Raw genomic sequence first — 53,866 nt, 5'->3', positions numbered from 1 at the left:
CGTCGTTTCCCCGCGCACCTCCCCCTCCAGGAAGGCGCTGTCGGGGACGATGTTGGGTGCCGTGCCGCCACCGACGCGGCCCGCGTTCACGCGGGTTGCGCCGCCGTCGTGGCGCGGGATCGCGTGGAGGTTCTGGATCGCCGTCGCCATCGCCTGGATGGCGTTGCGGCCGTCCTCGGGGTGAGAGCCGGCGTGCGCGCCGGCCCCCGTGAAGTCGGCGCGCAGGTGGCTGACCGCGAGGAAGCCGTCGACGCCGGCAACCACCTCCCCGGTGGGGTGATCCAGGCCCAGGTGCACGGCGTACAGATAGTCGACGTCGTCGAGGTGGCCGCTCTCGGCGATTGGTTTGCCGCCGCCGGCGCGCTCCTCGGCGGGCTGGAAGACGACCTTCAGCGTGCCCTGGAAGTCGCTGTCGGCGACCGCCGCGAGCACGCCGACGCCGATGGTGGCGTGGCCGTCGTGGCCGCAGGCGTGCATGCAGCCGTCGTGCTCGGATCGAAACCCCGCGGCCGCGGGGTGGTGGTCGTCAGCCTCGCTTTCCGTGACGTACAGCGCGTCGATGTCCACGCGCAGCCCCACTGTCGGGCCTTCGCCGCGGTCGAGGACCGCGATCGCGCCCGTGTGGCCGCCCGCCATCGAGTCGAGCAGCGCCTCGTCGACGCCCGCGTCCCGGGCGGTTGCCCGCCAGTCGGCGAGCGTGTCGTCGTCCGGCACCGCCATGCGCGCGTCGGACGCCACGGCCTGCGGGCCGACGTGGAGTGTGTCGACGCCGATGTCCTCGCAGGCGTCGACGACGCGAGCGGTCGTCTGGAACTCACACCACGCCGGCTCGGGGATCCCGTGGAGGTCGCGTCGGAGTCGAGTCAGCACCGCAGGATCAGTGTAGTCCATACGGTATGTGGCGTCCGGTGACAGTTTAAATGTGGGAGTCGCTCAGAGGCCCAGTAACATATTTCCCGCTGCCAGGGAATTAGCAACCGTAGCAGAATGAGTACTGACCAGACGGACGGGTTCGATGGGGGAGTGTCTGCGGGGGACGACTCCGAGCCCGAAATCGACTTCTACGGCGGCAAACTGGCGAGCGCGTTCCCGCTCGTCTTCTTTGTTGTATGGGCGATCGTACAGAGCGGCGTGCTCCGAGTCAGCGACACCACAGGACTCGTGGCGGGAATGCTGGTGGCGCTCATCTTCGGCATGTTCCTCGTGAAGGGATCGTGGGCCGGATACGCGAACACGATCTTCGCGGGGATGACCCAGCGGGTCGCGGCCACCGCGATCGTCGCGTGGCTGTGGGCGGGCATGTTCGCCGAAACCATCCAGACGGGACAGTTCGTCTCCGGGCTGGTGTGGGCCGCGGAGGCGGCCGGCATCGGCGGCGCGGTGTTCCCGGCAGCGACGTTCATCCTTGCGGGGCTGCTGGCGACCGGCATCGGCTCCGGGTACGGGACCACCGTCGCGTTCACCGCGCTGTTCTTCCCGGCGGGGGTCGCACTCGGCGCGAACCCCGCGTTGCTGTTCGGGGCGATCCTCTCCGGCGCGGTCTTCGGGGACAACCTCGCGCCGGTCAGCGACACCACCATCGTATCGGCGGTCACGCAGGACGCCGACATCGGCGGTGTGGTGGCGTCCCGATTCAAGTACGCGGGCGTCGCAGCCGTGCTGTCGTTTGCCGCGTACCTGGGTGCCGGCGCGGTGATGGACGGCATCTCGGTTGCGGGCGACGCGAGCGCCATCCTGGGGTCGAACGTCGGGCCCACTGGCCTCCTGCACCTGCTGTCGATGGCCACGGTCATCGGCACCGCCATCGCCGGCCGCCACATCGTCGAAGCGATCTCCTGGGGGATCGTCGTGGCGTTCGTGTTGAACGTCGTGTTCGGGCTGGCGGACGTCTCGGAGATGCTGGTGTTCCGCGCCAGCGACAGCCTCTGGATCGCACGCGAGCTCTCCGTGCTGCCGTTCGTCGAAGCCATCAACACCAGCCCCGAGGGCGTCACCAGCAGCGTCGGTGGCAGCCTGTACGCTGGTGCGCAGGGGTTTTTCCCCCTGATCGTGCTCGTGTTGCTAATCGTGGCCGGCGCACAGATCATGATCCGCGGGGGCGGCTTCCGCGCGATCCAGGACTTCCTGCTTGAGTCGGTGGCGACGACGGTGCGACGCGCCGAACTCACGATGGTGCTTGGCACCGCGTTCGTGAACTCCATGATCACGATCAACACCGCCGCCGAGATCGCGATCGCGCCGTACATCGCGCGCCTCGGCGAACGATTCAACATCAACAGCTACCGGCGTGCGAACATCCTGGACGCGAACACGAGCGCGCTCGGGTACATCTTCCCGTGGTCGGGTGGCGTGCTCGTCGGCTACGCAGCGCTGGCGGACCTGCCCACCAAGTACGACTGGTTCACCCGGGGAATGGTGGTCGACCCCACTGAAGTCGTGCCGTTCGTCTTCCACGGGTGGCTGCTCGTGGGGGTGTTCGTGTTCTCGGCGCTGACTGGCTTCGGCCTGGAGTACATCAGTGACCGCGAGAGCGAGGAGGTGGCGCGCGCATGAGCATCCTCGAGAAGTACCTGGCGGGGTTGACGTTCCGGTCGAACACGCCGCGCTTCGATGCCGGCGACGAACTGGAGCTGTTCGTCACGGGGCGCGCGGACGGCGCGCACGTCGTGCGCGTCGGTGATTCGACACTGCGGTTGGACGGCGCGCCCGCGGACGCGCTCGACACGAAGGTACGACTACGGGTCACGGGCTTCGACACCGACGACCACGTCGGCGAGGCCGACTACCTCGAAACGGTCGGCGAGAGCGCGTTCTAAGCGGCGCGTTTCTTTTTTCGGGCGGCCCGAAGACCGAACGCCGGCCAGCGCTGCCGCTGGTCGAGTGGAACAACGGGAACCAAGGCGGGCGGCCTCAGACGGAGGACCCGAGTGGCTCGATGCGCTCGACTTCGGCCTCAACGTGGACGCTGGCCGGGAAGTCCCGCTCCATGATGTCGCGGGCGAGGTCGTCGTGGCCGTGCAGTTCGACGCGGCGTCGGTAGACCGTGTACTGCCAGTCGTTGGTTTTCTCCGCGGGATCGCCGCCGAGACGGGCGTACAGCGGCACGCGGATCTCGGCCGGAGCGTCGGAGTGTGGGCCCTTGAGTCGAGCGCCTTTTCGTCGACACGTTTCCTTGATGTCGGAGACGACGGCGTCGAGCGCCGTTCGGTCCCCGCTTTCCAGAGAGAGTTTTGTAACGAAGGTCATCGCTGGGGGTGCTACCCCTGAGTGAGGTGACCCACCGTGTTAAACCGTGTGTTTGATCGTGGCGGCGTGCGAGCCACCCCCACTCCGACATTGACTTAACCGCCGCTGCACTACCGGACCGTAATGACGGTCGAAGCGACCAGCGCCGGCGCGATCCTGTTCCGCGACACGCGGGACCGGCGCGAGTACCTCCTCCTGAAGAGCCGTCCCGGGGACTGGGAGTTCCCGAAAGGCGGCGTGGAGGGGGACGAGGAGCTCCAGCAGACGGCGATTCGAGAGGTACAGGAGGAAGCCGGGATCGAGGATTTCCGCCTCGTTGACGGCTTCCGCGACGAGTACGACTACGTGTTCGAGGCCAACGGTGACCGGATCCACAAGACGGTGCATCTGTTCATCGCGAAGTCCTTCGAGGCCAGCGCGGAGCTGTCCAACGAACACTCGGACCTGCAGTGGCGCGACTACGACCAGGCGGTCAACACCATCACCCAAGATGGCCCCCGGGAGATCCTCGAAGACGCCCACGTGTTCATCGACGAGGACGCCGACATCTGACCGCCGCCCGGCGGTCGGCCGACGCACAGTCCGGACAGCGACCAGCCGCGGGGCCGCCGGCGCGCCGAAAGACAGACGCCGGTCCGCGACCGCAGTCCAGCCGTGACAGTCGGCCACGAGTTCGGCTTCGAGCTGCGAGTGTGCGCGTGGGCGGAGGCGTGTTGGCGGCCCGAGCGCGACGGCGCGCCACGGATCGTCGCGCGCCAGCTCGGGACGAAGCGGCGGCGCTGGGACACGATCATCCTGGAGGTCGACCCCGAGGGACTCCGCCGGCGCGCGCAGTTCGGCGCGCAGCGCCTCGACGCCGACCTCCTGCACGTCGTCCGGCACGCGCCGACGGACTGGGCGTTCTACCGGGACGCGCTCCCCACGCCGGAGTATCCGTGGCGGTACGTGCGGGAGGCCGTCCACCGGGCGAGCGACCGCGGCATCCTGGAGACCCGACGGGACGGCAACAAAATCGAGATCCGGCGGGCGATGGCGTACCCGGAGTGGGTGCGCCGGATCGTCGCCATCGAGAACAAGCCGGACCTCGACGCGTCGGCGGCGGACGCGCTGACCACACAGCTCCGGCGGGACGTGGCGCTGGGGCTCGCCGACGAGGTGTGGGTGGCGACGGCCGACGACGCGGCGGGCGGCGTCCAGCGCGCGCTGCTGGCGGACCTCCCGGTGGAGGCCGGGATCCTGGTGTTCGACGACGACTGGACGGCGACGGTGGAGTGGCTGCCCCACGGGCTGGCCACGGCGGCGTCGGGCACGCGGCTCACCAGCCGGCCGGCCGACGGTGCCGACCGGCCGGCCACCGGCTTCGAGTACGTCGATGCCGACTGGAAGGCACACACGCGCCTGGCGATCGCGGAGCGCGCCTTCGAGCGCGGCTGGCGGTCGTACGTCGACACGATGCGGCCGGACTGCCGGCAGTTCCGGCTTGTCGACGGCGCGCACGGCTACGTGCCGGCGTGCGCGGCGAAAGCCCGCGAGCAGTCGGCGGCCGAATGCGGGGGGTCGTGTGCCGACTACGAGCCGGAGCCGCCGGGGTGGCGCCAGCACGGCTGGCCGATCGAGGGCGGGCCTGGGGCGACGGTGCAGGCGGTGCTCGCCGACCGGCGGCAGCGCCGCCGCGAGTGACCGGCGTCAGTCGTCGGCGATGGTGACCTCCTGGCGGGGGACGGCCAGCCGGAAGGTCGGCACGGTTCGGTTCTCCACCTCGATGATGCCTTTGCGCTTGAGCGTCTGGAGCGCGCGCCGCACACCCCCGGCGTCGAGGCCGTCGGCGTCCGCGCCGTGTTCGTCCTGGACGGCGTGGAGCACCGAGACGACGCTCTGGGAGCGGTCCTCGGGGCCGGCGATGACGTCGAACACGAGGCGCTCGGTGTCGGACATGTGGACGGCGGGCGCCTCGTCGGCGTCGTCGTCGCCCACGAGCGTCGACGCTTCGGCGGTCGCGCGGATCATCGAGTCCTCGTCGCGGTAGTAGTACTCCCGCAGGTGGGATTCGAGGTATTGGTGGACGGCGCTGCCGGAGTCCAACCCCCAGCGGTCCTGGAGGTCGCTGTTTTTCGTTGGCTGGAGCGCCACGAGGTCCGCCAGGCGCTCGTGGGCCTCCGCGGAGAGTGTCATGTGGCGTCGTTCGGGCAGCCGGTATATTGGATTTGCGAACCGGACCCCGGAGCCTTTTGCCCGGGGGCCGCGTGCCCACTGTCATGAGCGACACCGTTGCGCTTGCGGTCGACGACGGCGTTGCAACGATCACGATCAGCCGCCCGGACAGCCTGAACGCGTTGAACGTGGCGACGCTGCACGCGCTGCGTGACACCCTCGACACCGCCGAGTCGGAGGGCGCGCGCGCCGTCGTGCTCACCAGCGCCGGCGACGACGCGTTCATCGCGGGCGCGGACATCTCATACATGGTGGAGATGGACACCGCGGAGGCGCAGGCGTACGCCGAACTCGGGCACAGCGTCGCCGACGCCATCGAGTCGTTCCCGGCACCGGTCGTCGCCGCGATCGACGGGTACGCGTTCGGCGGCGGCATGGAGCTGGCGCTGGCCTGCGATCTGCGGGTTGCGAGCGAGGACGCGATCCTCGGGCAGACCGAGATCGACATCGGCATCATCCCCGGCTGGGGGGGCACCCAGCGCCTGCCCCGGATCGTCGGCGACGAGACCGCGCGCCGCATGATCTACTTCGGCGACCGGCTGAGCGCCGCGGACGCCAGCGAGCACGGCCTCGTCGGCGAGGTCGTGCCGGCGGCGGAGATCGACGACCACGTGGCGTCGCTGGCGCGCGATCTCGCCGCCCAACCCGCGGCGGCGATGCGCGCCGCCAAGGACGCCATCAACACCAGCCACGAAACGACCCTGTCGGCGGGCCTGGAGTTCGAGGCGCGGACCTGGGCGGGCCTGTTCGGGAGCCACGACCAACAGGAGGGCATGCAGGCGTTCCTCGAAGACCGCGATCCCGACTTCGAGTAGTCAGTCACCCGTCGATGCCGAGACCGCCGTGGCGTCCGGGACGGTTTCGTACACCTGCGTGTAGACGACGGCTAGCGCGAGCGCCGCCAGCACGCCCCCGATGAGGAACGGTGTCGCGAGGCCGTACGCGGCGAGGAACCCCGACGCCAGCGGCCCGATCGCGGTGCCGAGTCCGAACCCCATCGTGAGCACCGCCAGCGTGCTCCCGGATTCGCCGGCGCCCGCGAGGTCGCCCGCGACCGCAAGCGACGGCGCGAACACCGCCGCGACGGCGATCCCCTGCACGAAGCGCGCGAGGATCATGGTGGCGGGGGTCGGCGCGTAGCCCTGCGCGATCGTGGCGGGGATCAGGATGATGAACCCCGCGATGATGAACGGCCGGCGGCCGTAGGTGTCGCTGGCGGTGCCGATGGGCACCTGGAACATGACGTTGGCGAGCGTGACTGCGCCGAACTCCGCGCCGAACAGGATCGACGACTGGTCGAGTTTGCCGTTGATCTTGGCTTCGAGGGTTGCGAACATCGCGATGCAGATCCCCATGGCGACGGTGGCGATGCCGAGCGCGAACACGGGGTCGAGGACGGCGTCGTCGCCACGCACCGCGATCGAGAGGTCGTCGCCGGCGTCCGCGCCGTCGGTGTCGGGTTCGTCGACGGTGAGCTCGACGAGCACGAAGCTCGTGAGCGCGCCGGCGGCGGCGACGCCGAACGCGGCGTTGAAGCTGAACACTTCGAGCACCACGCCGGCGATGATGGGGCCGAACCCGAACCCGATCAGGCGGAAGGTGTTGAACACGCCGAAGTTGCTGCCGCGGGTCTCGGTGGTGCCGAGTTCGCTGACCAGCGCGACCGTGGCGGGCACCGTGAGCGCCGCGCCGATGCCCTGGAGCGCGCGCAACACCAACAGGAGCCGGTAGTCGGAGACGAACGCGTACGCGCCGGACGCGAGCGCGAGCAACACCAGGCCGCCGAGAATGAACGGCTTTCGAACGCCCGTGCGGTCCGAGAGCCGGCCGGTGAACGGTTGCAGGAAGCTGTTCAGGAAGCCGAACGTCGACAGCACGATCCCGATGAGGAGCGCCGGCGTGACCGTCAGCACGGAGACCCCGGCGACCGACAGCGGCCCGGTCAGCGAGTCGACGGCGACGTATCCTTCGCCGATGTACGCCGGCAGTAAGACGATGAGAAACGAGTTCCCGAGCGCGTCGGCCATGCGTGCGAGTGCGAGCGTGAGCACGCGCCGATCCGTATCCAACAATCCCATTGTGCGTGTACTCGGGTTCCCGGCGTTTGATGCTTCGGGACCGGGCAGGCAGCGTGTCTGGTCGGCGCTGAAACACGACGCTTAACTGACCCGCGGTGCTAGCCGGGGAGCATGGAGTTCTGCGACGACTGCGGCTCGATGATGAAAGCCGACGACGAGCTGTGGGTATGCAGCAGCTGCGGGCACAAGCAACCCAAGGACCCGTCGGCGAGTTTCGTCGTCACCGAAGGCCAGGAGGAGACCGAGGTCGTCGACGTCAGCGACGCCCAGGACCGCGGCCTGCCGACGACGAGCGTCGTCTGCCCGGACTGTGGCAACGACGAAGCCCACTGGTATATGCAGCAGATCCGGTCGGCCGACGAGTCCGAGACGCGGTTTTTCATCTGCACGGAGTGCGAGCACCGCTGGCGCGAAGACGACAACTAGGCGGCCGTTGTGTGGCTAGTTTTTCGACGACGAAACACGCGCCCAACAGCGCCACCGGCCGACCCCACCGCCACCAGGCCGGCTTGACCCCGCGGGATTGGTGGCGTGGGTCAGCGCCCGGAACGACCGCTACGGGTTCCGGGCGAACAACAGGTAGCCGGTGTGACCGACGCCCGCGGTCGACGGGCGGCTTCCGCGGTCGTCGAAGTCCATGCGGCGCTGGATCGTCTCCATGGCGTCGATGTCCACGAGGCCGGCGTCGCGGGCGGCCTGGGTCGTGGCGCGCGCGTTCTCCACGAACGGCGAGTAGACGGCGACCTGGCCGCCGGACACCAGAAGGTCGTCGGCGTGCGCGACAACGTCGGGGGCGTCCTGGGTGTCCAGCGTGAGCACGTCGAACGTGCCGAGCGCGTCGAGGTCCGCGGTGACATCGCCGGCGCGCACCGAGACGGCGTCCGAAACGCCGGCAAGCGACATGTTCTCGCGGGCGACGGCCGCGAAATCGGCGTCCTGCTCGTAGGTCGTGACGTCCGCCCCGGCGCGCCCGAGGTACGCCGCCAGCACGCCCGTTCCCGTGCCGGCGTCGAGCACGCGATCCGCGCCCGAGACGCCCGTGTGGCCCATGACGAGGCCGATGTCCTTGGGCATCATCGGCGCGCCCGTGCGCTCGAAGTGGTTGAACAGGTCGGGGCCGCGAAGCTCCCGGACCGTGAACGGTTCGCCGAGATGCGTCTCGACGGTCTCCCCGGGGGTGGGGTCGTCGGGGGCCTCGATGACGCCGAGGTCCGTGTGCAGCTCCTCGCCGGGGGCAACGAGGAACTCGCGGTCCCCCCGCACCAGCAACATCACTCGTCTACGTGGTCGATGGCGGCCGCTAGATCGCCGTCGGCGGCTTCGAGCGCTTCGCGCGCCTCGTCTTCGGGGACGCCCGCCCGCTGCACGACGATGTCAACGTCGCCCTGCGGGATGGCGTCATCGTCGTCGGTGTCGTCGCTGTCGTCGGCGGGGGCGGCCTCGATGGCGTCGGCGGCGTCGCGCTCGACCGGGTCGCCGAGCACCTGGTAGGTTTCCTGCCCGCGGGCGTCCATCTTCGTCACGTCGGGGTCCGAGAACACGACCTCGGTGCCGTCGTCGAGCGAGATGACGACCTCCGTGGCGTCGAGCTCGTCGACGTCGATGCCCATTTGTTCCATCATCTGCTGCATCTTCCGGGGGTTCATGCCGCCGCCTCCAAACATGGGTAGACGCTCGCGGCGCGGGATCAAAAACCCCACGCAGTTGTCGCGGCCAGCGGGGCTGTGTGTCGGATCGGCTGGGCCGTGTGGCTTTGGTGGTGTAGCCCGAACCCACGGGCGTGAACGACACACCACCCGGGCCACGCGGGGACCCAGTGTTCGGAAGCAGCCGCCAGTACGCCGACGACCCGACGGCGTTTCTGGAGGGCGTCGAGCGCGCCTACGACGGGATCGCGGCCTTCGACATGGGACCCATGGAGACGTACGTGGTGACCGAGCCCGCGCTCGTCGAGCGGCTGCTCGTGAGCGACGCCGCCGAGTTCCGGAAGCCGGAGTTCCAGGCCGACGCCATCGACGACCTGCTCGGGGACGGCCTGCTGTTGAGCGAGGGCGAATCGTGGCGCGAGCAGCGCGGCCGCGCCAATCCGGCGTTCTCGATGGCGCGCGTCGCCGGGTTCGACGCGGACATCGCCGCCCACGCCGCCGACAGGGTCGACGACTGGCCGGTCGGCGACACCGTCGACGTGGAGGCGGCGATGACACACATCACCCTGGACGTGATCCTGGACGTGATGCTTGGCGTGTCGCTGCCCGAGGCGCGCGTGGACGCCATCGGGGACGCCCTGGAGCCGGTGGGCGCGCGTTTCGAGCCGGACCCCGTGCGGTTCGCAGTGCCGGAGTGGCTGCCGATGCCCGACGACCGGGAGTACGCGGCGGCGGTCGCGACGCTTGACGATCTCGTCGACGACATCGTCGCTGCGCGCGAGGGGACCGCCAGCGGGGGCGACGGGGACGATCCCATGGACTTGTTGTCGGTGTTGTTGCGCGCCCGCGACCGCGGCGAGCAGTCCCTGGATCGGCTCCGCGACGAGGTGATGACGACGCTGCTGGCGGGCCACGACACGACCGCGTTGACCCTGACGTACACGTGGTTCCTGCTGTCCGAGCATCCCGACGTGGAGGCACGGCTGCACGCCGAACTGGACGACGCGCTCGACGACGGCGCACAGCCCACCGTCGCGCAGCTCCAGGATCTCGACTACCTTGAGTGGGTGCTCCAGGAGTCGATGCGGCTGTATCCGCCCGTCTACAACGTCTTTCGAACGCCGATCGAGCCGGTCGAGCTGGCCGGCTCGGAGGTGCCGGCCGGCGCGCCCATCATGCTCCCGCAGTGGGCGATCCACCGCTCCCCGGACCACTGGGACGACCCCGAGGCGTTCGACCCCGAACGCTGGCGGCCCGAGCGCCGCGCCGACCGCCCGCGGTTCGCGTACTTCCCGTTCGGCGGCGGCCCGCGTCACTGCATCGGCAAACAGCTGGCGCTGCTGGAAGCGAAACTCATCGTGGCGACCGTCGCCAGCGACTACCGGCTGCGGTACGAGGGCGACACCCCGTTGTCGTTCGTGCCGTCGCTGACGATCCACCCCGAACAGGAGATGCGGATGCGGGTCGAGCCGCGGTAGCCCGCCGTTACGCGTCGGTCGCGGGAACGCCGGCCCGCACCGACACCGCCATCCCGGTCTCGAAGTCCCGCATCGACGCGGCGTCGAGTTCGGCGCGCCCGACCGCGAGCAGGCGGCCGTCCTCGTGCACCACCGCGAGCTCGTCGCCCTGGCGGGCGTCGTCGTCGACATCGGTGACGAACTTCGCGAACACGTTCTTGCCGTCGCGCACGAACGGCTCGCTCTCGTCGCCGACGACGACGCGAGCCCGGGGGTGTGCGAGCGCGTCGATCAGTCGCTGGCCGCCGGCGGGGCCAAGCGTGAGGCGGCCGTCGAGCCCGACGGAGACGAGGCGCGCGCCGTCGTCGCGGTGGATCTGCTGGGGGCGACCGGTGCTGGACCGCTGCACGTGGTGGGGTTTGTCTTCGGGGAACAGCGCCCGCCCGGCCGCCGCCCCATACTGGTAGGCAGCGACGGTGCGAAGCGCCGGAATGCCGGCATCCTGCATGTCTGGGCGTGCGTGGGCCGCGCGTAAAGCGGCTTCGAGACCGAGTGAACGCGTTTATGTGGGCTGGCCTGTAACGAACGCGCATGAACGACACCGCGAAGATCGCCGTTGCGGGCGTGCTGTTGCTCGCAAGCGCCGCGATACTCTTCTGGACGAGCCAGACGCCGACCACGTCGACGGTGGTGCTCGTGGCTGCCGGAACCGGAACGCTTGGGCTCGCGTTGGGCTCGATCCTGATGGGGATGACGGGCACCGACGGCCGGGTCGTGTAGCTACAGCAGGAACGTCTCGGTGCGCTCGCTGAGATCGACAAACGAGTCCGCGGCGTCGACGAGTTCCGTCGCCGCCGACTCTTCGAAAGCCATCACTTCGACGCGAACCCCCTCGTGGCGGAGGTGGCGACACAGCCGGGAGAAGTCACCGTCGCCGGTGCAAAGCACGATGGTGTCGATGTGATCGGCCAGCGACACCGCATCGAGGCTCATGCCGACGTCCCAGTCGGCTTTCTTCGAGCCGTCGCCGAACGTCTTGATGGCCTTGATCTTCGTCTCGAAGCCGATGTCCCGGAGCGCGTCGAAAAACCGGTCTTCGTCCTCGGATTGGGCGCGAATCACGTACGCGATGGCGCGCGTGAGTTCGCGGTCCTGAACGCCTTTGTCCAGCAGGGCAGCGTAGTCGATGTTCTGAGAGTAAACGCTCTGTGCGGAGTGATAGAGGTTCTGTGAGTCAGCGAGTACAGCGACCCGCTGGGCGGGCTGAAGCGGCGGCATGGATCTACCTCGGTGGCGCACGGTCTTGAATGTACGTCAGGCGGGCGGCGTGTCGTGGCGGGTGACGGCGAGCGTGTCGGGGTCGACGACGTAGTACGACTCCCAGGCCGGCTCCAGGCCGACGACGTGGGTGTCGCCGTAGTCGCATTCGGCGTGTTGGTGGTGGTGGCCGACCAGACACAGCGACGGTTGGAGGGCATCCAGGATGTCGTCGATGTGCTGGCAGCCCACGTCGTAGTCCTCCTCGACGGGGAGCCCGTTGGGGGCTTCGTGTGCCACGAAGATGTCGATGTCGTCGAGGTCCATGACCGCCTCGACGTCGCTGCGGACGAAATGCCGGCGGCGGTCGCCGCGCAACACCGCCCGGGGTTTGTCGAACTGGGTCGGCGCGTAGTTCCCGGTGAGGCCGGCGACCCGGCGGCCGTCGACGGTTGCGGCGGTGCTGTTCAGCAGCGTGGCGTTGGCGACGTCGTCGCTCTCGACGCGGCCGTTGCGGAGGGCGTCGATGGCGTCGAAGTCTTCGTTGTTGCCGCCGATGAAATACGTCTGCACCGGGAGGTCGTAGTACATGAGGTCGCCAGCCTGCACGGCGACGGACTCGTTGGCCGCGCGATACGCGGCGAACAGTGCCCGGCGCCGTCCGGGGGTTGTGGCGTGCGCGTCTCCGAGGACCAGCATTCGGACGCCGGTACGGGACACGCGGCAAAAAACCCGCGGAACCGGCGACGCCAACGGCGGCGCGTCAGGCGTCGCGCGCGATGTCGGCGGCGACGCCGACGTAGCGCTCGGGGGTCAACGCGAGCAGTTCGTCGCGGGTGTCGGCGTCGATGTCGAGGCTGGCAAACAGCTCCTGGAAGTCGTCCAGGGAGACGCGTTCGCCCCGCGTGAGTGCTTTCACGCGCTCGTAGGCGTCGTCGTGGCCTTCCCGCCGGAGGATCGTCTGGACGGCCTCCCCGATGATTTCGGGGTTGGCGCGCAGGTCCTCCCGGAGCACCGCCTCGTTGGGGGTGACTGCGTCGAGGCCGTCCCCGAGCTTGCGGTAGGCGAGCAGGCAGTGCGCGAACGCCGCGCCGATGTTGCGTTTCACCGTCGAATCCGAGAGGTCCCGCTGGAGGCGACTGGTGGTGAGCGAGTCACCGAGGAACCCGAGGTCGCTGTTGGCTTTCGCGAGGTTGCCTTCGGCGTTCTCGAAGTCGATGGGGTTGACCTTGTGTGGCATCGTCGAGGAGCCGGTTTCGCCGTCGGCGGCGTCCTGGCCGAGGTAGCGCTGGGAGACGTACAGCCACGCGTCGACCGCGAGGTCTTCGAGGACGCCGTTCGCGCCCGCGACCGCGTCGAACACCGCCGCGAGGTCGTCGCAGGGGTTGACCTGCGTGGTTGGTTCGGCGTACGCCAGCCCCAGGGAGTCCACGAACCGCGCAGCGAACGACCGCCAGTCCACGTCCGGGAACGCCGCGGTGTGGGCCGCCCAGGTGCCGGAGGCACCGGCGAGCTTGCCCGTGAGTCCGTCGACGGCGTCGGTGATGCGGGCGAGCGCGCGCCCGAGTCGGGCGGCGTAGACGGCCATCTCCTTGCCGAACGTCGTCGGGGTGGCGGGCTGGCCGTGGGTGCGCGCGAGCATCGGGAGGTCGGCGTAGTCGTGTGCGAACGACACGAGGTCGTCGCGGAGGCCGCGCAACTCGGGCGTGAGGACGGCGGTGATCGCGCCGTCGACGAGCAGCCGGTACGCGAGGTTGTTGACGTCCTCGCTGGTGAGCCCGAAGTGGATCCAGGAGTGGGCGCGCGCCGGGGCGTGCTCGCGCAGGAAGTACTCGACGGCTTTCACGTCGTGGTTGGTGGCGGCGTGGCCGAGCGCGCCCTCGGTCTCGATGCGCTTGACGAGGTCGGCGTCGGCTGCGTCGAAGGTCTTGTAGGCGTCCCGGAGCGCGGTGCGTTCGTCGCCAACGAGTTCGAGCGGGACGGCGTCGAGGTCCGCGAGCGCGAGCACGTACTCGGCTTCGACTTCGACGCGCGCCCGCATGAGCGCCGCCTCGCTGACGTACGGCGCGAGCGCGTCGGTGCGGCCGCTGTACCGGCCGTCGAGTGGCGACACCGCGTACAGGGCGTGGTCGTCGGTCATGCCACCGACTGGCGGTGCTCGCCGCAAAAGCCTACCGATCCCGCCGACGCACAGGGATGTACATTTCCCGGCAACGGACGCCCGAAACACGCCGTTAGTATGCGAATTCATGGATACTCGGTCGTGTGGAACCACAACGGCTTTGCGGGAGGCGGCGGGTGTAGTCAGTATGTCCACCATCGCTGGTCTGGCCAGCAACCGTGGCCGAAACCTCCTGCATCTCGCCGACCAACAGCCCGGCGGTGCCGACCTCGGCGTCGTTGTGTCGAACCACGCCGACGCGCCCGTGCTCGACGCCGCCGCCGACCGCGACATCCCCACCGTGGTCGTCGAGCGCCGCGCCGAGGAGTCGCGGCGGGACCACGAGCGCCGCGTCGTCGCGGCGCTCGACGACTACGACATCGACGTGGTCTGTCTGGACGGCTACATGCGGGTGCTCTCGGAGGTGTTCCTCGACGCGATGCCCACCACGCTGAACGTTCACCCGAGCCTGCTGCCGGCGTTCCCGGGGCGCAACGCCCACGAACAGGTGCTCGACGCCGGCGTGTCGGTCTCGGGGTGTACCGTCCACGTCGTCACGAACGCCGTCGCCGAGGACGGCAGCGTGCGCACCGGGGACGTCGACGGCGGCCCGATCGTGACCCAGGAATCGGTGCCCGTCTTCGAGGACGACACGGCCGCCACGCTCAAGACGCGCGTGCGACAGGACGCGGAGTTCGAGGCGTACCCGCGGGCGATCCGCCAGTTCGCCGCCGGCGAACTCGACGCCACCACGGACGGCGTTTCGCGCGCCGACAGCGACGACGCAGCCACGTTTCCCGCCCGCCGGCTCACCGGGACGACCCGCGAGGACGTGTTGCGGTACGGCGAGAACCCCCACCAGGACGCCGCCGTCTACCGTGACAACACGCACGCGGCCGCCAGCGTGGTGCACGCCGACCAACTGAACCCGGACGCGAAAGCGCTCTCGTACAACAACTACAACGACGCCGACGCCGCGCTCGCGCTCGTCAGGGAGTTCGACGACGGGCCGGCGGCGGCCGTCATCAAACACACCAACCCCGCTGGCTGCGCGACCGCGGACACGCTGGCCGACGCCTACAGCGACGCGCTGTCCACGGACGCCAAGAGCGCGTTCGGGGGGATCGTCGCGCTCAACCGGGAGTGCGACGCCGAGACCGCAACGCGGGTGGCGGACTCGTTCAAGGAGGTCGTGGTCGCGCCCGGCTACACCGACGACGCCGTGGACGTGCTCACGGCGAAGTCGAACCTCCGAGTGCTCGATGTGGGCACACTCGACGGCACGCCCGCACCCGTTACGGAGACGCCGCTGGTCGGCGGCCGCCTCGTCCAGGAGCGCAACACGTGGGCGCCGACGGCCGACGACCTGGAGGTCGTCACCGAGCGCGAACCCACGGCCGCGGAGGTCGAGACGATGCTGTTCGCGTGGCGCGTGCTCACGCACGTGAAATCCAACGGCATCCTGTTCGCGGCCGGCACCGAGACGGTGGGGCTGGGCGTCGGCCAGGTGTCCCGCGTCGACGCCGTCGAGATCGCGGCCAAAAAGGCCGAGCGCGACGCCGACGGCAAGACCGCCGACGGCGCGGTGATGGCGTCGGACGCGTTCTTCCCGTTCCCGGACGGCATCGCGGCCGCCACCGAGGCGGGCATCGAGGCCGTGATCCAGCCCGGCGGCTCGAAAAACGACGACCAGGTCATCGAGGCCGCCAACGAGCACGGCATGGCGATGGTGTTCACCGGCCACCGGGCGTTCCGCCACGACTAGGGCGGCGGCTCCGACAACCTGATACTGGCAGCGTGGCTGGGCTGGTGTATGCGCTACGACGAAGCGGCGAACTTCCTGCTGGACCTCCGGCGGTACGGGCCGAAACCGGGGACCGAGTCGACGGCGGACCTGCTTGCCAGCCTCGGCGACCCACACCAGGACGGCCCCGACTACGTGCAGATCGCGGGGTCCAACGGGAAGGGATCGACCGCACGGTTCACGGAGTCCATCCTCCGGGCGGCCGGCCTGGACGTGGGGCTGTACACGTCGCCGCATTTCGACGACGTGCGCGAGCGGGTGACCGTCAACGGCCGCCGCATGTCGAAGGCGGCGCTGACGACGTTCATCGAGACGATCACGCCGTACGTGACCGAGCGCGCGGCCGACGGGGCCGCGCCGACGTACTTCGAGGTCGTGACCGCGATGGCGCTGTGGCAGTTCAGCCGCGCGGACGTGGACGTGGCGGTGCTTGAGGTCGGGATCGGCGGCCGCCTGGACGCGACCAGTGTGGTGGACCCGTCGGCGAGCGCCGTCACGTCGGTGACCCTCGAACACACCGACGTGCTCGGGGAGACGATCCCCGAGATCGCGCGGGACAAAGCCCACGTCGCGCCGGCGGGCGATACGCCGCTGGTGACCGCGACCACCGACGATGCGCTGGCGGCCGTGCGCGACCACGCGGGTGCCGTCCGCACTGTCGGCGACACCGCGGAGCGCGACGTGACCGCGACCTACGAGGGGCGCACCAACCACACCGAGGCCGCGGTCTCGATCACCGGCGACGACTGGTCGGTGGCCGCCGAGATCCCGCTGCTGGGCGACCACCAGGCCGAGAACGCGGGCGTCGCGGCGGCGCTGGCGCGACAGACGGCGGGCGTCGACGACGACGCCATCGCGCGCGGGCTGCGGAGCGCGCACTGGCCGGGGCGCTTCGAGGTGATGGGGGCCGACCCCGTGGTGGTGTTGGACGGCGCGCACAACCCGGGGGCGTGTGGTGCCGTCGCGGAGACGGTCGCCGAGTTCGACTACGACCGCCTGCTGACCGTGTTCGGCGCGATGCACGACAAGGATCACGGGGCGATGGCGGCCACGCTCCCGACGCCCGACCACGTGTGGGCGTGCGAGCCGGTGCCCGACCGTGCGGAGGACGCCGACGTGCTCGCGGCGGTGTTCGAGGACGCCGGCGCGGGAGCCGTGAGCGTGACGCGGGCCGTGGAGTCGGCGGTCGCGGACGCGATCGCGGAGGCGACCGCGGACGACCTCGTGCTCGTCGCGGGATCGCTGTTCGCGGTCGCGGAAGCCCGGACCCGGTGGACGCGCACGTTCGCGGAGACCGACGTCGACAGCCTCGACGACGCGCGGGACGCGCTTGAGCGCGCGCACGTGACGCCGCCGGGGGTGTGGCGGATGCGCGGGAAGGGCGTCCACCGCGTGGTGAAAACCAGGGTGCAGACGCGGCAGGCCCAGTACCTCAAAGAGGAGCTGTTGAGCCTCGGCGGGGAGTGTTCGGTGTCGGGGCTGAACGCGCAGTCCGGGGCGATGGTTGACGCCGTCATGATGGCGACGATGGCGCAGTTCAAGCGCCTCTGTGAGAAACTCGACGGGCAGCCCTACGGCCTCAGCGAGGTCGGCGCGGACCTCCGGGAGTCGCTGGGCATCCAGGCGGCACCGGCCACGCATGGCTACCCCTGGGAGGGCGAGCGCACCGCCGTGATGGGCATCCTGAACGTCACGCCGGACAGCTTCCACGACGGCGGCGAGTACGGCGCCCTCGAAGACGCGGTCGCGCGCGCCGAGTCGATGGCCGAAAACGGCGTCGACGTCATCGACATCGGCGGGGAGTCCACGCGCCCCGGTGCCGACGCCGTCAGCGTCGCCGACGAACTCGATCGGGTGCTCCCGGTGATCGAGCGGATCAGCGACCTGGACGTGTTGCTGTCGGTGGACACCCGGAAAGCCGAGGTCGCGCGGCAGGCCCTGGAGGCGGGGGCGGACATCCTCAACGACGTGACCGGGTTGGACGACCCCGAGATGCGGTTCGTGGCCGCCGAGTACGACGCGCCGATCGTCGTGATGCATTCGATCGACGCGCCGGTCGACCCCGACAGCGATCCCGACTACGACGACGTGGTCGACGACGTCATCGCGGAGCTCACCGAGCGCGTGCTGCTCGCCGAGAAGGCCGGCGTCCCCCGCGAGCGGATCATCGTCGACCCCGGGCTCGGGTTCGGCAAAAGCGCCGCCGAGGGCTTCGAGTTGCTGGACCGCGCCGACGAGTTCCACGCGCTCGGCGGCCCCGTGCTGGTCGGGCACAGCCACAAGTCGATGTTCGGCGCGGTCGACCGCTACCCGGACGAAGGCGGGTACGCGACCGCGGCCGCGTCGGCGCTGGCGGCCGACCGCGGCGCGGACATCGTGCGCGTCCACGACGTGCCCGAGAACGTCGCCGCCGTCCGGGTCGCCGAGGCAACCCGGACCGGTGCGGACGCGGAGTGACGCGGCGGGCAGCGCCCGCCCTCAGAACAGTCCGGTCGCGGCCTGTGCGTCCGCGTACGCCGTGAGGTAGGTGTCGAGGAACTGCTCGTGGTCGTGCTCGGCGAACGACTCGTCAACGGCCTTGCGTTCGAGGTCGCCCGCCTGCACCAGGCATTCGGTGATCTCCTCGTCGCTGGTCGCGCGGAACCCACGCGGGTACGTCTCGATGAGCTCGTGGGCCGACGACTCGGCGTGGTACTCGACGATCCCGACGCAGCCACACGCCAGCGCCCGCAGCAGGTCGTGCGCGAACGGCGTTTTCTCGGCGGTGTGAACGTAGACGTGAGCGTTTTTGAATATCTCGACGCGCTCGTCGACCGTGCAGTCCCCGACGAAATCAACGCGGTCGGCGATCCGGAGGTCGCGGGCCTGGCGCTCGTAGTCGGCGCGAGCCGGGCCGTCGCCGACGATGGTGCAGTTCCAGTCGTACTCGCGGAACTCCGCGAGCGCGAGGAACAGGGATTCGACGTTGGCGTCGCCGTCGAGGCGGCGGCTGCAGACGATGTCGCCGCCGCCACCGGGGACGGCGTGCCGGATGCGGTCCATGTCGATCCCCGTGGGGAGGACGCGGATCGCGTCGGTGCGCCCGCCGTGCTCGCGAACCGCCGTTTTGACCGTTCGGGACGGCGTCACGACGACCGCGGGCTTGCGGGCGGCGTAGCCGTACGCGCGCCCCGTCAGGCCGCCGTGCGCCTCGGGGGTGTCGTACCAGTCGACGACGAGGGGCGCGCCGGCCAGCAACGCCCCCCAGCGCGCGCCGTAGACGTGGCCGGGCGTTCGGCTGGTCGCGTGCACCACGTCGGGGCCGAGCGTGCGCACCATGCCGGCGGCTTTGGGCGCGAACCACCGCTGGCCGTGGTCGGGCGTCACCGCGTGGTACGTCACCCCGTCGTAGTCGAAGACGTCGGGCTGGCCGTCCCACCACTGCGCACAGCAGACGTGGACGTCGTGGCCGCGGTCGAGCAGGCAGTCCGCGAGCAACGCGAGCCGGTCGAGGTCGTCGCCGTGCTCGTGGTGGGTGGTTGTCTCCGAGACGAACGCCACGCGCATACTCTCGGGGACGAAACACGGCGATAAAAACCGTTCCGTTCGGGGCCGCCAGCGGGCTGCCGGAACCCGAACGGATAACTCGTGGCCCCGAGACGCGTGCGTATGGCATACGACATCGAGCGGTATCTCGACATTCGGGGGGCCGGCGACCCGACGTACGGGCCGACGGGCGAGTTGGCGTTCACACTGGGCACGACCGGGACCGCACAAGTGTGGGCTCTCGGTGCCCCCGGGGCGTGGCCGACACAGCTGACGTTTCACGACGAGCGCGTGCAGTGGGCGTCGTTCTCACCGACCCGCGAGGAGCTCGCCTACGGGATGGACACGGGCGGCGACGAGTTCACGCAACTGCATCGGGTGTCCGGCGACGGCAGCGAGGACGTGCAGTTGACCGCGTTCCCGGACGCGAAACACGACTGGGGTGGCTGGAGCCACGACGGCGACCGGATCGCGTACACCGCCAACCGCCGTGACGCCAGTCGATTCGACGTGTACGTCCAGGGGCGCGACGAGGCGGGTGCCAACGCCGACTGCGTGCGCGTGGGGGACGCGTTCGACCTGCCGTCGGTCGTGGGGTGGAGTCCCAGCGACGACCGCCTGCTGGTCGTCGACACGCACTCGAATTTCGACCAGGACGTTGCCGTGCTGGACGTGGACACGGGCGAGATCACGCGCGCAACCGCGGGGCTCGACGCCGACACGCGGTTCTCATGGGTGGCGTGGGCACCCGACGGCGGCGGCGTCTACGTCACCACCGACCACGACGCCGACACCCGGTATCTGGGGCTGCTCGACCCCGAGACGGGGGCCATCTCGCGGGTGGCTGACGGCGGCGACTGGCCGATCGAGGCGGTCGTCACGGCCCACGACGCCGGCCGGCTGGCGTACGTTCGGAACCGTGACGGGTACAGCGAACTCACCATCGCCGACGCCGCCGGAACCACCCTCACCGAGCAGCCCACCCCGGAACTCCCCGACGGCGTGATCAGGGGGCTTTCCTGGGGGCCGGACGGTGAGACGCTCGCCGTCGTGGTTTCGGCCGCCACCGAGAACCCGAACGTCTTCGTGGTCGATGTCGCCACCGGCGCCGCCACACAGTGGACGAACGCGGCCACGGCCGGCATCCCGAAGTCGACGTTCCGCGAGCCGGAGTTGGTCCGCTACGAGACGTTCGACGGCCGCGAGATCCCGGCGCTGTTCACGCGCCCCGACGGCGACGGCCCGCACCCGGTCATCGTGGACTTCCACGGCGGCCCCGAGGGCCAGCGCCGCCCCTCGTTCCTGTCGCTGCGCCAGTACTTCGTGGACAACGGCTACGCCGTCTTCGAGCCGAACGTGCGCGGGTCGTCGGGCTACGGGGCGACGTACATGAACCTCGACAACGTCCGCAACCGGATGGACGCCGTCGCCGACGGGAAGGCGGGCGTCGAGTGGCTCACCGCCCGCACCGACATCGACGCGGACCGCGTGGTCGCGTACGGCGGCTCCTACGGCGGGTTCATGGTGTTGGCGTCGCTGACCGAATACCCCGAGCTGTGGGCGGCCGGCGTCGACATCGTGGGGATCGCCAACTTCGTGACGTTCCTGGAGAACACCGGCGACTGGCGGCGCGAACACCGCGAGTCGGAGTACGGCAGCCTCGACGCGGACCGCGAGTTCCTCGAATCCATCAGCCCGACGAACAACGCCGACCGGATCCGCGCCCCGTTGCTCGTGTTACACGGCGCCAACGACCCCCGGGTGCCGGTGGGGGAGGCCGAACGCATCGTCGAGCAGGCAAGCGCCCACGTCCCCGTCGAGAAGCACGTCTTCGACGACGAGGGCCACGGGTTCAGCAAGCGTGCGAACAAGCAGGCGGCCTACCGGGCGGTCGTGGACTTCCTCGACGACCACGCATAGCTTTAGTGGTCCGGGAGCGACACACCGACGTGATGCATGCGGTCGTGCTCGGCGTGCTGCCCGGCCTCTCGTACGCCGTTGGCCGCCTGGCGGCGCGCGCCGCCATCCGCCGGCCCGGCCGAGCGGCCGCCACGGCGCGGCTGCGGCGCGCGAACCGCGCCCTCCAGGCGGTCGCTGCGCTGACCGGGCTGGCCGTCGCCATGGAGTCGCTGCTCGCGGACGCCGTCCCCGCAGCCGTCCCCGGTCCCCCGGGAGGTGGCGTGCTCGTCGGCCTCGCGAGCATGGTGGCTGTCGGGGGTGTGGGGCCCGCGCTGGCGGTTCACTTGGGCACCCGGCCGGCGTGGGCGACGATCACACGGACGGCCGTGGACTACCGCCGCACCGTCCGCCGGTATCTCCTCGTCGTGTGCGCGGTGGCGCTGCCGGCGTTCGCGGTGGTTGCCGCGTGGGTCGCAGCCCCGGCGGGCCTCCCGAGGCTCGCCGCGATCCTGGCGGCGGCGGTCGGGATCGCGGCCGTCGGCCCCGTACTCGCCGGGGGGCATCCCGCCGTTGGCACCCCGACCGAGCGCGAGCGAGCGTGCGTGCCGGCATGCGCGCGAGACCTCCGCCTCCGCGTCGTGGATGCGTCGGGCGGCCTCGGCCCGAACGCGGTCGCGACCGGTGTGGTGCCCGGTTTCCGGTGTGTGTTCGTCACGGCGGCGGTGTTCGAGCGCCTCGACGACGGCGCGGCGGCGGCGGTGATCGCCCACGAGGCCGGCCACCACCATCGCGGCCACCTCGGGCTGCGGCTGCTCGCCGTTGTGACGGCGCTGGCACCGCTGCTGTGCGTCGCCAGCAGCGCCGTCGCCGTGGGCGCGGGTGGCGCAGCGGTGGCGTCGGCCGTGCTCCTGGTTGCGGTCGGCCCCGTCATCCGGTGGACGGAGTTCGACGCGGACGCGTACGCTGCCCGGCACGTCACGGCGGTGGCGATGGCGCGCGCGCTGGCGGCGGTCGCACCACGGGACGCCGCGGCGGCGGAGCGCGGGCGGGTGGCCGGCGCGCTCGCGCTTCACCCGTCGGTCAGCGCCCGGCGGCGCCGCCTCAGCGACCACAACGCTCATTGACCGACGGCGTGACCCACGCGTGTGGCTGGTTTCCGTCGCCGCACAGCGTCCCGTTGGCGCCGCGCAGTCGCCAGGTTCGTGGTGGCTGGCAGTGCAGTCGCCGGGCTGCTGTACGCCGTCGGCTGGCGACAGGTGGCCGCGGGCCTGGCGAGCGCCGAGCCGGCGGTCGTCGCGCTCGCCGTGCTGGCGTCGCTTGCGGGAACGGCCGTCAGCGCTGACGGGGTCCGGGTTGCGATGGGCGTGTCCCGGGTTGCTCCCGATCGGCGGCTGGCGTGCCGGGCCGCGGTCGGCGGCATGTTCGTGGGCGCTGTGCTGCCCGCCGGCGGCCTCGGGAAGGCTGCGTTCACTGCGTACGTGGTGGGGCGAAGCGACGCCGCCACCACGGCGCAGGCTGTCGGCGGCGTCACCGGCTGGGAGGTGGCGAAGATGGCTGCGTCGGCGACGGTGGCGGTGGCTGGGGTGGCCGGCGTGCTCGCGGCGGGCGGGGCCGTCGAAACCGCGGGACTGGTGGCCGCCGCGTTCGGCGGCGTGTGTGTGACTGGCGTGGCTGCGGGGGCGCTCGTGGTTCGGCGGCGACGCCTCGTGGTCGGCCTCGCGGTGTGGCTGCTGGCGGGCGTCGCGCGCGTGCTCCCTGGGCGCTGGGAGCCACCCCCGCGGGAGCGCGTCCGCGCCGGGCTGGACGCCGCCCTCGAAAGCGTCGGCGTGCTCGCGCGAACCCCACAGCGGCTCGCCGCCGTGACCGGGGCGGCGCACGCGGCGTGGCTGTGCAGCGCGCTGGCGCTGGTGTTGTGCCTCCACGCGGTGGGGTTGTGGGTGTCGCCGGCGGTGGCGCTGGTGGCGCTCCCGGTTGCGGGGTTCGCGCACGTCGTCCCCGTGCCGGGCGGTCTGGGTCCGGTTGACGCCGCGCTGGGCGGCGTCATCGCGGCACTCACCGGGCACGCGCTGGCGACGTTGGCGTCGGCGCTCGTGTTGTTCCGGGTGGCGACGTACGGCACGCGCGTGGTCGTCGGCGGGGTGGCGCTGTGGCGGCTGCGCGCCGCGCTCAGATGACGCCCGTGCGGCTGGCGGCCTCGCGGGCGGCCACCTCGCTGATGCCGCCCCCGAGGATCGTGTATCGGTCCCGGATCTCGTGGGCGGAGGTGAGTGCCGCCAGTACCTCGTCGTCGGTGACGCCGAGCTCGTCGGCGGTCGTCGGGGCGTCCAGGCTCGCCAGCGCGTCCCGGACCGCCATCCACTGCCCCTCCTGGCCGGAGTGGAGGTACTCCGCGAGGATGGAGCCGACGCCCACCTGGTGGCCGTGGAGGGCTTTCCCGGGCGCGATGCGGTCGAGTTGGTGGCTGAACAGGTGCTCGCTGCCCGACGCGGGCCGCGAGGAGTCCGCGATCGACATCGCAACGCCCGAGGACACCAGTGCCTTCACCACGACCCACGCCGACTCCTCGAGTTCGGGCTTGATGTTGGCGGCGTTGTCCACGAGCATCTCGGCGGTCATCTGGGAGAGCGCGCCGGCGTACTCGCTGTACGGGACGTGCTGGAGGCGGTTGGCCAGCCGCCAGTCTTTGACCGCGGTGTAGTTCGAAATGATGTCCGCACAGCCGGCCGTCGTCAGCTCCCAGGGCGCGTCGGCGATGACGCCGGTGTCAGCGATGACCGCCAGCGGCGGGGCGGCCGACACCGAGTGGCGGGTGTCGCCCTCGGGGACCGACCCCCGACCGGAGACGATGCCGTCGTGGCTCGCCGCCGTCGGCACGCTCACGAACCCGACGTTCAGGTGGTCGCTGGCCAGCTTCGCGATGTCGATCGCTTTCCCGCCGCCGACCCCCACGAGGTAGCCGGGGTCGACGGCCTCGGCCTCACCGAGCACGCGCTCGACGGAGTTAAACGTCGCCTCCTCGACGACCACGACGGCCGGGTCGTCGCCGACGGCTTCGAACTGCGCGACGACGTTCTCCGCGGCCACCGTCTTCGGCGTCGGACTCGTCACCACGAGTGGCCGCCCCGTCAGGTGGGTGTCGCGGACGACCTCCACCGCGTCGTCGAGCACGCCGTGCCCGACGACGACGTTCCGCGGGAGCCGGATCCACGTCGACTTCTCGAACATACCGGGACTCCCTCGGGGACGAGTAAAAACCTACTCGTCGGCGAGCCGGTCGCTCCCCGCGGCGGTCGTCGGGTTTCACGCAGAGGCCAGCGAGGTCGCCGTCGACGGGCGGCAAAAGCGCTCCGGCAGGTTCGTGACTGCGGCTCGTGTGTCGCCCCTCAGACCGTGTCCAGCACGTCCAGCAGCCGGTCTTCCGTTTCGCGGTCGGGGCCGTTGTCGTCACCGGTGCGGCCGTGCTCGCGGTGGGCATCGACCGTGCGCTGCATCGCCTCGGCCGGCGGCGTCGACTCGTAGCCCAGCTCGGCGATCTTGGTGGTGTCGAGCACGTGGGGGGCGTCGCGGTACAGCGGGAACTCACCGGGGCCGAGGTCGACGATGGAGAGTTCGCGGGGACTCGTATACGAGCGCTCGACGCTCGTGTCGAGGGCGTCCGCGATCAGATCGAGCATGCCGTCGAGGGTGACGGCGTTGCGGTCGCCGACGTTGTACGCCTCGCCCGGCTCGCCGTCCTCGGCGACCAGCCGGAGGCCGCGAGCCACGTCCTCGACGTAGACGCGCTGCCAGAGGTTCGTGCCGTCCCCGGGCACGACGATCTCGTCGCGTTCGGCGACCCGCTCGACCCAGTACGCGAGCCGCTCGGTGTAGTCGTGGGGGCCGTAGACGACCGGCGGGCGCACCGCCATCGCCGGCACCCCGCGGGCGGCGGCCTCGAAGACGATGCGGTCGCCGGCGGCCTTCCGCGCGCCGTAGGTCGCCGACGAGTCGTCGGTGGCTTCCTCGGCAGAACAGGACTCCAATCGGGTTTCGCCCTCGCGTTTGGGCACCTCTTCGGCGGCGTACGCCGCGCCGCTGGAGACGTAGACGTAGGCGTCGACGTCGCCGAAGATGTCGGTCGCGGACTCCACGTCACGGGGCTTGTACGCCACGCAGTCGAAGACGGCATCCGGATCGACCGTCCGCTTGGCGTCGAGGAGGGCGCGGCGCTCGGTGCGGTCGCCCTCGACGCGGGCGACGCGGTCGTCGTCGGCGAACGGGTTGTCATGGGTCCCCCGATTGAACGTCGTCACGTCGTAGTCGTGGGCCAGCAGCTCCGCGACGAGGTGGCGGCCGATGAACCGCGTGCCGCCGATCACAAGTGCCGTGTCCATACGCCGGGGGACGGCGCGGAACGCAAAAGTGGTGGCTATTCGACGGTGAACGGCGCGACCAGGGCGGTCTGCTCGTCGTCGACGTCGACGATGGTCGAGAACGCGTACCGCGACCCCGACGCCAGATCCAGCACGTCGCCGTAGACGGTGGCATCGCTGGTGTCGGGGTCCGCGTCACCGACCCCGACCCGCCAGTGGATGCGGTCGCCGGCGGAGAGCGTCGTCCACGGCTGGATGACGGGGTCCTCTCTGACCGTTGTCCAGCCGCTGTCGGTCTCCCGGTAGACCGTCCAGTCGTGGGGGTTCAGTCCGATCTCGTCGGCGTCGTCGTTGCCCAGCGTGACGGGGACGACGCCGCCCCTGGAGACGGTGGTCTGGTCCTGGGTGAACGTGATCGGGTGGCCGTCGGACGCGCCGGCACACACCACGATGTCGACGGCGTCGTTGTCGCTGTGCATGGTCGGACAGTCGTCGGTGTCGTCGGAGTCACTCACGCTGTCGGTTCGACCGAGACAGCCCGTTGTTGTAAGCACTGCGGCCGTCGCGAGGAATGCACGTCGTTTCATACGTCGACCATCGTCCCACACGCAATAAACGGTTGCGTGGACTCAAACAGTCGCTGAACACACCCCGGTCGGCGGGGCGGCGTCAGTAGGACTTCGCGAAGTACGCCGTCTGGGTGGCCTCGTCGCCGCAGACCGCACAGTCTTCGCCGTCGTGGTCGGGCTCGGGCACGCGCTCGCCCTCGAACTCGGAGGCCGCGCGCGCCGCGGAGTCCTCGCCCAGCGGCACCATCACGATCTCGGCGGCGATCTGGTCTTTGATCTCGGCCTCACAGTCCTGGTCGCCACACCACGGTGCCTTCACGTAGCCGCCGTGCTGGCCGATGGTGCCCAGGATGTCGGCGCGGTTGTCCGCCTCCCGGACGTTCTCCGCAAGGCGGTCGGCGGCCGCGTCGTAGAGCTTGTCGTAGACCTCGTCGAGGTGGTCGTGGACGCGGTCGGCGATGGCCGCCCGGTCCTCGACGGTGCGTTCCCCGTCGGGCCGGTGGACCACGGTGACCTCGTCGTCCTCGACCTCGTTCGGCCCGATCTCGAAGCGCACGGGCACGCCGTTGAGCTCCCACTCGTTGAACTTGAACCCGGGGTTGCGGCCGTCGCGGTCGTCGAAGTGCACGCGCACGCCCTGGGCTTCAAGCTCCGCGGCGATCTCGGCGCCGTACTGTTCGACATCGTCTTTCGTGTCCTCCTGCCAGATGGGGACGATGACGACCTGCTTGGGCGCGACCGTCGGCGGCAACACCAGTCCCTGGTCGTCGCTGTGGCTCATGACGAGCGCGCCGATGGCGCGCCAGGACAACCCCCAGGAGGTGGTGTACGCGGTGCGTTCGGCCTCGTCCTCGTCGGCGAACGTGATGTCGAAGGCGTCGGCGAACGACTGCCCGAGGTGGTGGCTGGTGCCGCCCTGCACGGATTTCCCGTCGGGCATCAGCGCCTCGACGGACATGGTGGTGTCCGCGCCGGGGAACTTGTCGTGGTCGGGCTTGCGCCCGCGCAACACCGGGATGCCCAACACGTCCTCGTAGAGGCGGTGGTACTGGTCGAGGCGCAGCGTCGTCTCCGCCCACGCGGCTTCGTCGGTGGCGTGGGCGGTGTGGCCCTCCTGCCAGAGGAACTCCTTGGTGCGGAAGAACGGCTTGGTCTCCGTGGCCTCCCAGCGCACCACGGAGTTCCACTGGTTCACGCGCAGCGGGAGGTCGCGGTGCGAGCGCACCCACTGGGAGAGATACGGCGCGATGATCGATTCCGAGGTGGGACGGACCGCGAGGCGCTGGTCGAGATCGTCGTGGCCGCCCTGTGTCACCCACGCGACCTCGGGGTCGAAGCCCTCCACGATGTCCTTCTCGCGTTCGAGGTAGTCCTCGGGGATGAACATCGGGAAGTAGGCGTTCTCGACGCCGGTGTCCTTGAACCAGCCGTCGAGGTTGTCCTGGATCGCTTCCCAGAGGGCGTAGCCGCGGGGCCGGGTAACGATGAACCCGCCCATCGGCGCGTAGTCCGCCAGCCCCGCCTTCTGGACGACCTCGGCGTACCAGTCGCCGGGGCTGTGTTCCTTGGACTCGGTGATGCCGAGTTCCTGATCGTCGTCGCTCATTGCTGGAACACTCGCCTGACGCGCTCTTAAATCCCGTGAAGCGTCTCCCGCCCGCCAGCATCCATGTGAACAATGCACACTCACCACGAAGACTAAGTAGTATGGTTACGTTCCACACAGTATGGGCGACACGAAACGTGGTCGCGAACGCACTGGCAAAAAGAAGCGCGAACAACTCCGCAAGCGCGACGTAGAGCGCTCCCTCCAGGCCACGAACGAGCCCACGGACCCGCCGGAGTTCCCGGACGGCGAACTCAGCCTCGGCGACCGCTGACCGTCCCCGAAACGGTCGACGGCGCTCCGCGAACGGTCACTTCGTCCCACGCTGAGCGGCTGCGATCCGCCATGTCGGATCGCACACATGGTTTGCCAAGACTTTTATAACCTGACTGTCTACCAGGTTGCAAGCGGGTTCTTCCACATCGTTCCCGCGGCCCGGCCGACGGCCGGCCGGGAACAGCATCTCACTACTGCCAATGATACCGCTGTGGTTGCCACCGTGCCCCCTGGGCCCCGCGCACACCGGCCCACATCGTCGCAGGTCCGTCACGGACGGTGTCGCCACACTCGGGAACCCCGTGTTAACCGATTATGAGTACTGTAGACCGTCAACTTGAGGAGTTACAGGACGAAATCGTCAGCGAAATTCCGGCGGACATCTCGGTCACCGATGTCAAATACGAAGGCCCCGAGCTCGTCGTCTACACCCGGGACCCCAAACAGTTCGCACAGGACGGCGACCTCGTTCGCCGGCTGGCGTCCAAGCTCCGGAAGCGCATCACCGTGCGGCCGGATCCGGCGGTGCTCTCCAGCCCGAAGCGCGCCCGCGACCGCGTCCTCGACGTGATCCCCGAGGAGGCCGGCGTCACGAACCTGGATTTCCACGAGGACACCGGCGAGGTGGTCATCGAAGCCGAGAAGCCCGGCATGGTGATCGGCCGCCACGGCTCCACGTTGCGGGAGATCACACAGGAAGCCGGGTGGACTCCGGAGGTCGTGCGCACGCCACCGATCGAGTCCTCGACGGTCTCGAACGTCCGGAACTTCCTCAAACAGGAGCGCGACGAGCGCCGCGACATCCTCGAAACGGTCGGGCGCCAGATCCACCGTGAGGAGATGCAGGACGACGAGTACGTGCGCGTGACGACCCTGGGGTGCTGTCGGGAGGTCGGGCGCGCCAGCTTCGTGCTTTCGACGCCGGAAACGCGGATTCTCGTCGACTGCGGGGACAAACCCGGCAGCGAGGACGAAGTCCCGTATCTGCAGGTCCAGGAGGCGCTGGCGGGCGGCGCGAACACGATCGACGCGGTGATTTTGACCCACGCCCACCTCGACCACTCGGCGTTCATTCCGCTGCTGTTCAAGTACGGCTACGACGGCCCGATCTACTGCACGGAGCCGACCCGGGACCTGATGGGTCTGTTGACCCTGGACTACTTGGACGTGGCCGCGAAGGAGGGGCGGGCACCGCCGTACGACTCCGAGATGGTGCGGGAAGCGATCAAGCACTGCATCCCCCTGGAGTACGGCGATGTCACTGACATCGCGCCGGACGTGAAACTCACGTTCCACAACGCCGGTCACATCCTCGGGTCGGCCGTCTCCCATTTCCACATCGGGGACGGCCTCTACAACGTCGCGTTCTCCGGGGACATTCACTACGACGACACCCGACTGTTCAACGGCGCTGTCAACGACTTCCCGCGCGTGGAGACGCTCGTGATGGAGTCCACGTACGGCGGCCGCAACGACTACCAGACCGACCAGGAGGACTCCGAGCGCAAGCTCAAACGCGTCATCAACGAGACCTACGAGGACGGCGGCAAGGTCCTCATTCCGGCGTTCGCCGTCGGCCGGTCCCAGGAGATGATGCTCGTGCTCGAAGAGGCGATGCGGGAGGGCGAGATCCCCGAGATGCCCATCCACCTCGACGGCATGATCTGGGAGGCCACTGCCATCCACACCACCTATCCCGAGTATCTCCGGGACGACCTCCGGGATCGCATCTTCCACAGCGACTCCAATCCGTTCCTCGCGCCCCAGTTCAACCACATCGACGGCGGCGAGGAGGAACGCCAAGCGGTCGCCGACGACGACCAGTGTATCATCCTCTCGACGTCGGGGATGGTCTCCGGCGGCCCCATCATGTCGTGGCTCGAACACATCGCGCCGGACCCCGATTCGACGCTGACGTTCGTCGGCTACCAGGCCCAGGGCACGCTTGGCCGCCGCATTCAGTCCGGCCGGGACAAGATCCCGATGCCCGACTCTCGGGGCGGCGGCCGCACCGAGCACCTCCAACTCAACATGGGCGTCGAAACCGTCGACGGCTTCTCCGGACACGCCGACCGCCAGGGCCTCGAAGACTTCGTGCGCACGATGAACCCCCGGCCGGAGAAAGTGCTGTGCGTCCACGGCGACGAGTCCTCCACACAGGACCTCTCGTCGGCGCTGTACCACGAGTTCAACATGCGGACGTTCGCGCCGAAGAACCTCGAAACGTTCCGGTTCGTGTAGCCGGCCACAGCCGTGGCGGTGGTCGCGGTGACCTATCAACTGTGATCGGTGTTCCGACAGGTCTATTATCATACCACCGGTATGTGTTGGCGTGAATCGCCCGCCGCTTCGCGCGATCGGAATGGCCATCGTCGTGCTCGTCGCGTTCACCGGCGGTGGTGCCGCCCAGCAGGCGGGCAGCGGGCCGAAAGTCGACGGTGACGGCGGGTACCGGTTCGACGTCGGGGGTGACAGCCCCCACATCACGTTCTGGCTCCACCTCGACCTGTTGACGAACCTCGGTGGTGCCGGTGATCTCGGATTCAGCGCGGTCGGAACCGCGCTCGACACCCGGGTCATCGTCATCGACCTCCAGTTGCAGTTCGACGGGATCGGGCCCCTGGAGGAGTTCCTCTCTGATCCGTTCTCGCGGTTCTCCGTGAGCGCGGAGTGGGAGCTCAACCTGCCGTTCCTCAGTGCCGGCCCGGCGTCGGACACGGAGTTCAGTTACGAGGGCAACGAAACGATCGCCAACAACACGTCCCTGGAGAACGCGACCATCGGCACCGACACGCTGAGGAACGTCACCCGCAACGCCACCCAGTCCTGAGTTAGTCGGCGTCGGCGGGGTCGACAACCGCGCCGGTGGCGGCGTCGACGCCGACGCGATCGCAGTGTTCGGCCAGCGGGCACGCCGCAGGATCGTCGATGCAGGCGGGGTCGCGTGCCGTGCAGTACTCCCGGCCGAACTGGATCATTGCGGTGTGTCCGAACCCGCAGGCGGCGTCGGGAACCGCGGCTTCGAGCGCGGCGCGGACGGCCTCGTGGTCGGCGGCCGCGGGCGCGATCCCCATGCGCCGGGCGATCCGGTGGACGTGTGTGTCGACGGGGAACACGCCGGGAGCGCCGCCGGCGAACAGCAACACGCAGTCGGCCGTCTTCGGCCCCACGCCGGTCATGTCCAGGAGCGCCGCCCGGACGGCGTCGGGGTCGCCCTCGCGCACGAACGCGTCGAAGCCGTCCGCGCCGCCGTACTCCTCGCAGACGCGGCCGGCGATCCGGATGATCGTGGCCGACTTCTGGTTGTAGAGGCCCGCCATCGAGATCGTGTCCGCGAGCACGTCTTGGTCGGCATCGGCGAGCGCCGCCGCGAGGTCGTCGGCGGCCGCGCCGTAGCGCTGCATGAGCGCGTCGTGGGCGGGTTGGCTGGCTTTGTCGCTGGTGTTCTGGCTGAGAATCGTGCGCACCAGACACTCGAAGGCGGCCCGGCCGCCGTAGGTTTTCTGCCAGTACAGCTCCCCCAGGCGGTCGACCACGAGCGCTGCCTGCGTCGGGTCCGCGCCGGACGCGAACGTGGTCGGGCGGCTGTCGTCTCCACCGGCGATGTTCTCGGCTGGCTCATCAGCCATACCGAACGCTCGGGGCGAGCCACCCCTAAATCCCGGGTGTTCGGGGCGGCTGTACCGTCAGTCGACGCGCAGCGTGGCGGTGAGCGGCGCGCCGTCGGCGAGCGCAGCGACCAGCTCGCGGTCGACGTCCGCGGCGGCCTTGTCGGCGTCCACGAAGACCGTGCGGTCGTCGACGTACGTGCTGGTGCGGCCGACCATGCTGCGGTCGTTCGTGAAGGTGAGGTCGGGGTGGCCCGAGCCCGTGATTTCGTCGCGGTGGTGGGGCGTATCGAGGACGAGCGTGATGGTGGCGGCGGCGTCCTGGCAGGCGGCGACGAACGCGTCGCTGAACGCCGCTGGCGAGCAGTCAGCGTCGATGCCGAGGATGCAGTCGCCGGCCGGCGTGAGGAAGTCGTCGGTGGTGAGTTCGAGCGTGCTGTCGTGGCGTGCGGTGACGTTGTCGTGGCCGGTGGCACTCACGGAGACATCCATACGCCCGGGCAGCAGCCGAACGCACTTGTGGACGGCGTTCGGGGGCGGGGTCACGGACAGCAGGGGGGTGGCAGGCACAGGGGACAGATTGCGGGGGGCGGACACACGCAAACGTTAAGTGGTATCCCGGAGTACTACTTGTCACCTGAACGCTGCGAGCGTTCGTGTACAGCCCGAGAGAATGACAGGACGTTCTCCTTCCGACCGGAACGGACGACCTCTCGAGCGACTGCTATCGCGAGCGCGCCAGCGGAATGGCATCGAGGTTTGAACAATGGCTGAGGAAGAAACAACCATCGAGGTATCGACCGCCGACGAACTCATTACTGACGACGAACTCCAGAACAAATCCAAGGGCCAGCTCATCAAGAACGCCGGCCAGTTCCGCGACCGGCGCAACGAGCTGAATCAGCTCGCGAGCTCCCGGGCGTCGGAGCGCGACGACCTGAACGCCAAGACCCGAGAGAAGGTCGACGAAGCCCAAGAGCACCGCGAGAAGCGCGACGAGCTCAACGAGCGCGTCCAGGAGCACAAGGAGATCCGCAACGATCTGAACGCGGACGCCAACGAGCTGTTCGACGAGGTCGAGCAGCGCAAAGAGGACCTCGAGCTCGACGAGGGCAAGGACCTCGAACAGCTCAAAGAGGAGATCGAGGAGCTGGAGTTCAAGCAACAGACCGAAGTCCTGTCCACCGAGGACGAGCGCGAACTCATCGAGAAGATCGAGGGGAAGCGCGAGGAGTACCAGGACCGCGAGGAGAAACTCGACCAGTCCGGCGACCTGGAAGGGCTCGTCGAGGAAGCCGAGTCCGTGCGGGCGGAAGCCTCCAAGCACCACGAGAAGGTGACGGAGCTCGCGGACAAGGCCCAAGAGCACCACAACCAGATGATCGAGGCCTATCGGGAGGCCGACGACATCCGGGACGAGGCCGACGAGATGCACGAGGACTTCGTCGAAGCCCAGGAAGCGGCCGACGCCCACCACGAGGCGTTCGTCGAGGTCCAGAAGCGACTGCGTGAACTCGACAAGCAGGAAGAAGAAGAGGAGAAGGACAAGCGCGCCCAAGAGCAGGAGGAAGCCCGCGAGGAAGCCGAGGAGATCTACGAGCGGTTCAAGGAGGGCGAGACCCTCGACACCGAGGACCTCCGCAAGCTCCAGAAGTCCGGCCACCTGTAACGGGTTCGCATGCCGTCGGCCGTGGCAGCCCCACGAAGTTTTTGTGATGGGGACGTAACCGTCGAACCGAGAGATGCGTACGCTGGTGGTGTGCGTCGACCGGGCCGGTGATATTTCCCGACAGACCGGACTGCGGACGCCGATCGCCGGCTGGGAGGCCGTACAGTCGTTGGTCACGGATATGGGCGTTGCCGATCCGGAGGACGCGAGTGTCAACTGCCTCCTGGAGGCGTTGCGCGTGACGCGGGACTTGCGGGACGGCGCGGACGACGCCGTGGTGGCGGCGGTGTCGGCGACCGGGGATGGGGTGACCGCGGATCGGTCGGTCGCCGAACAGTTCGACAGCCTCGTGGACCGCCACGACCCGGACTCCTGTGTGGTCGTGGTCGACAGCGCGGCCGACGAGCGCGTCGTGCCGATCGTCGAAAGCCGCATTCAGGTCGACGCGGTCGATCGCGTGGTCGTGCGCCAGGCCCGAGACTTGGAGTCGACGTACTACCTCCTGAAGCAGTTCCTCGCCGACGAGGAGCTGCGCCAGACCGTGCTGGTTCCGGTCGGGATCGTGTTGCTCGTGTTCCCCGGGTTGATGATGGTGACGGGCAGCCTCGCGGTTGCAGCGGCCAGCATCACCACCGTGATCGGGTTGTTCTTACTGTACAAGGGCCTGGGGGTCGACGAGTACGTGGCCGCGCTCCCCGGGCAGGCGCGGGACGCGTTGTACTCCGGGCGCGTGTCGATTGTGACGTACGTCGTCGCGGGCGGCCTCGGACTCGTGGGTGTGTTTGCGGGTGCGCTCGGGCTCACGAACCAGGCCGCAGGGCTGTCCCGGCTTGTGGCCGCGATGACGTTCACCTACTACAGCATTCCCTGGGTCACGTTGGGCGCGCTCACCGCCAGCGGCGGCCGGCTGTTCGACGAGTACATCCGCAACGACGACGTGCGCACGTCGTTCGTGAACCTGCCGTTCGGCGTGCTTGCGGTTGGTCTCGTGGTTCGCGGGTTCGCGGTGTACTTCATGGAGCGCGCCGGCATCGTGGCCCCGTTGACTGCCCCGAGCGCCGCGCTGGGCGCGCTCTCCGTGCGGGGGTTCCGGGTCTCCCCCGAGCAACGGCTCGCGGTGTTCGTCGTGTTGGGGGTGTTGGTGAGCGTTGCGGGGATTCGCGTTGCGACGTACGTCTCGGGCGTGACGATCCGCGACGTGGAGCGCTCCGCCGAGCAGTGACGCCGCGAAGAGCAAGTATATCGGGCTGGTGGGACAACGCGTCAGCATGACTGACGGACAATGGGTGGGCCTGTTCTCCGGGGGCAAAGACTCCTCGTGGGCGCTCTACCGGGCGCTGGAAGCCGGCTTGGACGTCGGCCGGCTGGTGACGGTGCATCCGGAAAGCGACTCGTACATGTACCACGTCCCGGCGACGCGACTCGCGGAGCTCGCCGCCGAGAGCATCGGCATACCAGTGGTGAACGTGACGCCGGACGCCTTCGAGACGGCGGACGTAGCCGACGCGGGCGCGCAGGGCGACACCGAGCTCGAACCGCTGGAGGACGCCGTGACCGACGTTGCCGATACCCTGGACGGCGGGCTCGCGGGCGTGATCGCGGGGGCCGTCGAGAGCGACTTCCAGACCAGCCGCATGGAGGGAATGTGCGACCGGCTTGGGTGTGAGTTGTACGCGCCCCTCTGGCAGCAGCCGCCCCGGGAGCTGGCTGATGCGATGCTCACGGCGGGGTTCGAGATCCGCATCATTCAGGTGGCGGCCTACGGGCTCGACGAGTCGTGGCTGGGGCGACGCCTTGACCGTGACGCGCTGGCGGCGCTCGCCGCGCTCAACGACGAGTACGGCGTGCACGTGCTCGGCGAGGGCGGCGAGTTCGAAACGTTAGTGACTGACGCCCCGCATATGGACCGCCCGATCAGACTCGATTACGAGACCGTGTGGGCGGGCGACCGCGGGCACATCGAGATCACCGAGGCGTGCCTCGGGCCGTAGTTAGCGGCCGTCCGCGTCGTGGCCGTTCTCGATGGTGGTGTGGGCGCCGATGAGCGCGCCCGAGAAGTCGATGGAGTCCAGGACGGTGTCCTCGTCGATGATGGAGTTACGGACGTCGCAGTCCCGGAGCGTGGCGTCGGGGAAGATGACGCTGTTGGAAACCGTGGAGTTGGTCAGCTCGGCGCCGGGCAACACGTGGACGTTCTCGCCGATGGTGGTGTTGGAGACGGTGGCGTCGTCGGCGACGATGCTGTCGCCGTCGAGCGTCCACGCGACGGCGTCGAGGTACGACTCCGGAGTGCCGATGTCGAACCAGGCGCCTTCGAACGTGAACGCGCGGACGGACTGGCGGTCCTGTAGCCACTCCACGAACCACCCGGGTTCGTCGGGGTTGCCGTCGGCGGCGAGGTACGTGTCGATGTCCTCGACGACCGATTCGGGGTAGGCGTAACACGCGATGGAGACCAGCGTGCTGTTGGGGTCGTCGGGCTTCTCCTGGAAGTTGATGACCTCGTCACCGTGCAGCTCGACCAACCCGTAGGACTGCGCGCGCTCGTAGCTGCCCACGTCGTAGGCGGCGATCGTGGGGTTGTCGGCGTCGTCCGCGGCGAAGAAGTCCACGAACGCGGAAACGTCGAAGGAGATGAGGTTGTCGCCGGCGATCACCACCAGGTCGTCGGTGATGGATTCGCGGTCGACGAGCTGCGCGAGCGCGCCCATCACGCCGAACTTCTCGTTCTCGTCGGTGGTGTCTTCGACGGACAGCTGCGGCTTCTCGAAGGAGCGCTCCGCGAGGTGGCTGCGGAACTCGTCGGCGAACCGCTCGTTGGTGGAGACGTAGACGGTGTCGATGCGGTCGTCGGATTCGAGATCCGCGAAGATGCGATCGATGACGGTGGAGTCGCCGACCGGCAGGAACATCTTCGGCCGGTCTTTCGTGATCGGCCAAAGCCGGGTCGCGTATCCGCCGGCGAGCACGACGGCTTTCATATCAACCAGGTCCACACGGTCCGGTAAGTCCTTTTTCATCCGGCGACACTGGCTACGTATGGACGACCGAACGACCCGAGAGCGCGTCCGGGCGGCGCTCCGCGAGCAGCCGGCAACGCCGAGCGAGGTCGCGGCGGCGTTCGACGTGGCGCGCGGAACAGCCCTGACCCACGTCAGGCATATCGCCGAGAGCCTGGACAGCGCCGACGAGGAGTTGCTGGTGCGACCGCCGGCGTGCCGGGACTGTGGCTTCGAGGACTTCGACGACCCCGTGAACGTGCCGTCGCGGTGTCCGGAGTGCAAAAGCGAGTCGATCGCGGAGCCGGCGTTCGTCGTGGAGCCGGCTTAGAACCCGATGCGGGAGCCCGGGGACGTGGACAGGTCCGCGGGGTCGCCGGGGTCGACGCCCTGCATGACAAACTCGTAGTCCGGATCGGTCAACGAGACGGTGCCGTCCTGGACGGTCACGTCGACGGCGGTGAGTGTCGCCCCCTCACACGGGCCGTGTGTGCAGACGCCGGAAGTGGGGTCGAAGGTGGCTGCGTGTTTCCGGCAGACCAGTTCGCCGTCGCGGACTGCGCCCGACCCGGAGTCGAGTGTGACGTCCGTCCAGTGCATGCAGTAGTTCAGCCAGCCCGTGATCGAGCCGTCGGACAGCGCCACGAGGATCGCCTCCTGTTCGTCGCCGCTGTCGCGGTCCCGGACGGTGAACCGGAAGCTGTCGCCGGCCTGGAGGTCCGTCACGGACGCGATCTGTGCGCCGTCGCCGGGGGCCGGCTCAGCGGCGTCCCCACCGTCGGTGTCGCCGTCAACCATTACCAGTGCGTATTGGCGCGGGCTGCTTGAACGCACTGGTGGCCCCTAGTAGTGGCGGCGTTCGATCTCGGCGTTGTACGCGCTGGCGAGGGCGGCCCCGATCCGGCACGTGTCGTACGTGGCGTCGTCGACGCGCGCGATGGGGCGCACCTCCCAGGTGGTGTTCGTGAGGAACGCCTCGTCGGCGTCGTAGAGCCGGGACGGCGTGTACGCGCCCGTGTGCACCGTGAGCCCGTGCTCGGCGGCGAGTTCGGCGACCGCCCACCGCGTGATCCCGGGCAACACGTCGAGATCGCCGCTGGGCGTGTAGAGGGTGCCGTCGGCGACGAAAAAGAGGTTGCTCGCAGCGCCCTCCGTGAGGTGGCCGTCGGGCGTGACGAACAGCGCTTCGTCGGCGTCGGCGGCGATGTCGCGGCGGGCGAGCACGCCGGGCAGGTAGTTGTGGGTTTTCGCGGTGCTGGGGATGGTGGTGTCGCGGTGTTGGGTGATCGTCGTGGTTTCGACGGTGGCGGGCATCGACCAGACCGGGTCGCCGTCGACGCCGCCGCGGGGGAGCGCGTCGACCACCACGACGACGGTCGGATCGGTCGTGTCCCGCGGGGTGAGCCGGCCGTCCTGGACGCCCCGAGTGATCGACAGCCGGACGTAGGCGTCCGCGAGGTCGTTGGCGGCGAGCGTCTCGTGGACGCGCCCCCGCAGCGCCGCCTCCGAGAGGTCGTGGTCGATGCCCAGCGAGTCACAGGTGGCCTGCAGGCGGCGGTAGTGGGCGGTCCAGGCGAACGTCTGGCCGCCGTACGCGCGCATGGTTTCGAACGCTGCGTCGCCGTACTGGAAGCCGCGGTCGCGGACGCTGACGGTTGCGTCGGCGGCGTCCACGAGCGCGCCGTTTACGTGGTATCGCATAGGGAGAGGAAGTTGGTGATGAGGTCGGAGCCGACCGGTGTGAGGATGCTTTCGGGGTGGAACTGTACGCCGACGTGTGGCGCGTCCCGGTGTCGGACCCCCATGAGGACGCCGTCGGTCGTGCGGGCAGTCGGCACCACCGCATCGGGCAGCCCCGATTCCGGGACGGACAGCGAGTGGTACCGGCCGGTGTCGAACGTGTCCGGGAGCCCAGCGAAGACGCCCGTTCCGTCGTGGCGGACCGTCGAGGGTTTGCCGTGGACGACCCGTGGGGCGGCCGTGACCGTGGCACCCGCGGCGGCACACAGCGCCTGGTGGCCCAGGCACACGCCGAGCGTCGGGTACGACAACTCACGGAACACGGGGACGGTGACGCCCGCGTCGGCGGGCGTGCCGGGGCCGGGGGAGACGACGATCCCGTCCGGGTCGAGGTCGCGGACGGCGGCGGTGTCGATGGCGTCGTTCCGCCGGACGACCACGTCGTCGGCGGCCGCGCCGACGTACTGCACGAGGTTGTACACGAACGAGTCGTAGTTGTCGACGACGAGGATGCGGGTCACGAGTTGTCGGGCGTCGTGTCGGCGACGCGCCCGATGCCGCCGGCGTCCCCCAGCGCGGTGACGAGTGCGCGGGCTTTCGCGAGGGTTTCGTCGTATTCGGCTGCGGGCGTGGAGTCGTGGACGATGCCGGCGCCGACGCGCAGGTGGTAGGTGGCGGCGCGTCTGACGAGCGTTCGGATGGTGATGCTGAGCGTGGCGTCACCGTCGAACCCGATGGCGGCGAGGCTGCCCGTGTAGGGGCCCCGGCGGGTGGCTTCGACGGTGTCGATGAGCGCCATTGTACGGGGCTTGGGCGCGCCGGTAATAGTTCCGCCGGGAAAGACCGCGGCGATCGCGTCACGGAGCGAACACGACTCGCGGAGCCGGCCCGTGACTTCACTGACGAGGTGCAACACCTCGCTGTACGCGTCCACGCGCCGGTAGTCCGGGACCGCCACGGAGCCGTACTCGCTGACCTTCCCGAGGTCGTTGCGCTCCAGATCGACCAGCATTGCGTGCTCGGCGCGCTCCTTGTCGTCGGCGCGGAGCGCCGCCCGGGCGGCGTCGTCCTCGGCGGGGGTGGCCCCGCGGGGGCGTGTGCCCGCAATCGGCTCGGTGGTGAGCTCGCGGCCGCGCCGCGCGAGCAGCAGCTCCGGGCTGGCCGACACCAGATCGACGCCCGGGAACTCGACGATCCCCGAGTAGGGCGCGGGGTTGGTGTCCCGGAGCGCCTCGAACACCGCCACCGGGTGGACGGCCGCCGGGGCGTCGAGGCGGTGGCTGACGTTCGCCTGGAAGGTGTCGCCGTCCCGGATGGCGTCCTGGATGCGGCGGACCCGCGCCTCGAACGCCGCGCGGCCGGCCGCGCTCTCGAACGGCGCGGGGGAGTCGGCGGGCGGCGGGCCGACCGCGGGGTCGCCGTCCCGGATGGCTGCCGCAAGCGCCTGCACGCGGTCGCGGCCGGCCTCGAACGCGCCGTCGGGGGTGTACTCGTCGACCGGGACGGCGGCGATCAGGCGGAGGTCGTCCCCAGGCGTGAACGGCTCGCGCCACGCCGCGATCGTGGGGTAGACGCCGAGTTGGAGGCGGGGCAGCCCGCGCGCGTCGGTGGTGGTGTCAGGGATCGCTTCGAGTTCGCGGGCGATGTCGTAGCTGAGCCAGCCGAACAGGCCGCCGGGGTGTGGGACGTCGCAGTCGACCCGAGCGAGGCGCGCGCCGACGGCGGCCTGGACGGTGTCGAGCGCGCCCGCGCCGTCGGCCCGCAGCATCGACGCCGGATCGACGCCGAAGTAGCCCCAGCCGTCGCTGCCGCCGGTGGTCTCGTAGTGGAACGACGGGGCGTCGCCGCGGGCGCGCCGGTACGCCGCGAACGGGTCGGTGACCGGCAGGCGCGCCTCGACTACGGCACGCGTCGGTGCTGTGGCGTCGCCGGCGGCGTCGCGGAACGCCGCGGGGTCGGTCGCAAGCGCCGCCGAGTCAGGCATGCGGTGTCGCCACGTTACTGGTCGCCGACGCGGTCGCGCCAGCGCCGGATGCGTTTCGGGGAGAGATCCGTCGCCGCCGCGATGTCGTCGGTGTCGGCGGCGGCCAGCTCCTGTGGTGTCGTGACGCCGGCGTCCGCGAGGCGGCTGGCGTACGCCGGCCCGATGCCCGTGATGTCGGTGAGATCGCCGGCGGCCGGCTCGGCGTCGGCAGGCTGGCTGTCGTCGGTGGCCTGGGGCGTCGACTCCGCACCTTTGACGGCGCGCTCGGTGGTGGCGTCGGGCTCGTGCTCGACAGTGATGTCGACGCCACTGCCTGGCGGATGGTCGTTGTCAGCAGCCCCGAACAACGACTTGAGTTTCGAGAGCAGACCCATTGGTCGCACATATACCCCCGGCGGACTTAAAGCCGTGCACGGAGGGCGGCGCGCATCGCCGCCACGGGGGCGTCCAGGCCGGTCCAGCGCTCGAACGCCTCGGCACCCTGATAGAGCAGCATCCACGCGCCGTCGATCGTGGTTGCGCCGGCGGCCGCGGCGTCCCGCAGCAGCCGCGTCTCAACCGGCGAGTACACGGCGTCTAGGACGGCGAGATCGTCGTGGAGGGCGTCGGCGGACACCGGCGACGTGTCCGGGTCGTCCATCCCCACCGTGGTGGCGTGGACCAGGACCGTCGCGTCGGCGAGGCTCCGCGGCAGGTCACCGAGGCCGACGGCCGTGCCACCCACGTCGGCGGCGAGTTCGTCGGCGGCCGCCCGTGTTCGGTTGGCGATCCGAACGGTCGCCCCGGCGTCGGCGAGCGCGAACGCGGCGGCGCGGCCGGCACCACCCGCGCCGACGACCACAGCCTGCGTGCCCGACAGCGACACGTCGTGGTGGGCGAACGCGCGCTTCACGCCCGCAACGTCGGTGTTGTACCCGCGGGGCGCGGCCCCGGAGAAGTCGATGGTGTTGACGGCGCCCACCCGGGCGGCCATCGAGTCGGTCGCCACCGCCGACGCGGCCGACTGCTTGAACGGCGCGGTGACGTTCAGCCCCGCCACGCCGAGCGCGCCAGCCCCTCGGATGGCGGCCGCGGCGTCGTCCGGTGCCGGCTCGAAGGTCACGTACCGGGCGTCGAGCCCGCACTCGTCGTAGGCGGCCGCGTGCAGCGGCGGCGACAGCGAATGCCCGACCGGGTTCCCGATCAGTCCGTAGACGTCCATGCGCCGGCTCGTCGCGCCAGCAGCATAACTGGTCGCACACCGAACCGTTTTTTACTCGCTGCCTGGTTTCGATCCGTATGGCCGACTCGCTGCTCGTCAACGGGGGCATCCTCGTTGCCGGCATCCTCCTGTTGTACGTGGGGGCGGAGCTGCTGGTGTCCGCCGCCTCCGCGCTCGCGCTCTCCCACGGCATCAAGGCCGCAACCGTCGGCGTCACCGTCGTGGCGTTCGCGACGACCGCGCCGGAGCTGTTCGTCAGCACGGTCGGCGGCATCACCGCCGGCGACAGCATCGCGCTGGGCAACATCGTGGGGTCGAACATCGCGAACATCGGGCTCGTGTTGGGAACGGCGGCGCTGCTCCGGCCCATGGACGTCGACAAGACGCTGCTGTACCACCACGGGCCGTTCATGCTTGCGGCCGCGCTGGCGCTCGTCGGGCTGTCCCTGGACGGGACGCTTGGCGCCCTCGACGGCGTCGCGTTGCTCGCGCTGTTGGCGGTGTTCACGGCGTACATATACCGCCACGCCCAGCAGGATGACGAGGTGTCGCTGCCCGACGACGTGGACATGGACGACGACGCGACCGCCACCGCCCGCGACTACGTGGTGCTCGTGGGTGCGATCCTGCTGTTGCTCGGTGGCTCCCGCGCGCTCATCACCGGCGGGCGGGGCGTCCTCATGGAGTTCGGGTTCAGCGACCTGTTCATCGGGCTGACGGTCATCGCGTTCGGCACGTCGGTCCCGGAGCTCGCCACGTCGGTCGTGAGCGCGCTGCGCGACGAGGCGGATTTCTCCATCGGGAACGTGGTCGGGTCGAACATCTACAACGTGCTCGCGGTGATCGGGATCGTTGCGATCCTGGTGCCGATCACCGTCACGAAGGGCACGCTGGCCTTCGAGTTGCCGGTGATGCTCGGGTTCACCGTGTTGGCGCTGGGGATGATGGCGGTCGGCGACCGCATCACTCGCGTCGAGGGTGCGGTGTTGATCGGGTCCTACGGCGGGTTCGTCTACTTCCTGGTGCCGTAAGTGCCGGCGGCATGAGCGGCAACCGGGAGGCGTTTTACCGGGGCTGTCGAAGGCGTGTGCGTGATCGGAATCGTTGTGAGTCGCGCCGACGAGGCGTCCACACACATCTGGGCGCAGCTGCGTGAGATCGAGGACTTCGAGCGCATCGGCCCGGACGCGTACCGCGCCGACGGGATCGAAGTTCGGGTGTTCGAGGAGCTCCACACCACCATCGACGACGCCGCCGACGCCTTCGAGGCGGCGGTCGACATGGTCGTGGTGGTGTCCCGGCACAGCGGCGATACCGGCCCGTTGTTGTCCGCACACTACACGGGGAACTTCGGAGCGGCGGAGTACGGCGGCGCGGACCGGTCGGTCGCCCCGGCGTGCCCGAACGCCCACCACGCCGTCGTTGACTCGCTGCGGTCGTACGCGCCCCCGGAGTACGACGTGGCCATGGAATGCACCCACCACGGCCCGACGAGCGTCGGCGCACCGTCGATGTTCGTGGAGCTGGGGAGTTCGCCCGCCGAGTGGCAGGACGACGCGGGGGCGCGTGCGGTCGCACGCGCAGTGCGTGACCTGCGGGGCGTCCCCCCGCATGGCGACCGCGCGGTGGTGGTGTTCGGCGGCGGCCATTACACCCCGCGGGCGACACGGATCCTGGCGGACACCGACTGGCCGGTGGGCCACGTGGCCGCCGATTGGAGCCTCACCGAGCTCGGCCGCCCGGACGCCCACCGCGGGGTCGTCGACGCGATGTTCACTGCCAGCGGTGCGGCGCACGCGCTGGTGGAGGGGGACCGCCCGGAGCTCACGGAGACGATCAGGGACCTCGGGTATACGGTCGTCTCGGAGACGTGGGTGCGGGAGACCGACGGCGTCCCGCTGTCGCGTGTGGCTGCCCTGGAAGAGTCGCTGACGACCGTCGACGACGGGCTGCGCTTCGGCGAGCCGGCGGCCACGCACACCGGCGGCTATCTCGTCGTGGAGCTGCCGGACGCCGTGCTCGACGCCGCCCACGCCGTCGACACCGCGGCGACGGTTGCGGCCGGCCGCAGTCACGCACTCGCCGTCACAACGGTGAACGCAGGGCGCCGCCTGGCCGGATCAGCGGCGTTCCCCGATGCAGACGCCTACGAGGCGTTTGTCGACGACGTGGCGGCGGTGCTCGACGCCGAGTACGCGTCGGTGTCGCGGGCGGACGGCGAGCTGACCGCCACCCGGGAGGTGTTCGATCCGGAGGCCGCGGCGGCCCTCGGTGTGCCCGAAGGCCCGGCGTTCGGGCGGCTCGCAGGCGGGGAGGCGATCGAGCACGACGGGCGGACCATCGCGCCGGCAGCGGTCACCACGACCGAAACCGTGCGCGCCGACGTTGCCCTCCACGAGCGGCCGCGAGAGCGCGTGCGACGCCCGTCCGACGATGAGGGGAAAGGTAATTAAGCCTCACACGCTACCCGTTAGCCAACAATGGACTCGATTGTACAGGACGCCATCGACGAGGCCGAGGAGTCCGAGGACTCGGCTTCGGAGCCGGCCGACGTCGCTGGCGGTGGGGGCGATACGGTCCCGACCGGCACGATGACTGACAACGAACTGGAGGACGTCCTCCAGGAACTGCAGACGAATATTACCGTGGTTGGGTGTGGCGGTGCCGGGTCGAACACGGTCGACCGGATGGCTACGGAGGGGATCCATGGCGCGGACTTGGTTGCGGCGAACACTGACGTCCAGCATCTCGTCGACATCGAGGCCGACACCAAGATCCTGATGGGGCAACAGAAGACCAAAGGCCGGGGTGCTGGGTCGCTGCCACAGGTCGGTGAGGAGGCCGCAATCGAGTCCCAAGGCGAGATCCGCGATTCGATCGCGGGGTCGGATATGGTGTTCGTGACCGCCGGCCTCGGCGGCGGTACGGGAACCGGGTCGGCGCCGGTCGTGGCGAAGGCCGCCCGCGAGCAGGGTGCACTCACGATCGCGATCGTCACCACGCCGTTCACCGCGGAAGGCGAGGTGCGGCGGACGAACGCGGAAGCCGGCTTGGAGCGGCTCCGCGACGTCGCGGACACCGTGATCGTGGTGCCCAACGACCGGCTGCTCGACTCGGTCGGGAAGCTGCCGGTGCGCGAGGCGTTCAAGGTGTCCGACGAGGTGCTGATGCGGTCGGTGAAAGGCATCACGGAGCTCATCACGAAGCCGGGGCTGGTGAACCTGGATTTCGCGGACGTGCGCACCGTCATGGAGAAAGGCGGGGTGGCGATGATCGGGCTTGGCGAGGCCGATTCGGACGCGAAGGCCGCTGATTCGGTGCAGTCGGCGCTGCGGTCGCCGTTGCTCGACGTGGACATCTCCTCGGCGAACTCCGCGCTGGTGAACGTCACGGGCGGCCCGGGCATGAGCATCGAGGAGGCTGAGGGGGTCGTCGAGCAGCTCTACGACCGGATCGACCCGGACGCCCGCATCATCTGGGGAACGAGCATCGACGAGCAGATCCAGGAGGAGATGCGGACGATGGTGGTCGTGACCGGCGTCGATTCACCCCAGATTTACGGCCGAAACGAGGCCGCCGAAGGCGACGGCCCGGCACAGGAGTCGACGCCCGAACCGGAGCCGGAACCCCAAGCGGGCTCGGAGATCGAGGACATCGATTACGTGGAGTGACGCGGGGTCTGTGCCGGCCGCAGCATCAATAGATAAAAAAGTTAGCGTCGTCTGACCCCCTGTATGGACGTTCCCCTAGAGCTTTCGGCATACACCCGGGTGCTCCGGCTGGCGAGCACGCCGTCCTGGGAGGAGTTCTCCCAGATCGCGAAGATCGCCGGCGCAGGCATCCTGCTGATCGGCGCCATCGGGTTCGTTGTGTTCCTCATCATGGGCGGGATCGTATCGGTGATCTGAGATGAGCGTGTTCGCAGTGAAGACCACCGCCAGCCAGGAGCAGACCGTCGCGAGCATGATCGCGAACCGTGAGGAGGACACGATCCACGCCGTGCTCGCGCCCGACGCGCTGACGAGTTACGTGATGGTGGAGGCCGAGGACACGGCCGCCATCGAGCGCACGATGGACGAGATCCCACACGCCCGGAGTCTCGTCCCGGGTGAGTCGGGGATCTCGGAGGTCGAGCATTTCCTCTCGCCGAAACCGGACGTCGAGGGCATCGCCGAGAACGACATCGTCGAGCTCATCGCCGGCCCGTTCAAAGGCGAGAAGGCCCAGGTGCAGCGCATCGACGAGGGCAAAGACCAGGTGACCGTGGAGTTGTACGAGGCGACAGTGCCGATCCCCGTAACCGTCCGGGGCGACCAGATCCGCGTCTTGGACAGCGAAGAGCGGTAGGCCCGGCGGTCACTTCGTGGTGACCGGGTCCGGCTCGGTGGTGTCCAATGCGTTCGCGCGCTCGTCGCTGAGCAGGTCTTTGAGCACCGCCGGATCGAGCGCGTCGTTGACGGCGTCGAGTACCTCCTCGCGTTCGCGCACGGCGGCGGCGTCGCCGTCGTAGTAGCGCACGTACTCGGCGCGCGTGTGTTCTTCGAGCCCGTGCTTGATCGCGAAATACCCCTCCGGGATGGTTTCGTCGCAGACCTCACACGTGTGGGCGTCGTGGTCGGTGACCTGGTGGGCGAGTAGTCCCTCGACGGTCCCGAACGTCGACCCGCAGCCAGCGATCGCGCACTTCCACCCAGACATGCACGGTACTAGCCTGAGTGCTCGCATAAACGTTGTGACAACGGACTGAAAACGAGCACGCAACGCCACCACGTGGTGGATGCCGGCGTTGTGTGGGTGTTCGTTACTGGTCGCCGGACTGCCGGTAGACGAGGTTGCGCTGGATCTCGTTTGCGCCCTCGTAAATGACAGGGATGCGAACGTCACGGTAGACGCGGGCGATGCGGCGGTCGGTGAAATTCGACCGGCCGCCGTGGAACTGCATCCCCTGTTCGGCGTTGGCGGTTGCGACCTCGGTGGCTTTGGTTTTCGCCATCGCCGCCCACAGCCCCGGTTCGTCGTGGGCGGCCACCTTCTCGGCGGCCCGGTAGGCGAGCGCGCGCGCCGACTCGAACTCGATGCGCATGTCCGCGAGGCTGTGCTGGACGGACTGGAAATCCGAGACGGTGCGCCCGAAGCCCGCGCGGTCGTGAACGAAGTCCCAGGCCTCCTCGAAGGCGGCAGCCGCAAGTCCCAGCCCGTGGCCGGCGACGACAACCCGGCCGTGGTTGAAGAAGTCGGTCAACATCATGAACCCGCCGCCCTCGGTGCCGATGAGGTTGGCCTCCGGAACGCGGCAGTCGTCAAGCACGATGTGCGCCTGCTTGGAGGCGCGCATGCCCATCTTCTCGGGGATGTGTTCGGCCCCGTAGCCGTCGGTGTCGGTCGGCACGGCGAACAGCGAGTAGTTCATGTACCGGTCGTCGGTGTCGCCGGTTTTGGCGTACACCGTCACCCAGTCGGCCTCGACGCCGTTGCCGATCCAGTACTTCTCGCCGTTGAGCACGTACTCGTCGCCGTCCCGCTCGGCGGTCGTCTGCATGCCGGCGAGGTTCGAGCCGACCTCCGGCTCGGAGACCGCCAGCCCGGTGAGCTGGTCGTTGTTCGCGACGGGCGTGAGCAGCCGGTCTTTCTGCGCGGCGGTGCCGTACTCCTCGACGAGCTCCGCCCCGAAGCTCGCGAGCTGGATGGTCAACGCGATGCCGGCGTCCGCGCGGAAGAACTCCTCGGCGATGGCCAGCATCTGCGTGAGATCCAACCCCCGGCCGCCGTAGTCCTCGCCGATGTCCTGGGCGACCAGCCCGGCGTCCATGGCGGCCTCCAGGACCTCCCAGGGGTACTCGCCGGACGCGTAGTACTCCTCGGCGTGGGGCGCGATGTGCTCGGCGGCGAACGCACGCGCGTCCTGTTTCACGGCACGGGCGTGCTCCGGGACGACATCATCGGACAGCAACTCGACGTCCATACGCCGCGGTTGGACTGCAGCCGGATAAGTTCGATAAAACCCCTGACATCGGGCAACGCGTTCACCGCGACCGAAAGCGGCTAACACCGCGCACGCAAACGAGTGTGCGTGCCGACGACTCGGGTTGACTTGCACGTGAAAGTGTTGAACGACACGGTGATTCGGCGCGCGAAAGCCGCGGACATCGACGTGCTCGTGTACGCACCGCATTTCACCCGCCTGCCAACCATTCGTGAGCGCGCGGCCGCGTACAGCGACGACGACATCCTGGTGGTGCCCGCCCGCGAGGTGTTCACCGGGTCGTACCGGGACCGCAAACACGTGCTCGCGATCGGCCTCGAGGAGTGCGTGCCGGATTACATCACACTCGATGGGGCGTTGACCGAGCTGGCGCGCCAGGACGCGGCGGTGCTCGCGCCACACCCCGGGTTTCTGACCGTGAGTCTGACGCCGGCGGACATCGAAGCCTACCGCGACCGGATCGACGCCGTGGAGACGTACAACCCGAAACACGCCCCGCACAACAACCGCCGTGCGCGCCGGCTAGCCGACACACACGGGATGCCGGCGTTCGGGTCGTCGTACGCCCACCTGGCGGGCACCGTCGGGGAAGTGTGGACGACCATCGACACGACGATCACGTCCGGCTCGGAGCTGACGGCTGCGCTCCGTGATGGGGTATCGCGCACCGTCGACCACGACACGGGACTGAGTCATTACCGCCAGCGGATCGCGGAGAAGCTCCACCTCGGGTACGAGAACACCTGGGAGAAACTCGACCGAGTGGTGCTGTCGGGCATGGAGCGAACCCACCCCCGGCAGGTGGCCTACGACGGCCGCTTCGACGACGTGGCGGTGTACTGAACGGCTAGTAGGGCGCGGGAAGCGCGTTCAGCGGCACCGTCGCGGGGACCACGCGAACCAGGACCGCGATCACGGCCACCTCCAGGACCGTGATGAGGACGGTGGCCGTGCTCGCCCACTTCGAGGACGTGGTGACGCCGACCGGAAGTCCGTACTCCGCGCTCGACAGCGGGTAGAACAGCGCGATGCCGCGCTTGCTCCCGACGACGTCCAGGACGTAGTGGCTGGCGACCCCGACCCAAACCCACGTGAGGTTGCCCGTGTAGAACGGGAACGCGTACAGCACGGCGAGCACGGGCAGGTTGTGGAGCGTTTTGCGGTGTTTCCCGAAGTCGGTGTCGACGTCCGGGAACAGCGTCCCGAGCACGACCGGAATGAGCGTCGCGGCGATCGTTTCGAGCGTGCGAACGCTGCCGTCCGGGTGGATTGCGAACCCGAGGCCGATGGCGAGCAGGATCCCGTTCAGCACGTGGTCGCCCTTGTTCACACCGCGGCCGACGCACGGGGGTCACGTCACCTTTTCGAGTTCCGCTGCGAGCACGGTCAGTGCGGCGCGCGCGATCCGCGTTTTGATCGCGCGGCGGTCGCCGTCGAACTCGCGGCGCACGACCGTCGTCGCCGAGGTCGCGGTCCCCCAGTCGCCGGCGTACGCAGCCCCGATGTAGGCGGTGCCGACGGGCTTCTCGGGGGTGCCGCCGTCGGGGCCCGCGATCCCGGTCGTGGCGACCCCCCAGGTCGTGCCGGCTTGGTCGCGGACGCCGCGGGCCATCTGGCGGGCGACCGGTTCGCTGACGGCCCCGTGTTCGTCGAGGTGCTCGCGGGACACGCCGTGGTCGAGTTTCGCGTCGTAGGAGTACGTGACGTAGCTGCGGTCGAAGTACGCGCTGGCCCCGGGTACGTCCGTCAACAGCGACCCGATGAGACCGCCCGTACACGACTCCGCGGTCGCGACAGTGTGGCCGGCGTCCCGGAGTGCGTCGCCGAGTGATTGCTCGGTCGGCGGATCGGGGTCGGAGTCGTCCATGACAGCCCGTTCCCAGGGTACGAGCAAGAAGCTACCGCTGCCGGCCTACACGGTGTCACGGTCGGTGTACGTGTGGCGCTCCGTGATCGCGCCGTCCCGGATGACGTGGAAGTCGGCAAACCCGAACTCGACGGGGTCGCCGGCCTGCTCGCCGGTGAACGTGCCACGAACGGCCACGGTATCGCCGTCGACGGTGAGCGTGTGGACGGTGTGCGTGCCGGTGAGCGCGCGCTCGGTCCGGTAGAACTGCCCCAGGTCGTCGGTACCGACGATGGTGGGGGTGCCGGGGCGCTCGTAGACGATATCGTCGCTGAACAGCGCCAGGACAGCGCTGATGTCGCCTTCGTCGACGGCGTCGTAGTACGCGGTCACGAGGTCGGAGCGGTCCATGCGCCACCAATGCACGGGGACCACTGTAACAGTACGTGTCGGGCGGCCGCGACCAATGGATTGACCCCCGTGGGGCGTCGACTACCGGCATGGACGAAATCGAGGTCGAGGCGGTGGACTCGCTCGACCCGGGTATCACGGTCGACACCGCCGAATACGTGCTGTACGGTGGGAAAGGTGGCGTCGGGAAGACGACCATGGCGGCGGCGACGGCGGTGGCGTCGGCCAGCGACGGCACGAACACGCTCGTGGTCTCGACGGACCCCGCACACTCGCTGTCGGACACCTTGGAGGCCGAGATCCCGAGCCGGCCACACCGCATCCGCGAGAACGTGCCGCTGTGGGCGGTGGAGATCGACCCGGACGACGCCCTCGACCGGACCGGCATGTTCGGCCAGGACGGCGCGCTCTCGGGGACCCTGGAGACGATGCTCGGCGGCGACGCCGGCGCGCCGGGCGGCGGTGACGGGAGCGCGGCGATGATGCCCGGTGCCGACGAGGCCGCGGCGATGCAGTTGCTGCTGGAGTACCTCGACGACGACCGCTTCGATCGGGTGGTCGTCGACACCGCGCCGACCGGGCACACGCTCCGGCTGCTCGAGCTCCCGGAGGTGATGGACTCGATGGTCGGCCAACTGATGCAGGTCCGCGAACGACTGGGCGGCATGATGGACGGGCTCACGGGCATGTTCGGCGGTGACGACGACGCGTCCGCCGAGCAGACGATGGGCGACCTCGACGCGGTCAAGGAGCGCGTCGAACAGCTGCGGGCAGTGTTGACGGACCCACAGCGCACCGACTTCCGGGTGGTGCTCGTGCCCGAGGAGCTCTCGGTGGCGGAGTCGAACCGCCTCATCACGCGCCTCGACGAGTACGGCGTGCCCGTGAACACGGTGGTTGTGAACCGCGTGATGGAGCCGCTTGCCGACGTCGCCGACGTGCCCGCGGACGCGTTCGTCGCCCCGAACCACGAGGACTGTGCGTTCTGCGCGCGCCGCTGGGACGTCCAACAACAGGCGCTGGCCGACGCCCAGGACATCTTCCGGGGGCACACGGTGAAACGCGTGCCGCTGCTCGCGGAGGAGGTGTGCGGAGAGCGTCCGCTGCGCGTCGTCGCTGCCTGTCTGGCGTGATCGGACGACGACGGGCTACGTGAGAACGCGCAACAGAACCCGGTAGCCGGCGTCGAGCAGGCGGTCCGGGAGGAACCGCGCCAGCACGCCGACGCGACCGGCCTGCGCGACCGGATACCGGGCCGCCGGGTTCGGGCTGACGGCCGCCATAGTGATCACGTCGGCGACGCGCTCGGGAGACACGGCCCCGACGCCGTTGACCGCGCTGGCGTCCTCGAACCACGAGTAGATGCGCTCGTAGCCACCGCTGCGGTCGAGGGCGTCGAGTTCGGCGTCGGCGCGGTCCTGAAACCCGGTGTCGACCGGGCCGGGCTCGACCACGGCGACGTCGATGCCGTGCTCGGCGACCTCGCCCCGGAGCGCGTCGCTCAGCCCCTCCAGGGCGAACTTCGAGCCGTTGTACGCGCCCATGCCCGGCGTGGCCACGCGCCCGGAGACGCTGGAGATGTTCACGATGGTACCCTCCCCGCGCTCCCGCATGTGGGGAAGCGCGGCCCGGACCAGCCGGTGGGGCCCGTAGACGTTCACGTCGAACTGCCGGTGGAGCTTCCGGGGCGGAACGTCCTCCAGCGGGCCGAGCTGTGCGAACCCGGCGTTGTTCACCAGGCAGTCCAGCCGGCCGTGGTCGTCGACGGCGTCGTCGACGACGGCGCGGCACTGCGCGGGCTTGGTCACGTCCAGTTCGGCGGTCTCACAGCCGGTCTCTTCGGCGAGCGCCGCGAGGTCGGCCGTGTCTCGCGCCGTCGCGACGACCCTCCACTCCTCGTCGGTCAGCGACCGTACCGTCGCCGCGCCGACGCCCGACGAACACCCGGTCACGAGTGCGACCTTCTCCATGCGGTGACCCTCGGGGGCCGGGTAATTAACGCTTGAGTAGTCGGCCGGCCACCCGCAGTCACGTCAGGTCGGCAGCGTACTGATCTGCCAGTCGGGTCGGGGCGGGGAGCTTGTATTGGGTGCAGGTAGCTTCGACGAGGTCGGCCGCAGTCCCGGCGCTCACACGGTGGCCGGGGCTAACGTAGAGCGGGTTGATGTGGCGCGTCTCCGGGGTCGGGTACTGGCGGGACTGGAGCGCGTAGCCGACCACGGCGCCGTCCGGGGCGTCCATCGAATCGTCAGCCTCGATCGCTACCCGGGTGCCCGCCGGCAGCGGGTCGGCGAGCGCCGCCGCAGGCGTCCCGCAGAGGAGGCTCTTCGCCACGCCGACCGCCGGCACGTCGAAGAGCACGCCGACGTGCGTGGCGAGACCCGCCTGTCGGTAGTGGATGCGCCCGCTGCCGTCGACCACGAGCAGGTCCGGCTCGACCGACAACGACGACAGCGCGTCGATGACGGCGCTGCCCTCGCGGAACGCCAGCAACCCCGGCACGTAGGGAACGTCCAGCGGCGCGTTGCCCGCAGCGCGCTCGATGACGGCGCCGTCCCGGATCGCGACGGCGGCGCTCACCGAGACCTCGTCGTCGCGGAACGCTTGGTCGACGCCAACCACCACGGGGGCCGCTTCGCCGCTGGTGGTGGCTCCGCCGAGCGCCGCCTGCTCGCCCGGCGGTTCGTCGAGACCGATGCGCTCGGGGGTCAGGCCGTGGTCGTCGGCGAAGTCGGCCACGGCCGCGATGTCGCGCTGGCGGGACGCCATGGCGTCGGTGTCCAACCCGGGGGCCGGGCGGAACTCGGGACGAACGACGCGCATGCGGTCAGCGCCGCCGCCCAGGGCCGCCGGGGCCACCCGGGCCGCCCATTCCGCCGCCGGGACCGCCCCCGAACTGCAGTTCGTTGGGGGCGCGTGCGCCCTCACGTTTGAGCTTCGCGCCGTACAGCAGGCCGATGCCGAGTCCGGCCAGGTGCGCGAGCTGCGCCACACCGCCCGCGCCGATGCCACCGGTGCCCGAGACGAAAATGGAGTACGCCGCGAACAGGCCGGTGGCGAGCCACAGCGGCATCGGGATCACGAAGTAGAGGTAGATGCGAAGCCCCGGGTTCAACAGGGTGAGCACGCCCATCAGCGCCGCGATCGCCCCGCTCGCGCCGAGCGTCGCGGAGAACGCGTCGCTGATCAGGAGCCGGCCGTTCTGGGAGGCGATGACTGCCGGCCCCGGGTTCGCCAGGAGGCTCGCGCCGACTTGCGCCAGTCCGGCCAGGATGCCGGCACCGAGGAACAACGCGACGAACTTCTTCGACCCGATGCGGTCCTCGACGATGGGGCCGAAGAAGTACAACACGATGCTGTTCAACACGATGTGGGAGAACCCACCGTGGGCGAACACGGACGTCACCCACGTCCAGACGTACTCCGGGTGGGCGGTGTTCAGCGTGAAGAGGTTGTACCACGTCGGGGAACGGTCGGTGATCCCGGCCAGGGGCGCGATGCCGTACTGGATGACGAACGTCACCCACATCACCCCGAGGAACAGGAACGCGGCGTTCCCCCGGAAGTACGCCACCAGCCCGCCGGGCCCGGTGTTGATCGGAATCGCGTCGGCGATACCCCCGCCGCCACCACGGGACTGCTGGGTGGCCTGCCCGTCGACGGTGTCGTCGAAGCCGCTGTCGAAGACGCCGTTGGGGTCGCCCCAGTTCTCGAGGCCGGGGCAGTCGTGGTTCTCCGGCAGGCGGTGGTCAGAGCAGTAAGTGCCGCCACAGAGCCGACACTGGTATGGCATCGGTTCCTGTGTGCCACACCGATCACACGTCGCCATCGACACACCGTAGGCGTGGGCTGTGGTTATGGCTTTGGGTCGGCGCGTTGATAGGAGCCGCGTTGCTTTTGCGGGTCGCAGGGCAACCCATCGTATGCGCGAATCAGAGCGGAAACAACTGCTGGCGCGGATCGACAAGGAGACAGCGACGGTGGGCACCTCGATCCCCGACGAGGTCGAGGTACAGGGAGAGACGATCGAGTTGGCGTCGTTCGTCTTCGACGTGAAACGCCACGACACCATCCCCGACGACCTGGAGACGGAGGTCGAGCACGCGAAACAGTCGCTGCGCCGCGAGCGCAAGCAGCGCCGCGAGCGGATCGAAGACGGCGACATCGGCTACGAGACCGGCGACCGGGAGGCCGACGTGATCATCGGGATCGACAGGGCGTTGCACGCCCTGGAGTCACTGGGGGAGACGAACATCGAGGCCGAGGAGCGCGCCCGGGAGACCGCCGACAAGAAGCGCTGGGTGTCGTTCGTTCAGTCAGCGCTCGGCAACTCCTGAA

60 protein-coding genes (1 of these 60 cut by a window edge) are annotated in these 53,866 nt (G+C 69.5%); 28 read left to right on the top strand and 32 right to left on the bottom strand.

Annotated features, from left to right (window positions below):
* On the bottom strand, positions 1-891 hold the 5' portion of the coding sequence (locus JT689_RS03115; RefSeq protein ID WP_205251492.1) for an amidohydrolase. The gene continues 390 nt to the left of window position 1, outside the view; only the first 891 of its 1,281 coding nucleotides appear in the window; the start codon lies at positions 889-891; its stop codon lies beyond the left edge, outside the window.
* Positions 892-987: 96 nt separating this feature from the next.
* Here JT689_RS03115 and JT689_RS03110 point away from each other — a divergent pair, with 96 nt between their 5' ends.
* Together JT689_RS03110 and JT689_RS03105 are read left to right on the top strand one after the other, a co-directional pair.
* Complete coding sequence (locus tag JT689_RS03110) at positions 988-2,553, top strand: Na+/H+ antiporter NhaC family protein (RefSeq protein ID WP_010902277.1); 1,566 nt, start codon at positions 988-990, stop codon at positions 2,551-2,553.
* On the top strand, positions 2,550-2,816 hold the full coding sequence (locus JT689_RS03105) for a hypothetical protein (RefSeq protein ID WP_010902276.1): 267 nt from the start codon (positions 2,550-2,552) through the stop codon (positions 2,814-2,816). The genes JT689_RS03110 and JT689_RS03105 overlap by 4 nt, the downstream gene beginning before the upstream one ends.
* A gap of 94 nt (positions 2,817-2,910) precedes the next feature.
* Here the strand turns inward: JT689_RS03105 and JT689_RS03100 are convergent, their stop codons facing one another.
* A complete protein-coding gene (locus tag JT689_RS03100) occupies positions 2,911-3,246 on the bottom strand; it encodes an uS10/mL48 family ribosomal protein (protein WP_205251491.1) in 336 nt (111 codons plus the stop codon).
* 123 nt (positions 3,247-3,369) lie between these two features.
* Here JT689_RS03100 and JT689_RS03095 point away from each other — a divergent pair, with 123 nt between their 5' ends.
* Together JT689_RS03095 and JT689_RS03090 are read left to right on the top strand one after the other, a co-directional pair.
* Positions 3,370-3,798 (top strand): bis(5'-nucleosyl)-tetraphosphatase, encoded by a 429-nt coding sequence (locus JT689_RS03095; RefSeq protein ID WP_010902274.1) that lies wholly within the window; start codon positions 3,370-3,372, stop codon positions 3,796-3,798.
* Between the two features lie 102 nt (positions 3,799-3,900).
* Positions 3,901-4,926, top strand: coding sequence for a DUF5787 family protein (locus JT689_RS03090; protein WP_205251490.1), 1,026 nt, complete (start codon positions 3,901-3,903; stop codon positions 4,924-4,926).
* Positions 4,927-4,932: 6 nt separating this feature from the next.
* Here JT689_RS03090 and JT689_RS03085 read toward each other — a convergent pair whose 3' ends face one another.
* Positions 4,933-5,418 (bottom strand): DUF5797 family protein, encoded by a 486-nt coding sequence (locus JT689_RS03085; protein ID WP_205251489.1) that lies wholly within the window; start codon positions 5,416-5,418, stop codon positions 4,933-4,935.
* 83 nt (positions 5,419-5,501) lie between these two features.
* On the opposite strand from JT689_RS03085, the gene JT689_RS03080 reads away from it, so the two are divergent.
* On the top strand, positions 5,502-6,272 hold the full coding sequence (locus JT689_RS03080) for an enoyl-CoA hydratase-related protein (protein WP_010902271.1): 771 nt from the start codon (positions 5,502-5,504) through the stop codon (positions 6,270-6,272).
* Here JT689_RS03080 and JT689_RS03075 read toward each other — a convergent pair whose 3' ends face one another.
* Positions 6,273-7,535 carry an MFS transporter gene (locus JT689_RS03075; RefSeq protein WP_010902270.1) on the bottom strand — a complete coding sequence of 421 codons (1,263 nt, stop codon included), beginning with the start codon at positions 7,533-7,535 and terminating at the stop codon, positions 6,273-6,275.
* Between the two features lie 111 nt (positions 7,536-7,646).
* Here JT689_RS03075 and JT689_RS03070 point away from each other — a divergent pair, with 111 nt between their 5' ends.
* On the top strand, positions 7,647-7,961 hold the full coding sequence (locus tag JT689_RS03070) for a transcription factor S (RefSeq protein WP_205251488.1): 315 nt from the start codon (positions 7,647-7,649) through the stop codon (positions 7,959-7,961).
* Positions 7,962-8,090: 129 nt separating this feature from the next.
* Here the strand turns inward: JT689_RS03070 and JT689_RS03065 are convergent, their stop codons facing one another.
* Positions 8,091-8,810: a tRNA (adenine-N1)-methyltransferase gene (locus tag JT689_RS03065; protein WP_173362408.1), complete on the bottom strand. Its 720-nt coding sequence runs from the start codon at positions 8,808-8,810 to the stop codon at positions 8,091-8,093.
* Positions 8,807-9,199 (bottom strand): nascent polypeptide-associated complex protein, encoded by a 393-nt coding sequence (locus JT689_RS03060; RefSeq protein ID WP_205251487.1) that lies wholly within the window; start codon positions 9,197-9,199, stop codon positions 8,807-8,809. The genes JT689_RS03065 and JT689_RS03060 overlap by 4 nt, the downstream gene beginning before the upstream one ends.
* Positions 9,200-9,315: 116 nt before the next feature.
* On the opposite strand from JT689_RS03060, the gene JT689_RS03055 reads away from it, so the two are divergent.
* Positions 9,316-10,659 carry a cytochrome P450 gene (locus JT689_RS03055; protein ID WP_205251486.1) on the top strand — a complete coding sequence of 448 codons (1,344 nt, stop codon included), beginning with the start codon at positions 9,316-9,318 and terminating at the stop codon, positions 10,657-10,659.
* 7 nt (positions 10,660-10,666) lie between these two features.
* Here JT689_RS03055 and JT689_RS03050 read toward each other — a convergent pair whose 3' ends face one another.
* Positions 10,667-11,146, bottom strand: a complete 480-nt coding sequence (locus tag JT689_RS03050) for a PUA domain-containing protein (protein WP_205251485.1) — start codon at positions 11,144-11,146, stop codon at positions 10,667-10,669.
* A gap of 83 nt (positions 11,147-11,229) precedes the next feature.
* On the opposite strand from JT689_RS03050, the gene JT689_RS03045 reads away from it, so the two are divergent.
* Positions 11,230-11,418 (top strand): hypothetical protein, encoded by a 189-nt coding sequence (locus JT689_RS03045; RefSeq protein ID WP_010902264.1) that lies wholly within the window; start codon positions 11,230-11,232, stop codon positions 11,416-11,418.
* On the opposite strand, the gene JT689_RS03040 is transcribed toward JT689_RS03045, so the two are convergent.
* From JT689_RS03040 to purB, 3 genes are all read right to left on the bottom strand, one after another.
* Positions 11,419-11,916, bottom strand: a complete 498-nt coding sequence (locus JT689_RS03040; RefSeq protein ID WP_010902263.1) for an NYN domain-containing protein — start codon at positions 11,914-11,916, stop codon at positions 11,419-11,421. It lies immediately after the preceding gene.
* A gap of 36 nt (positions 11,917-11,952) precedes the next feature.
* Positions 11,953-12,594, bottom strand: a complete 642-nt coding sequence (locus JT689_RS03035) for a metallophosphoesterase (RefSeq protein WP_010902262.1) — start codon at positions 12,592-12,594, stop codon at positions 11,953-11,955.
* A 64-nt stretch (positions 12,595-12,658) separates the two neighbouring features.
* Complete coding sequence (gene purB, locus JT689_RS03030) at positions 12,659-14,035, bottom strand: adenylosuccinate lyase (protein WP_205251484.1); 1,377 nt, start codon at positions 14,033-14,035, stop codon at positions 12,659-12,661.
* A 169-nt stretch (positions 14,036-14,204) separates the two neighbouring features.
* On the opposite strand from purB, the gene JT689_RS03025 reads away from it, so the two are divergent.
* Both JT689_RS03025 and folP read left to right on the top strand, forming a co-directional pair.
* Positions 14,205-15,821: a formyltransferase family protein gene (locus JT689_RS03025; RefSeq protein WP_205251483.1), complete on the top strand. Its 1,617-nt coding sequence runs from the start codon at positions 14,205-14,207 to the stop codon at positions 15,819-15,821.
* A gap of 48 nt (positions 15,822-15,869) precedes the next feature.
* A complete protein-coding gene (gene folP, locus JT689_RS03020) occupies positions 15,870-18,317 on the top strand; it encodes a dihydropteroate synthase (protein ID WP_205251482.1) in 2,448 nt (815 codons plus the stop codon).
* Between the two features lie 21 nt (positions 18,318-18,338).
* Here folP and JT689_RS03015 read toward each other — a convergent pair whose 3' ends face one another.
* Positions 18,339-19,406: a glycosyltransferase gene (locus JT689_RS03015; protein ID WP_205251481.1), complete on the bottom strand. Its 1,068-nt coding sequence runs from the start codon at positions 19,404-19,406 to the stop codon at positions 18,339-18,341.
* Between the two features lie 102 nt (positions 19,407-19,508).
* On the opposite strand from JT689_RS03015, the gene JT689_RS03010 reads away from it, so the two are divergent.
* The 3 genes from JT689_RS03010 (at position 19,509) to JT689_RS03000 (ending at position 23,458) form a co-directional block, all read left to right on the top strand.
* The gene (locus tag JT689_RS03010) at positions 19,509-21,305 is read left to right on the top strand and encodes a S9 family peptidase (protein ID WP_205251480.1); all 1,797 of its coding nucleotides are present in this window, start codon (positions 19,509-19,511) and stop codon (positions 21,303-21,305) included.
* A 32-nt stretch (positions 21,306-21,337) separates the two neighbouring features.
* Entirely contained in the window at positions 21,338-22,408 is a 1,071-nt protein-coding gene (locus tag JT689_RS03005) for a M48 family metalloprotease (protein ID WP_205251479.1), read from the top strand.
* A gap of 81 nt (positions 22,409-22,489) precedes the next feature.
* The gene (locus JT689_RS03000; RefSeq protein WP_205251478.1) at positions 22,490-23,458 is read left to right on the top strand and encodes a lysylphosphatidylglycerol synthase domain-containing protein; all 969 of its coding nucleotides are present in this window, start codon (positions 22,490-22,492) and stop codon (positions 23,456-23,458) included.
* Here the strand turns inward: JT689_RS03000 and JT689_RS02995 are convergent.
* The 4 genes from JT689_RS02995 to proS all read right to left on the bottom strand — a co-directional run bounded on the left by JT689_RS02995 (position 23,451) and on the right by proS (position 27,811).
* Entirely contained in the window at positions 23,451-24,509 is a 1,059-nt protein-coding gene (locus JT689_RS02995; RefSeq protein WP_205251477.1) for an NAD(P)-dependent glycerol-1-phosphate dehydrogenase, read from the bottom strand. The two genes, JT689_RS03000 and JT689_RS02995, sit on opposite strands and share 8 nt — an antisense overlap.
* A 158-nt stretch (positions 24,510-24,667) precedes the next feature.
* Positions 24,668-25,657 (bottom strand): SDR family oxidoreductase, encoded by a 990-nt coding sequence (locus JT689_RS02990; protein ID WP_010902253.1) that lies wholly within the window; start codon positions 25,655-25,657, stop codon positions 24,668-24,670.
* 35 nt (positions 25,658-25,692) lie between these two features.
* On the bottom strand, positions 25,693-26,223 hold the full coding sequence (locus JT689_RS02985; protein ID WP_205251476.1) for a hypothetical protein: 531 nt from the start codon (positions 26,221-26,223) through the stop codon (positions 25,693-25,695).
* Positions 26,224-26,305: 82 nt separating this feature from the next.
* A complete protein-coding gene (gene proS / locus JT689_RS02980) occupies positions 26,306-27,811 on the bottom strand; it encodes a proline--tRNA ligase (RefSeq protein WP_205251475.1) in 1,506 nt (501 codons plus the stop codon).
* A gap of 121 nt (positions 27,812-27,932) precedes the next feature.
* Here proS and JT689_RS02975 point away from each other — a divergent pair, with 121 nt between their 5' ends.
* The 3 genes from JT689_RS02975 (at position 27,933) to JT689_RS02965 (ending at position 30,917) form a co-directional block, all read left to right on the top strand.
* Entirely contained in the window at positions 27,933-28,085 is a 153-nt protein-coding gene (locus JT689_RS02975) for a hypothetical protein (protein ID WP_010902250.1), read from the top strand.
* A gap of 317 nt (positions 28,086-28,402) precedes the next feature.
* Positions 28,403-30,328 carry a beta-CASP ribonuclease aCPSF1 gene (locus JT689_RS02970; protein ID WP_205251474.1) on the top strand — a complete coding sequence of 642 codons (1,926 nt, stop codon included), beginning with the start codon at positions 28,403-28,405 and terminating at the stop codon, positions 30,326-30,328.
* Between the two features lie 91 nt (positions 30,329-30,419).
* A complete protein-coding gene (locus JT689_RS02965; RefSeq protein ID WP_229373392.1) occupies positions 30,420-30,917 on the top strand; it encodes a hypothetical protein in 498 nt (165 codons plus the stop codon).
* A 1-nt stretch (position 30,918) separates the two neighbouring features.
* Here the strand turns inward: JT689_RS02965 and nth are convergent, their stop codons facing one another.
* Positions 30,919-31,716, bottom strand: coding sequence for an endonuclease III (nth, locus tag JT689_RS02960; protein WP_205251473.1), 798 nt, complete (start codon positions 31,714-31,716; stop codon positions 30,919-30,921).
* Positions 31,717-31,773: 57 nt separating this feature from the next.
* A complete protein-coding gene (locus JT689_RS02955; RefSeq protein WP_205251472.1) occupies positions 31,774-32,187 on the bottom strand; it encodes a DUF371 domain-containing protein in 414 nt (137 codons plus the stop codon).
* 274 nt (positions 32,188-32,461) lie between these two features.
* Between JT689_RS02955 and JT689_RS02950 the strand changes: the two genes are divergently transcribed.
* From JT689_RS02950 to JT689_RS02940, 3 genes are all read left to right on the top strand, one after another.
* Positions 32,462-33,364 carry a coiled-coil protein gene (locus JT689_RS02950; protein WP_010902245.1) on the top strand — a complete coding sequence of 301 codons (903 nt, stop codon included), beginning with the start codon at positions 32,462-32,464 and terminating at the stop codon, positions 33,362-33,364.
* A 73-nt stretch (positions 33,365-33,437) separates the two neighbouring features.
* Positions 33,438-34,586 carry a DUF373 family protein gene (locus tag JT689_RS02945; protein ID WP_205251471.1) on the top strand — a complete coding sequence of 383 codons (1,149 nt, stop codon included), beginning with the start codon at positions 33,438-33,440 and terminating at the stop codon, positions 34,584-34,586.
* 46 nt (positions 34,587-34,632) lie between these two features.
* Positions 34,633-35,355 carry a diphthine--ammonia ligase gene (locus tag JT689_RS02940; RefSeq protein ID WP_205251470.1) on the top strand — a complete coding sequence of 241 codons (723 nt, stop codon included), beginning with the start codon at positions 34,633-34,635 and terminating at the stop codon, positions 35,353-35,355.
* Here the strand turns inward: JT689_RS02940 and JT689_RS02935 are convergent, their stop codons facing one another.
* Positions 35,356-36,345, bottom strand: coding sequence for an NDP-sugar synthase (locus JT689_RS02935; protein ID WP_205251469.1), 990 nt, complete (start codon positions 36,343-36,345; stop codon positions 35,356-35,358).
* A 58-nt stretch (positions 36,346-36,403) separates the two neighbouring features.
* On the opposite strand from JT689_RS02935, the gene JT689_RS02930 reads away from it, so the two are divergent.
* The gene (locus tag JT689_RS02930) at positions 36,404-36,694 is read left to right on the top strand and encodes a transcriptional regulator (RefSeq protein ID WP_205251468.1); all 291 of its coding nucleotides are present in this window, start codon (positions 36,404-36,406) and stop codon (positions 36,692-36,694) included.
* Here JT689_RS02930 and JT689_RS02925 read toward each other — a convergent pair.
* Genes JT689_RS02925 through JT689_RS02900 form a run of 6 tightly spaced genes read right to left on the bottom strand, consistent with a single transcriptional unit; the run spans position 36,691 to position 41,288 of the window.
* Entirely contained in the window at positions 36,691-37,161 is a 471-nt protein-coding gene (locus JT689_RS02925) for a Rieske (2Fe-2S) protein (protein ID WP_010902240.1), read from the bottom strand. The genes JT689_RS02930 and JT689_RS02925 overlap by 4 nt on opposite strands.
* Before the next feature lie 45 nt (positions 37,162-37,206).
* Positions 37,207-38,064 carry an aminodeoxychorismate lyase gene (locus tag JT689_RS02920; protein ID WP_205251467.1) on the bottom strand — a complete coding sequence of 286 codons (858 nt, stop codon included), beginning with the start codon at positions 38,062-38,064 and terminating at the stop codon, positions 37,207-37,209.
* Entirely contained in the window at positions 38,049-38,624 is a 576-nt protein-coding gene (locus JT689_RS02915) for an aminodeoxychorismate/anthranilate synthase component II (protein ID WP_205251466.1), read from the bottom strand. Before JT689_RS02915 ends, JT689_RS02920 begins: the two co-directional genes overlap by 16 nt.
* A complete protein-coding gene (gene pabB / locus JT689_RS02910; RefSeq protein ID WP_205251465.1) occupies positions 38,621-40,087 on the bottom strand; it encodes an aminodeoxychorismate synthase, component I in 1,467 nt (488 codons plus the stop codon). The genes JT689_RS02915 and pabB overlap by 4 nt, the downstream gene beginning before the upstream one ends.
* Positions 40,088-40,101: 14 nt before the next feature.
* Positions 40,102-40,461 (bottom strand): helix-hairpin-helix domain-containing protein, encoded by a 360-nt coding sequence (locus tag JT689_RS02905; protein ID WP_012289149.1) that lies wholly within the window; start codon positions 40,459-40,461, stop codon positions 40,102-40,104.
* 26 nt (positions 40,462-40,487) lie between these two features.
* A complete protein-coding gene (locus tag JT689_RS02900) occupies positions 40,488-41,288 on the bottom strand; it encodes a shikimate dehydrogenase (protein ID WP_205251464.1) in 801 nt (266 codons plus the stop codon).
* 77 nt (positions 41,289-41,365) lie between these two features.
* On the opposite strand from JT689_RS02900, the gene JT689_RS02895 reads away from it, so the two are divergent.
* The 5 genes from JT689_RS02895 to JT689_RS02875 all read left to right on the top strand — a co-directional run bounded on the left by JT689_RS02895 (position 41,366) and on the right by JT689_RS02875 (position 45,635).
* A complete protein-coding gene (locus JT689_RS02895; protein WP_205251463.1) occupies positions 41,366-42,319 on the top strand; it encodes a calcium/sodium antiporter in 954 nt (317 codons plus the stop codon).
* A 60-nt stretch (positions 42,320-42,379) separates the two neighbouring features.
* A complete protein-coding gene (locus tag JT689_RS02890; RefSeq protein ID WP_205251462.1) occupies positions 42,380-43,741 on the top strand; it encodes a D-aminoacyl-tRNA deacylase in 1,362 nt (453 codons plus the stop codon).
* A gap of 27 nt (positions 43,742-43,768) precedes the next feature.
* A complete protein-coding gene (gene ftsZ, locus JT689_RS02885; protein WP_010902232.1) occupies positions 43,769-44,959 on the top strand; it encodes a cell division protein FtsZ in 1,191 nt (396 codons plus the stop codon).
* A gap of 63 nt (positions 44,960-45,022) precedes the next feature.
* The gene (locus JT689_RS02880; RefSeq protein ID WP_205251461.1) at positions 45,023-45,196 is read left to right on the top strand and encodes a protein translocase SEC61 complex subunit gamma; all 174 of its coding nucleotides are present in this window, start codon (positions 45,023-45,025) and stop codon (positions 45,194-45,196) included.
* A gap of 1 nt (position 45,197) precedes the next feature.
* Positions 45,198-45,635 carry a transcription elongation factor Spt5 gene (locus tag JT689_RS02875; RefSeq protein ID WP_010902230.1) on the top strand — a complete coding sequence of 146 codons (438 nt, stop codon included), beginning with the start codon at positions 45,198-45,200 and terminating at the stop codon, positions 45,633-45,635.
* A 9-nt stretch (positions 45,636-45,644) separates the two neighbouring features.
* Here the strand turns inward: JT689_RS02875 and JT689_RS02870 are convergent, their stop codons facing one another.
* Together JT689_RS02870 and JT689_RS02865 are read right to left on the bottom strand one after the other, a co-directional pair.
* Positions 45,645-45,986 carry a hypothetical protein gene (locus JT689_RS02870; RefSeq protein WP_012289147.1) on the bottom strand — a complete coding sequence of 114 codons (342 nt, stop codon included), beginning with the start codon at positions 45,984-45,986 and terminating at the stop codon, positions 45,645-45,647.
* Positions 45,987-46,089: 103 nt separating this feature from the next.
* Entirely contained in the window at positions 46,090-47,250 is a 1,161-nt protein-coding gene (locus JT689_RS02865) for an acyl-CoA dehydrogenase (RefSeq protein ID WP_205251460.1), read from the bottom strand.
* A 108-nt stretch (positions 47,251-47,358) separates the two neighbouring features.
* Between JT689_RS02865 and JT689_RS02860 the strand changes: the two genes are divergently transcribed.
* The gene (locus tag JT689_RS02860) at positions 47,359-48,114 is read left to right on the top strand and encodes a PHP domain-containing protein (protein WP_205251459.1); all 756 of its coding nucleotides are present in this window, start codon (positions 47,359-47,361) and stop codon (positions 48,112-48,114) included.
* Between the two features lie 4 nt (positions 48,115-48,118).
* Here the strand turns inward: JT689_RS02860 and JT689_RS02855 are convergent, their stop codons facing one another.
* Genes JT689_RS02855 through JT689_RS02845 form a run of 3 tightly spaced genes read right to left on the bottom strand, consistent with a single transcriptional unit; the run spans position 48,119 to position 49,528 of the window.
* Positions 48,119-48,601 carry a metal-dependent hydrolase gene (locus JT689_RS02855; protein ID WP_205251458.1) on the bottom strand — a complete coding sequence of 161 codons (483 nt, stop codon included), beginning with the start codon at positions 48,599-48,601 and terminating at the stop codon, positions 48,119-48,121.
* 21 nt (positions 48,602-48,622) lie between these two features.
* Entirely contained in the window at positions 48,623-49,138 is a 516-nt protein-coding gene (locus tag JT689_RS02850) for a CinA family protein (protein ID WP_205251457.1), read from the bottom strand.
* A 45-nt stretch (positions 49,139-49,183) separates the two neighbouring features.
* Complete coding sequence (locus JT689_RS02845) at positions 49,184-49,528, bottom strand: nuclear transport factor 2 family protein (protein WP_010902225.1); 345 nt, start codon at positions 49,526-49,528, stop codon at positions 49,184-49,186.
* Positions 49,529-49,617: 89 nt separating this feature from the next.
* Between JT689_RS02845 and JT689_RS02840 the strand changes: the two genes are divergently transcribed.
* Positions 49,618-50,661, top strand: a complete 1,044-nt coding sequence (locus tag JT689_RS02840; RefSeq protein ID WP_205251456.1) for an ArsA family ATPase — start codon at positions 49,618-49,620, stop codon at positions 50,659-50,661.
* A gap of 15 nt (positions 50,662-50,676) precedes the next feature.
* Here the strand turns inward: JT689_RS02840 and JT689_RS02835 are convergent, their stop codons facing one another.
* From JT689_RS02835 to JT689_RS02825, 3 genes are read right to left on the bottom strand one after another with little or no spacing between them, the layout of a single operon-like run.
* Entirely contained in the window at positions 50,677-51,498 is an 822-nt protein-coding gene (locus JT689_RS02835; protein ID WP_205251455.1) for an SDR family oxidoreductase, read from the bottom strand.
* Between the two features lie 58 nt (positions 51,499-51,556).
* Complete coding sequence (locus JT689_RS02830; protein WP_010902222.1) at positions 51,557-52,351, bottom strand: endonuclease V; 795 nt, start codon at positions 52,349-52,351, stop codon at positions 51,557-51,559.
* A gap of 4 nt (positions 52,352-52,355) precedes the next feature.
* On the bottom strand, positions 52,356-53,357 hold the full coding sequence (locus JT689_RS02825; protein WP_010902221.1) for a rhomboid family intramembrane serine protease: 1,002 nt from the start codon (positions 53,355-53,357) through the stop codon (positions 52,356-52,358).
* A 94-nt stretch (positions 53,358-53,451) separates the two neighbouring features.
* Between JT689_RS02825 and JT689_RS02820 the strand changes: the two genes are divergently transcribed.
* Entirely contained in the window at positions 53,452-53,865 is a 414-nt protein-coding gene (locus JT689_RS02820; RefSeq protein ID WP_205251454.1) for a DUF5788 family protein, read from the top strand.
* Position 53,866 lies beyond the last annotated feature (1 nt).

Source organism: Halobacterium sp. GSL-19 (assembly GCF_016917855.1).
GTDB classification, from domain to species: Archaea; Halobacteriota; Halobacteria; order Halobacteriales; family Halobacteriaceae; genus Halobacterium; species Halobacterium salinarum.
Note: the sequence above shows the minus strand (reverse complement) of the source record. Positions and strands in the feature narration are given on the sequence as shown.

What these genes read in the sequence shown, in the direction of transcription:
- JT689_RS02935 (WP_205251469.1), bottom strand. Translation starts at nt 36,345, where the DNA reads ATGAAAGCCGTCGTGCTCGCCGGCGGATACGCGACCCGGCTTTGGCCG.
- JT689_RS02995 (WP_205251477.1), bottom strand. Translation starts at nt 24,509, where the DNA reads ATGTTCGAGAAGTCGACGTGGATCCGGCTCCCGCGGAACGTCGTCGTC.
- JT689_RS03085 (WP_205251489.1), bottom strand. Translation starts at nt 5,418, where the DNA reads ATGACACTCTCCGCGGAGGCCCACGAGCGCCTGGCGGACCTCGTGGCG.
- JT689_RS02825 (WP_010902221.1), bottom strand. Translation starts at nt 53,357, where the DNA reads ATGGCGACGTGTGATCGGTGTGGCACACAGGAACCGATGCCATACCAG.
- JT689_RS02895 (WP_205251463.1), top strand. Translation starts at nt 41,366, where the DNA reads ATGGCCGACTCGCTGCTCGTCAACGGGGGCATCCTCGTTGCCGGCATC.
- JT689_RS02900 (WP_205251464.1), bottom strand. Translation starts at nt 41,288, where the DNA reads ATGGACGTCTACGGACTGATCGGGAACCCGGTCGGGCATTCGCTGTCG.
- JT689_RS02985 (WP_205251476.1), bottom strand. Translation starts at nt 26,223, where the DNA reads ATGAAACGACGTGCATTCCTCGCGACGGCCGCAGTGCTTACAACAACG.
- pabB (WP_205251465.1), bottom strand. Translation starts at nt 40,087, where the DNA reads ATGCCTGACTCGGCGGCGCTTGCGACCGACCCCGCGGCGTTCCGCGAC.
- JT689_RS03095 (WP_010902274.1), top strand. Translation starts at nt 3,370, where the DNA reads ATGACGGTCGAAGCGACCAGCGCCGGCGCGATCCTGTTCCGCGACACG.
- JT689_RS02905 (WP_012289149.1), bottom strand. Translation starts at nt 40,461, where the DNA reads ATGGGTCTGCTCTCGAAACTCAAGTCGTTGTTCGGGGCTGCTGACAAC.
- JT689_RS03100 (WP_205251491.1), bottom strand. Translation starts at nt 3,246, where the DNA reads ATGACCTTCGTTACAAAACTCTCTCTGGAAAGCGGGGACCGAACGGCG.
- JT689_RS03060 (WP_205251487.1), bottom strand. Translation starts at nt 9,199, where the DNA reads ATGTTTGGAGGCGGCGGCATGAACCCCCGGAAGATGCAGCAGATGATG.
- JT689_RS03035 (WP_010902262.1), bottom strand. Translation starts at nt 12,594, where the DNA reads ATGCTGGTCCTCGGAGACGCGCACGCCACAACCCCCGGACGGCGCCGG.
- JT689_RS03040 (WP_010902263.1), bottom strand. Translation starts at nt 11,916, where the DNA reads ATGCCGCCGCTTCAGCCCGCCCAGCGGGTCGCTGTACTCGCTGACTCA.
- nth (WP_205251473.1), bottom strand. Translation starts at nt 31,716, where the DNA reads ATGGCTGATGAGCCAGCCGAGAACATCGCCGGTGGAGACGACAGCCGC.
- JT689_RS03110 (WP_010902277.1), top strand. Translation starts at nt 988, where the DNA reads ATGAGTACTGACCAGACGGACGGGTTCGATGGGGGAGTGTCTGCGGGG.
- purB (WP_205251484.1), bottom strand. Translation starts at nt 14,035, where the DNA reads ATGACCGACGACCACGCCCTGTACGCGGTGTCGCCACTCGACGGCCGG.
- JT689_RS03080 (WP_010902271.1), top strand. Translation starts at nt 5,502, where the DNA reads ATGAGCGACACCGTTGCGCTTGCGGTCGACGACGGCGTTGCAACGATC.
- JT689_RS03070 (WP_205251488.1), top strand. Translation starts at nt 7,647, where the DNA reads ATGGAGTTCTGCGACGACTGCGGCTCGATGATGAAAGCCGACGACGAG.
- JT689_RS02840 (WP_205251456.1), top strand. Translation starts at nt 49,618, where the DNA reads ATGGACGAAATCGAGGTCGAGGCGGTGGACTCGCTCGACCCGGGTATC.
- proS (WP_205251475.1), bottom strand. Translation starts at nt 27,811, where the DNA reads ATGAGCGACGACGATCAGGAACTCGGCATCACCGAGTCCAAGGAACAC.
- JT689_RS02845 (WP_010902225.1), bottom strand. Translation starts at nt 49,528, where the DNA reads ATGGACCGCTCCGACCTCGTGACCGCGTACTACGACGCCGTCGACGAA.
- JT689_RS02880 (WP_205251461.1), top strand. Translation starts at nt 45,023, where the DNA reads ATGGACGTTCCCCTAGAGCTTTCGGCATACACCCGGGTGCTCCGGCTG.
- ftsZ (WP_010902232.1), top strand. Translation starts at nt 43,769, where the DNA reads ATGGACTCGATTGTACAGGACGCCATCGACGAGGCCGAGGAGTCCGAG.
- JT689_RS02955 (WP_205251472.1), bottom strand. Translation starts at nt 32,187, where the DNA reads ATGGATGTCTCCGTGAGTGCCACCGGCCACGACAACGTCACCGCACGC.
- JT689_RS02865 (WP_205251460.1), bottom strand. Translation starts at nt 47,250, where the DNA reads ATGGACGTCGAGTTGCTGTCCGATGATGTCGTCCCGGAGCACGCCCGT.
- JT689_RS03005 (WP_205251479.1), top strand. Translation starts at nt 21,338, where the DNA reads ATGCATGCGGTCGTGCTCGGCGTGCTGCCCGGCCTCTCGTACGCCGTT.
- folP (WP_205251482.1), top strand. Translation starts at nt 15,870, where the DNA reads ATGCGCTACGACGAAGCGGCGAACTTCCTGCTGGACCTCCGGCGGTAC.
- JT689_RS03050 (WP_205251485.1), bottom strand. Translation starts at nt 11,146, where the DNA reads ATGCAGGATGCCGGCATTCCGGCGCTTCGCACCGTCGCTGCCTACCAG.
- JT689_RS03075 (WP_010902270.1), bottom strand. Translation starts at nt 7,535, where the DNA reads ATGGGATTGTTGGATACGGATCGGCGCGTGCTCACGCTCGCACTCGCA.
- JT689_RS02925 (WP_010902240.1), bottom strand. Translation starts at nt 37,161, where the DNA reads ATGGTTGACGGCGACACCGACGGTGGGGACGCCGCTGAGCCGGCCCCC.
- JT689_RS02950 (WP_010902245.1), top strand. Translation starts at nt 32,462, where the DNA reads ATGGCTGAGGAAGAAACAACCATCGAGGTATCGACCGCCGACGAACTC.
- JT689_RS03025 (WP_205251483.1), top strand. Translation starts at nt 14,205, where the DNA reads ATGTCCACCATCGCTGGTCTGGCCAGCAACCGTGGCCGAAACCTCCTG.
- JT689_RS02835 (WP_205251455.1), bottom strand. Translation starts at nt 51,498, where the DNA reads ATGGAGAAGGTCGCACTCGTGACCGGGTGTTCGTCGGGCGTCGGCGCG.
- JT689_RS03045 (WP_010902264.1), top strand. Translation starts at nt 11,230, where the DNA reads ATGAACGACACCGCGAAGATCGCCGTTGCGGGCGTGCTGTTGCTCGCA.
- JT689_RS03015 (WP_205251481.1), bottom strand. Translation starts at nt 19,406, where the DNA reads ATGCGCGTGGCGTTCGTCTCGGAGACAACCACCCACCACGAGCACGGC.
- JT689_RS03105 (WP_010902276.1), top strand. Translation starts at nt 2,550, where the DNA reads ATGAGCATCCTCGAGAAGTACCTGGCGGGGTTGACGTTCCGGTCGAAC.
- JT689_RS02920 (WP_205251467.1), bottom strand. Translation starts at nt 38,064, where the DNA reads ATGCGATACCACGTAAACGGCGCGCTCGTGGACGCCGCCGACGCAACC.
- JT689_RS03010 (WP_205251480.1), top strand. Translation starts at nt 19,509, where the DNA reads ATGGCATACGACATCGAGCGGTATCTCGACATTCGGGGGGCCGGCGAC.
- JT689_RS02930 (WP_205251468.1), top strand. Translation starts at nt 36,404, where the DNA reads ATGGACGACCGAACGACCCGAGAGCGCGTCCGGGCGGCGCTCCGCGAG.
- JT689_RS02975 (WP_010902250.1), top strand. Translation starts at nt 27,933, where the DNA reads ATGGGCGACACGAAACGTGGTCGCGAACGCACTGGCAAAAAGAAGCGC.
- JT689_RS02850 (WP_205251457.1), bottom strand. Translation starts at nt 49,138, where the DNA reads ATGGACGACTCCGACCCCGATCCGCCGACCGAGCAATCACTCGGCGAC.
- JT689_RS02875 (WP_010902230.1), top strand. Translation starts at nt 45,198, where the DNA reads ATGAGCGTGTTCGCAGTGAAGACCACCGCCAGCCAGGAGCAGACCGTC.
- JT689_RS02945 (WP_205251471.1), top strand. Translation starts at nt 33,438, where the DNA reads ATGCGTACGCTGGTGGTGTGCGTCGACCGGGCCGGTGATATTTCCCGA.
- JT689_RS02940 (WP_205251470.1), top strand. Translation starts at nt 34,633, where the DNA reads ATGACTGACGGACAATGGGTGGGCCTGTTCTCCGGGGGCAAAGACTCC.
- JT689_RS02870 (WP_012289147.1), bottom strand. Translation starts at nt 45,986, where the DNA reads ATGTCTGGGTGGAAGTGCGCGATCGCTGGCTGCGGGTCGACGTTCGGG.
- JT689_RS02830 (WP_010902222.1), bottom strand. Translation starts at nt 52,351, where the DNA reads ATGCGCGTCGTTCGTCCCGAGTTCCGCCCGGCCCCCGGGTTGGACACC.
- JT689_RS02820 (WP_205251454.1), top strand. Translation starts at nt 53,452, where the DNA reads ATGCGCGAATCAGAGCGGAAACAACTGCTGGCGCGGATCGACAAGGAG.
- JT689_RS02970 (WP_205251474.1), top strand. Translation starts at nt 28,403, where the DNA reads ATGAGTACTGTAGACCGTCAACTTGAGGAGTTACAGGACGAAATCGTC.
- JT689_RS02990 (WP_010902253.1), bottom strand. Translation starts at nt 25,657, where the DNA reads ATGGACACGGCACTTGTGATCGGCGGCACGCGGTTCATCGGCCGCCAC.